This window comes from Streptomyces sp. NPDC001407 (assembly GCF_042895325.1).
Taxonomy (GTDB): domain Bacteria; phylum Actinomycetota; class Actinomycetes; order Streptomycetales; family Streptomycetaceae; genus Streptomyces.
On the sequence record NZ_JBIAWF010000008.1, the window covers coordinates 204577 to 261938 of the forward strand.

The 57362-nt window shown below is 73.1% G+C and carries 48 protein-coding genes and 1 tRNA gene (1 of these 49 running past the window's edge); 24 read left to right on the forward strand and 25 right to left on the reverse strand.

Annotated elements, in window-relative coordinates; translation table 11 throughout:
• Positions 1–412: 412 nt before the first annotated feature.
• The 9 genes from ACFY1P_RS14435 to ACFY1P_RS14475 all read left to right on the forward strand — a co-directional run bounded on the left by ACFY1P_RS14435 (position 413) and on the right by ACFY1P_RS14475 (position 12213).
• Entirely contained in the window at positions 413–775 is a 363-nt protein-coding gene (locus ACFY1P_RS14435) for a tyrosinase cofactor (protein ID WP_361527983.1), read from the forward strand.
• 48 nt (positions 776–823) lie between these two features.
• Positions 824–1648, forward strand: coding sequence for a tyrosinase family protein (locus ACFY1P_RS14440; RefSeq protein WP_361527985.1), 825 nt, complete (start codon positions 824–826; stop codon positions 1646–1648).
• 213 nt (positions 1649–1861) lie between these two features.
• Complete coding sequence (locus tag ACFY1P_RS14445) at positions 1862–3289, forward strand: hypothetical protein (RefSeq protein ID WP_390750766.1); 1428 nt, start codon at positions 1862–1864, stop codon at positions 3287–3289.
• Between the two features lie 17 nt (positions 3290–3306).
• The gene (locus ACFY1P_RS14450; RefSeq protein ID WP_390750767.1) at positions 3307–4305 is read left to right on the forward strand and encodes a glutamate ABC transporter substrate-binding protein; all 999 of its coding nucleotides are present in this window, start codon (positions 3307–3309) and stop codon (positions 4303–4305) included.
• Positions 4306–4386: 81 nt separating this feature from the next.
• The gene (locus tag ACFY1P_RS14455) at positions 4387–5703 is read left to right on the forward strand and encodes a hypothetical protein (protein WP_390750768.1); all 1317 of its coding nucleotides are present in this window, start codon (positions 4387–4389) and stop codon (positions 5701–5703) included.
• Positions 5700–8237, forward strand: coding sequence for a tetratricopeptide repeat protein (locus tag ACFY1P_RS14460; protein ID WP_361532954.1), 2538 nt, complete (start codon positions 5700–5702; stop codon positions 8235–8237). The genes ACFY1P_RS14455 and ACFY1P_RS14460 overlap by 4 nt, the downstream gene beginning before the upstream one ends.
• A gap of 3 nt (positions 8238–8240) precedes the next feature.
• Positions 8241–9521 (forward strand): PP2C family serine/threonine-protein phosphatase, encoded by a 1281-nt coding sequence (locus ACFY1P_RS14465; protein ID WP_361532953.1) that lies wholly within the window; start codon positions 8241–8243, stop codon positions 9519–9521.
• Between the two features lie 105 nt (positions 9522–9626).
• Positions 9627–10988, forward strand: coding sequence for a VWA domain-containing protein (locus tag ACFY1P_RS14470; RefSeq protein WP_361532950.1), 1362 nt, complete (start codon positions 9627–9629; stop codon positions 10986–10988).
• Between the two features lie 214 nt (positions 10989–11202).
• On the forward strand, positions 11203–12213 hold the full coding sequence (locus ACFY1P_RS14475; RefSeq protein ID WP_361532947.1) for an FHA domain-containing protein: 1011 nt from the start codon (positions 11203–11205) through the stop codon (positions 12211–12213).
• Here ACFY1P_RS14475 and ACFY1P_RS14480 read toward each other — a convergent pair.
• Entirely contained in the window at positions 12194–13174 is a 981-nt protein-coding gene (locus ACFY1P_RS14480; RefSeq protein ID WP_361532944.1) for a methyltransferase domain-containing protein, read from the reverse strand. The genes ACFY1P_RS14475 and ACFY1P_RS14480 overlap by 20 nt on opposite strands.
• Positions 13175–13315: 141 nt before the next feature.
• Here ACFY1P_RS14480 and ACFY1P_RS14485 point away from each other — a divergent pair, with 141 nt between their 5' ends.
• On the forward strand, positions 13316–13720 hold the full coding sequence (locus ACFY1P_RS14485) for a globin (RefSeq protein WP_361532941.1): 405 nt from the start codon (positions 13316–13318) through the stop codon (positions 13718–13720).
• 22 nt (positions 13721–13742) lie between these two features.
• Here ACFY1P_RS14485 and ACFY1P_RS14490 read toward each other — a convergent pair whose 3' ends face one another.
• The 7 genes from ACFY1P_RS14490 to ACFY1P_RS14520 all read right to left on the reverse strand — a co-directional run bounded on the left by ACFY1P_RS14490 (position 13743) and on the right by ACFY1P_RS14520 (position 23927).
• Positions 13743–14516, reverse strand: coding sequence for a hypothetical protein (locus tag ACFY1P_RS14490; protein WP_390750769.1), 774 nt, complete (start codon positions 14514–14516; stop codon positions 13743–13745).
• Positions 14513–14968, reverse strand: coding sequence for a thioesterase family protein (locus ACFY1P_RS14495; protein WP_361526972.1), 456 nt, complete (start codon positions 14966–14968; stop codon positions 14513–14515). Before ACFY1P_RS14495 ends, ACFY1P_RS14490 begins: the two co-directional genes overlap by 4 nt.
• Before the next feature lie 2 nt (positions 14969–14970).
• Positions 14971–16635, reverse strand: a complete 1665-nt coding sequence (ettA, locus tag ACFY1P_RS14500; RefSeq protein WP_361526974.1) for an energy-dependent translational throttle protein EttA — start codon at positions 16633–16635, stop codon at positions 14971–14973.
• Between the two features lie 519 nt (positions 16636–17154).
• Positions 17155–18600: a Cys-Gln thioester bond-forming surface protein gene (locus tag ACFY1P_RS14505; protein ID WP_361526976.1), complete on the reverse strand. Its 1446-nt coding sequence runs from the start codon at positions 18598–18600 to the stop codon at positions 17155–17157.
• Positions 18601–18821: 221 nt separating this feature from the next.
• On the reverse strand, positions 18822–19367 hold the full coding sequence (locus ACFY1P_RS14510; protein WP_390750770.1) for a single-stranded DNA-binding protein: 546 nt from the start codon (positions 19365–19367) through the stop codon (positions 18822–18824).
• Between the two features lie 373 nt (positions 19368–19740).
• On the reverse strand, positions 19741–22185 hold the full coding sequence (locus tag ACFY1P_RS14515; protein ID WP_390750771.1) for a GTPase: 2445 nt from the start codon (positions 22183–22185) through the stop codon (positions 19741–19743).
• A gap of 11 nt (positions 22186–22196) precedes the next feature.
• A complete protein-coding gene (locus ACFY1P_RS14520) occupies positions 22197–23927 on the reverse strand; it encodes a dynamin family protein (protein WP_390750794.1) in 1731 nt (576 codons plus the stop codon).
• A 303-nt stretch (positions 23928–24230) separates the two neighbouring features.
• Between ACFY1P_RS14520 and ACFY1P_RS14525 the strand changes: the two genes are divergently transcribed.
• The 4 genes from ACFY1P_RS14525 to dmpI all read left to right on the forward strand — a co-directional run bounded on the left by ACFY1P_RS14525 (position 24231) and on the right by dmpI (position 26522).
• Positions 24231–24303 (forward strand) — tRNA-Arg (locus tag ACFY1P_RS14525).
• A 208-nt stretch (positions 24304–24511) separates the two neighbouring features.
• Positions 24512–25066, forward strand: coding sequence for an RNA polymerase sigma factor (locus ACFY1P_RS14530; RefSeq protein WP_361526982.1), 555 nt, complete (start codon positions 24512–24514; stop codon positions 25064–25066).
• Positions 25063–26100, forward strand: a complete 1038-nt coding sequence (locus tag ACFY1P_RS14535; RefSeq protein ID WP_390750772.1) for a hypothetical protein — start codon at positions 25063–25065, stop codon at positions 26098–26100. Before ACFY1P_RS14530 ends, ACFY1P_RS14535 begins: the two co-directional genes overlap by 4 nt.
• Positions 26101–26339: 239 nt before the next feature.
• Entirely contained in the window at positions 26340–26522 is a 183-nt protein-coding gene (gene dmpI, locus ACFY1P_RS14540; protein WP_361526986.1) for a 4-oxalocrotonate tautomerase DmpI, read from the forward strand.
• A 19-nt stretch (positions 26523–26541) separates the two neighbouring features.
• On the opposite strand, the gene ACFY1P_RS14545 is transcribed toward dmpI, so the two are convergent.
• On the reverse strand, positions 26542–27741 hold the full coding sequence (locus tag ACFY1P_RS14545; RefSeq protein WP_390750773.1) for a cytochrome P450: 1200 nt from the start codon (positions 27739–27741) through the stop codon (positions 26542–26544).
• A gap of 251 nt (positions 27742–27992) precedes the next feature.
• Between ACFY1P_RS14545 and ACFY1P_RS14550 the strand changes: the two genes are divergently transcribed.
• Positions 27993–29021: a DUF1259 domain-containing protein gene (locus ACFY1P_RS14550; protein WP_390750774.1), complete on the forward strand. Its 1029-nt coding sequence runs from the start codon at positions 27993–27995 to the stop codon at positions 29019–29021.
• Between the two features lie 49 nt (positions 29022–29070).
• On the opposite strand, the gene ACFY1P_RS14555 is transcribed toward ACFY1P_RS14550, so the two are convergent.
• The 10 genes from ACFY1P_RS14555 to ACFY1P_RS14600 all read right to left on the reverse strand — a co-directional run bounded on the left by ACFY1P_RS14555 (position 29071) and on the right by ACFY1P_RS14600 (position 38872).
• Positions 29071–29325 (reverse strand): acyl carrier protein, encoded by a 255-nt coding sequence (locus tag ACFY1P_RS14555; RefSeq protein WP_361526992.1) that lies wholly within the window; start codon positions 29323–29325, stop codon positions 29071–29073.
• Positions 29313–30575: a ketosynthase chain-length factor gene (locus tag ACFY1P_RS14560; RefSeq protein WP_390750775.1), complete on the reverse strand. Its 1263-nt coding sequence runs from the start codon at positions 30573–30575 to the stop codon at positions 29313–29315. Before ACFY1P_RS14560 ends, ACFY1P_RS14555 begins: the two co-directional genes overlap by 13 nt.
• Positions 30572–31837 (reverse strand): beta-ketoacyl-[acyl-carrier-protein] synthase family protein, encoded by a 1266-nt coding sequence (locus tag ACFY1P_RS14565; protein WP_390750776.1) that lies wholly within the window; start codon positions 31835–31837, stop codon positions 30572–30574. Before ACFY1P_RS14565 ends, ACFY1P_RS14560 begins: the two co-directional genes overlap by 4 nt.
• 62 nt (positions 31838–31899) lie before the next feature.
• On the reverse strand, positions 31900–32313 hold the full coding sequence (locus tag ACFY1P_RS14570) for a nuclear transport factor 2 family protein (protein WP_361526998.1): 414 nt from the start codon (positions 32311–32313) through the stop codon (positions 31900–31902).
• A gap of 120 nt (positions 32314–32433) precedes the next feature.
• Positions 32434–32940: a hypothetical protein gene (locus tag ACFY1P_RS14575; RefSeq protein WP_361527000.1), complete on the reverse strand. Its 507-nt coding sequence runs from the start codon at positions 32938–32940 to the stop codon at positions 32434–32436.
• Positions 32941–33139: 199 nt separating this feature from the next.
• Positions 33140–34051 carry an NmrA family NAD(P)-binding protein gene (locus ACFY1P_RS14580; protein WP_390750777.1) on the reverse strand — a complete coding sequence of 304 codons (912 nt, stop codon included), beginning with the start codon at positions 34049–34051 and terminating at the stop codon, positions 33140–33142.
• 116 nt (positions 34052–34167) lie between these two features.
• Positions 34168–35154, reverse strand: coding sequence for a zinc-binding dehydrogenase (locus tag ACFY1P_RS14585; protein ID WP_390750778.1), 987 nt, complete (start codon positions 35152–35154; stop codon positions 34168–34170).
• A 56-nt stretch (positions 35155–35210) separates the two neighbouring features.
• Complete coding sequence (locus ACFY1P_RS14590; RefSeq protein ID WP_390750779.1) at positions 35211–36881, reverse strand: CocE/NonD family hydrolase; 1671 nt, start codon at positions 36879–36881, stop codon at positions 35211–35213.
• A gap of 21 nt (positions 36882–36902) precedes the next feature.
• A complete protein-coding gene (locus ACFY1P_RS14595) occupies positions 36903–38273 on the reverse strand; it encodes an MFS transporter (protein ID WP_390750780.1) in 1371 nt (456 codons plus the stop codon).
• Between the two features lie 101 nt (positions 38274–38374).
• Entirely contained in the window at positions 38375–38872 is a 498-nt protein-coding gene (locus tag ACFY1P_RS14600; RefSeq protein WP_390750781.1) for a MarR family winged helix-turn-helix transcriptional regulator, read from the reverse strand.
• A gap of 207 nt (positions 38873–39079) precedes the next feature.
• Here ACFY1P_RS14600 and ACFY1P_RS14605 point away from each other — a divergent pair, with 207 nt between their 5' ends.
• On the forward strand, positions 39080–40135 hold the full coding sequence (locus tag ACFY1P_RS14605) for an LLM class flavin-dependent oxidoreductase (protein WP_390750782.1): 1056 nt from the start codon (positions 39080–39082) through the stop codon (positions 40133–40135).
• Complete coding sequence (locus tag ACFY1P_RS14610) at positions 40132–41073, forward strand: 3-hydroxyacyl-CoA dehydrogenase NAD-binding domain-containing protein (RefSeq protein WP_390750783.1); 942 nt, start codon at positions 40132–40134, stop codon at positions 41071–41073. Before ACFY1P_RS14605 ends, ACFY1P_RS14610 begins: the two co-directional genes overlap by 4 nt.
• Before the next feature lie 866 nt (positions 41074–41939).
• On the opposite strand, the gene fabG is transcribed toward ACFY1P_RS14610, so the two are convergent.
• Positions 41940–42725, reverse strand: coding sequence for a 3-oxoacyl-ACP reductase FabG (fabG, locus tag ACFY1P_RS14615; RefSeq protein WP_361527002.1), 786 nt, complete (start codon positions 42723–42725; stop codon positions 41940–41942).
• Positions 42726–42885: 160 nt separating this feature from the next.
• Here fabG and ACFY1P_RS14620 point away from each other — a divergent pair, with 160 nt between their 5' ends.
• Positions 42886–43701 (forward strand): 4'-phosphopantetheinyl transferase superfamily protein, encoded by an 816-nt coding sequence (locus tag ACFY1P_RS14620; RefSeq protein ID WP_361527004.1) that lies wholly within the window; start codon positions 42886–42888, stop codon positions 43699–43701.
• On the opposite strand, the gene ACFY1P_RS14625 is transcribed toward ACFY1P_RS14620, so the two are convergent.
• On the reverse strand, positions 43623–44087 hold the full coding sequence (locus ACFY1P_RS14625) for an AfsR/SARP family transcriptional regulator (RefSeq protein ID WP_390750784.1): 465 nt from the start codon (positions 44085–44087) through the stop codon (positions 43623–43625). The genes ACFY1P_RS14620 and ACFY1P_RS14625 overlap by 79 nt on opposite strands.
• 269 nt (positions 44088–44356) lie before the next feature.
• Between ACFY1P_RS14625 and ACFY1P_RS14630 the strand changes: the two genes are divergently transcribed.
• On the forward strand, positions 44357–45277 hold the full coding sequence (locus tag ACFY1P_RS14630) for an MBL fold metallo-hydrolase (RefSeq protein WP_390750785.1): 921 nt from the start codon (positions 44357–44359) through the stop codon (positions 45275–45277).
• Positions 45278–45320: 43 nt separating this feature from the next.
• Here ACFY1P_RS14630 and ACFY1P_RS14635 read toward each other — a convergent pair whose 3' ends face one another.
• A complete protein-coding gene (locus tag ACFY1P_RS14635; protein WP_390750786.1) occupies positions 45321–46283 on the reverse strand; it encodes an ornithine cyclodeaminase family protein in 963 nt (320 codons plus the stop codon).
• 169 nt (positions 46284–46452) lie between these two features.
• Here ACFY1P_RS14635 and ACFY1P_RS14640 point away from each other — a divergent pair, with 169 nt between their 5' ends.
• From ACFY1P_RS14640 to ACFY1P_RS14655, 4 genes are read left to right on the forward strand one after another with little or no spacing between them, the layout of a single operon-like run.
• Entirely contained in the window at positions 46453–47160 is a 708-nt protein-coding gene (locus tag ACFY1P_RS14640) for a succinate dehydrogenase (protein ID WP_361527012.1), read from the forward strand.
• Between the two features lies 1 nt (position 47161).
• Positions 47162–49108 carry a fumarate reductase/succinate dehydrogenase flavoprotein subunit gene (locus ACFY1P_RS14645; RefSeq protein WP_390750787.1) on the forward strand — a complete coding sequence of 649 codons (1947 nt, stop codon included), beginning with the start codon at positions 47162–47164 and terminating at the stop codon, positions 49106–49108.
• On the forward strand, positions 49105–49854 hold the full coding sequence (locus ACFY1P_RS14650) for a succinate dehydrogenase/fumarate reductase iron-sulfur subunit (protein WP_361527016.1): 750 nt from the start codon (positions 49105–49107) through the stop codon (positions 49852–49854). The genes ACFY1P_RS14645 and ACFY1P_RS14650 overlap by 4 nt, the downstream gene beginning before the upstream one ends.
• A gap of 58 nt (positions 49855–49912) precedes the next feature.
• Complete coding sequence (locus ACFY1P_RS14655; RefSeq protein WP_390750788.1) at positions 49913–51736, forward strand: hypothetical protein; 1824 nt, start codon at positions 49913–49915, stop codon at positions 51734–51736.
• Positions 51737–51957: 221 nt separating this feature from the next.
• Here the strand turns inward: ACFY1P_RS14655 and ACFY1P_RS14660 are convergent, their stop codons facing one another.
• The 3 genes from ACFY1P_RS14660 to ACFY1P_RS14670 form a co-directional block, all read right to left on the reverse strand.
• The gene (locus ACFY1P_RS14660) at positions 51958–54258 is read right to left on the reverse strand and encodes an NB-ARC domain-containing protein (RefSeq protein ID WP_390750789.1); all 2301 of its coding nucleotides are present in this window, start codon (positions 54256–54258) and stop codon (positions 51958–51960) included.
• A 219-nt stretch (positions 54259–54477) separates the two neighbouring features.
• On the reverse strand, positions 54478–54720 hold the full coding sequence (locus ACFY1P_RS14665; protein WP_361533614.1) for a chaplin: 243 nt from the start codon (positions 54718–54720) through the stop codon (positions 54478–54480).
• Positions 54721–54940: 220 nt separating this feature from the next.
• Complete coding sequence (locus tag ACFY1P_RS14670) at positions 54941–55918, reverse strand: polyprenyl synthetase family protein (RefSeq protein WP_390750790.1); 978 nt, start codon at positions 55916–55918, stop codon at positions 54941–54943.
• Between the two features lie 224 nt (positions 55919–56142).
• Here ACFY1P_RS14670 and ACFY1P_RS14675 point away from each other — a divergent pair, with 224 nt between their 5' ends.
• Positions 56143–57362 carry the 5' portion of a styrene monooxygenase/indole monooxygenase family protein gene (locus ACFY1P_RS14675; protein WP_361533620.1) on the forward strand. The gene runs 157 nt beyond the window's last position, so only the first 1220 of its 1377 coding nucleotides appear in the window; its start codon is at positions 56143–56145; its stop codon lies off the right edge, out of view.

Below are 57362 nucleotides of genomic sequence, written 5' to 3' on the forward strand. Positions count from 1 at the left end.
ACCGGCCCGGCCTTTCGCATGGCCTGAGCACGCGACTGTTCGCGTCATCCTCGCGCCGTGAGAACCGTCACTATGGACGGCCGCATTCCGGAAAAACGGCGTTCAAGATCATCTACGGCCGGAGAATCTCCTGACACGGCGTCAATAGCGCTATACGCCAGAAACTTCTCCTCTGGCGATGGTTGACCTTTCATGCACCGAATGTCCGTAAAGCGGCCAACCATTACTCGCCCCCCGTGTGCCCGTGCAAGCATCCGCTCCGCACGGATTGATCACGAAATACAACAAGCAACCGCCATCAAAAGGGATTTGCGGCTGCATTCGTGACAACCCCGCACCTGATCACCTTTCGAGGGGGGTTCGACCCATGTCGTCCAACGTCACCCGACGTCTCGTACTCAGAGGAACCGCCGTGGCCGTGGCCGGAGCCGCGCTGGCCGCGCCGACCGCGATGGCCGCCACCCGTGGGGCCATGGCGGGCACCATGGATCACTCCGGCCACACCGGACACACCGGTCCCCAGCCGTTCGACGAGATCTACCAGGGCCGGCACATCGTCGGTAAGGCCGCCGAGCCCGGCAGCATGAGCGCCCACCACGGCGGCGACTTCTCGGTCTACATAGACGACCGCGAGCTGCACATCATGCGGCTCGGCGACGGGACCTGGATCAGCGTGGTGAACCACTATCTCCCGCTCGACGACCCGCGCGCGCTGGCCCGCGCCGCCGTCGAGAAGCTCCGGGGCGCCACGCTCGTCCCGATGATGGCCGGCTGACGCGTCACTGCCTTCCCCCGAACCCGACCCGAGAGGACACGACCCACCATGGCAGTGCGCAAGAACCAGGCCAACCTCACCGCCACCGAGAAGCGGAACTTCGTCAACGCCGTGCTGGAGCTCAAGCGCAAGGGCGGCTACGACGAGTTCGTGCGGACGCACGACCAGTTCATCATGAGCGACCGCGACGACAGCGACCGCGTCGGCCACCACGCGCCGTCCTTCCTGCCCTGGCACCGCCGCTTCCTGATCCAGTTCGAGCAGGAGCTCCAGAAGATAGACCCCTCGGTCTCGCTCCCCTACTGGGACTGGACCGCCGACCGCGGGGCCAACGCCTCCATCTGGGGCGCCGACTTCCTCGGCGGCAACGGCCGCAGCCGCGACGCCCAGGTGACCACCGGCCCGTTCGCGTACTCCACGGGCAAGTGGAACATCAACGTCAGCGTCGACAGCCGCCCTTACCTCCAGCGCGAGCTGGGCGCCGACGGCCAGCTGCCCACGCGGGCGCAGGTGGACGCCGTGCTCGCCATGCCCGTCTACGACGTGGCGCCCTGGAACGGCCAGTCGGAGGGCGGCTTCCGCAACTACCTGGAGGGCTGGCGCGGGCCGGGCCGGATCCACAACAGCGTGCACGTGTGGATCGGCGGCCACATGGCCACCGGCACCTCCCCCAACGACCCGGCCTTCTGGCTGCACCACTGCTTCATCGACAAGCTGTGGTCCGAGTGGCAGCGCATGCACCCCACTTCGGGCTATCTGCCCGCCGGCGGCACCCCGAACGTCGTGGATCTCAACGACACCATGCGCCCCTGGAACAACGTCACCCCGGCCGACATGCTCGACCACACGAAGTTCTACACCTACGACCGCTGACGGTCGTTCCGGCGGGGCCCGGGAACCGAACGGGCCCGCCGTACGTGGTGGGGTACAGAGGCCGACGCGGGCCCCGGTGAAGATCCCGATCCGAACAAGATCGGTCGGACACCGGTGTGTTTGTCAGTCCCTGCGGCCATACTGACTGGCCGGGCACCTGTCCTCCACCGCATCGGGTGACGGGCCGCCCTCAGCGACCGAGGGGGAGGTCTCGTGTCACATCCGCAGCCGGCCGGAGCCGTCGCGCCGACGGCGCCCGCGCCCCCGGCCGCGTCACCGCCGATGCCCGCGCCGCCCCCGCCCGAGCGGTCACCGGCCTGGCGCGAGGCCCTCGACCGGCTGCGTGCCGCGGCGACGACCGAGCCGGGGCGGCTGCGCATCATCGGCGCCGTCCTGGCCGTGCTGCTGGTCGCCTTCGGCACCGTCACCGCCTGGCAGGTGGCCTCCCGCGCCTCGGCGGCCGACGCCGTCGTGCACCGCAGCCAGCCGCTGAGCGCCGACGCCGCCGACATCTACCGCTCCCTCGCGGACGCCGACACCGCGGCCGCGAGCGGCTTCCTCGCGGGCGGGCAGGAACCGCGCGCGGTCCGCGAGCGGTACGAGAAGGACATCGCCCGCGCCTCCGAGCTGCTGGTCAAGGCCGCCACCGACAGCAGCGGCCCGGACGCCTCCCGCAGCCGGATAGCCGAGCTCAACGCCGAGCTCCCGCGCTACACCGGCCTGGTGGAGGCCGCCCGCGCCAACAACCGGCAGGGCCTCCCCCTCGGCGGCGCCTATCTGCGCTACGCGGGCGACCGGATGCGTGACGAACTGCTGCCCGCCGCCCGCGGGCTCTACGAATCGGAGACCGCCCGCCTCGGCTCCGACTACGGCGACGCCAAGTCCTGGCCCTGGGCCGCGCTCGGCACCGGCGTGCTGGCCCTCGCCGCGCTCGGCTGGGCCCAGCGGCGCTCCTTCCTGCGCACCAACCGCGTCTTCAACCACGGCCTGCTGGCCGCGACCGGCGCCGCCACGGTGGTGCTGCTCTGGCTGACCGTCGGGCACGCGGTGGCCCGCTCCGGCCTGGAGCGCTCCTCCTCCCACGGCGCCGAGTCCCTCCAGGTCCTCAACGAGGCCCGGATCGGCTCACTCCAGGCCCGCGGCGACGAGAACCTCACCCTGGTCGCACGCGGCGCCGTCCTCACGAAGAACGGCGACGACGCCTACGAGACGAGCTACCGCGAGGGCATGGGCAAGCTCATCGGCGGCGACCACGGCGAGCCTGCCTCCGGCTCGCTCCTGGACCGGGCCCGCGCCCTCGCCGACGACCGCGCCGGGCGCGACCCCGTGGCCGCGGCGATCAAGGACGTACGCGAGTGGCAGCACCGGCACGGCGGCGCCCGCGCGGCGGACGACGGCGGGTTCTACGACAAGGCCGTGGCCGAGGTCATCGGCGACAAGGGCAGCACCGGCGAGTCCTTCGACCGCGTCGACGACGAGCTGCGCCAGGCCCTGGACCACGAGCAGAACGAGTTCCGGCAGGCGGCCGACGACGGGCGCGGCGCGCTCTCGGGCCTGGCGGCGGGCGCCGCCGTGCTCGCCGTCCTGGGGGCGGCGGGCGCCGTCCTCGGCATCGGGCGCAGACTGTCGGAGTACCGGTGACGGGGGGAGGCGAGGGCGTGAACGCACCACTGCGGGCGCTCGGGACGCGAGTGCGCTCCAGGCCGCTGCTCACGGCCGCGACGGCGGCGGGCTGCGCGCTGGCGGCGACGGCCGCCGTGCTGCTGCCCGTCCAGGGCGGCGCCGCCGCCGAGCGCCCGGAGCGGCCCCCGGCCGCGGCCGCCGGGCCGGCGCGGGACGCGGCGGCGCCGAAGTGCACCGACCCGGAGGCGAGTCTGCGGCCGGCGGGCGACCTGGACGGCCCGGCAGTCCGGCGCATCAAGGCCCGCGGCAAGCTGATCGCGGGCGTCGACCAGAACAGCTACCGCTGGGGCTACCGCGACCCCGCCACCAATGAGCTGAGCGGCTTCGACATCGACCTGGTGCACGCCATCGCCAAGGACATCCTGGGCGACCCGGACAAGGTCGTCTTCCTCACCATCCCCACCAACCGCCGTATCCCCGCCGTGCAGTCGGGCAAAGTGGACATCGTCGCGCGCACCATGACCGTCAACTGCACCCGGATCGGGCAAGTCGCCTTCTCCACCGCCTACTTCGAGGCCGGGCAGCAGGTGCTGGTCCCCAAGGGGTCGCCGGTGAAGGCGTTCGACGACTCGCTGAAGGGGAAGAAGGTCTGTACGGCCGAGGGATCCACGGCGGAGGCCAAGGTGCGGGAAGAGCCGCACGGTTCGACCCTGGTGACCGTCCCCAACCACCTCGACTGCCTGGTGCGGCTCCAGCTGGGCCAGGTCGACGCGGTGGTCAACGACAACGCCCTGGCGGCCGGCCAGGCCGCCCAGGACCCCTCCGTGCAGCTGGTCGGAAAGCCGTTCACCACCGAACCGTACGGCGTGGCGATGAACCTCAAGGACGTGGACCTGGTACGCCGGGTCAACAAGGTGCTGGAGGACTACCGCAGCGGTGGCGCCAACAGCCCGTGGATGAAGGCGTACCAGCACTGGCTCGCCTCCGGCCTCGGCGAGGCCGACGCCCCGCCGGCGCCCAAGTACCGGGACTGACAGCGGGCGGGCGCGAGGAGCGACGAGCACCACCGTTGAAGGAGACGTCGGCGGCACGGCCGCGGACAGGAGAGGGGACCGATGGCGGTCGCGGGGCCCACCGGGCCGGCCTTGAGCCGCGAGGAGGTGGACCGTGCGCTGGCGAGGCTCGGCGCCGAGCACGAGGCCGTCGAGACCTCACTGCTCGCCCTCCAGGACCACGCCGGGCGCCGCCTCCTGGAAGGGGCGGAGCTCACCGGCGTCACCAAGAGCCGGTGGGCGGCCGCCGAGCTGCTCATCAGCCGGCTGTGGCTGTGCTTCGACGCCTATACCGACGCCCTGACGACCGCCCGCGAGCTGCGCGGACGGCGCCGCTGGCCCAGCCAGACCGAGCTGTCGGAGCTCACCGAGCTGCTGCGCGGCAGCGGCGTCACCCTGCCCGGCGACGCCACGCTCGCCCTCGCCACCGAGGGCACCGCCGCCCGCCTGAGCGAGCGGCTCAGCCTCCAGGAGCTCCTGGAGCGGATGAACGGGTGGTACGCCCAGGCGCTCGACGTGGTCGTCACCGCGGACGCGGTCTGGTCCGCGCTGCCCGCCCGGATCGACCTGCTGGCCGCGGAGTTGCAGCGCGTCCGCTCCCTCGCCCACTCGGTGGGCGTGCGGCCCGGCGAGCACCCCTCCGGTGACGACCTGGAGCAGATCGCCCTGGAGCTGACCGCGCTGCGGTCCGAGGTGGTGGCCGATCCGCTGGCCTTCTGGGCGGGCGCCTCCCCCAGCTCCGCACCGGGCGGCGGCCGGCCCGACACCGCGCGCTACGACCGCGCCGCCCGCGCCCTGGAGGACGTACGGCGCGAGGTCGAGGCCGTCCTGGACGTCCGGCAGGACGCCGAGCAGCGGCTGCTCCAGGTGCGGGACGTCCTCTCGCGGGCCGACCGCACGCTGACGGAGGCCCGCCAGGCGCGCGCCGAGGTCCTCTCCAAGATCGCCGCGTTCGAGGTGCCCGCGGTGTCGGGCCCGCCGACCGCGCTCTACGAACAGCTGGCGGCGGCGGCCGACCACCGCAGGCACGCCCGGTGGCACCGCCTGTCGCCGCTGCTGGAGGGCCTGGAGCAGCGGGCCGACGACGAGCTGCTGCGGGCCCGCGAGTCGCTGGCGGCGGTGACCGCCCCGCTGGCCGTCCGGGCCGAGCTGCGCGGGCGGCTCGACGCGTACCGCGCGAAGGCGGGCAGACACGGCCTGACGGAGGACTCCTTCCTCATCGAGCGGCACGACGCGGCGCGCCGCATGCTGTGGAGCGCGCCATGTGATCTGGTGGCCGCCGAAATGGCCGTTCTGCGTTATCAGCGAGCGCTCGCCGACGCGCTGGCGCCGCCACCGACCGGGGCCTCGGGGCCCGTGGACCGTAGGGGGGAATCTTGAGCAATGCCTGCCAGCGCCCGGGCTGCGCCGGGGCGTACGAGGACGTGGGCGGCGGTGAGCTGTACTGCGACACCTGCGGGCTGACCCCGGTGGTCTCGCCGCGCGGCATGCTGGCGTCCCCGGCCACCGGGATGACGGCCGGGGCGCGGGGCTCGGGCGGGAGCGCCCCTTCGGCGCGGTCCGCCTCCGGCTCGTCGTCGAGATCGTCGCGGCCCTCGTCGTCCCGGTCCTCGTCGTCCCGCAGGTCGGTGTCCGGCAGGCTGTCGCGTTCGCTGACCGGCGGCTCCCAGGGGTCCGGGGGCACGGCGGGCACCCGGTCGGTGTCGGTGCGCAGCTCGCACTCCTCGGCGGCGCCGGTCTCCGGGCGCGGCAAGCTGGGCGCAGGGCTGGTGAGCGTGCCGGAGGTGCCGCGCCCGGACCCGCGGACGGCGGTGCTGGAGAATCCGGAGGTGCCCGAGCGGAAGCGGTTCTGCAGCAAGGGCGACTGCGGTGCGCAGGTGGGGCGTGCGCGCGGGGACCGGCCGGGGCGCACAGAGGGCTTCTGCACCAAGTGCGGGCACCCGTACTCCTTCGTGCCGAAGCTGCGGGCGGGCGACGTGGTGCACGGGCAGTACGAGGTCGTGGGCTGTCTCGCGCACGGCGGGCTGGGCTGGATCTATCTCGCGGTGGACCGCGCCGTCTCCGACCGCTGGGTGGTCCTCAAGGGCCTGCTCGACACGGGTGACGAGGACGCGCTGGCGGTGGCGGTCTCCGAGCGGCGCTTCCTCGCGGAGATCGAGCACTCCAACATCGTCCGGATCTACAACTTCGTCGAGCACCTCGACCAGCGGACCGGCAGCCTCGACGGCTACATCGTCATGGAGTACGTGGGCGGCAAGTCGCTCAAGGAGATCGCCAACGGACGGCGGCGGCCGGACGGGCGGCGCGACCCGCTGCCGGTCGAGCAGGCGTGCGCGTACGGCATCGAGGCGCTGGACGCGCTGGGCCATCTGCACAGCCGCAACCTGCTGTACTGCGACTTCAAGGTCGACAACGCCATACAGCAGCAGGACCAGCTCAAGCTGATCGACATGGGCGCGGTCCGGCGGATGGACGACCACGACAGCGCGATCTACGGCACTGTGGGCTATCAGGCGCCGGAGGTCGCGGAGGTGGGGCCGTCGGTGGCCTCCGACCTCTACACGGTGGCGCGCACGCTGGCGGTGCTCACCTTCGACTTCCAGGGCTACACCAACGTCTTCGCCGACAGCCTGCCGGACCCCGACCACATCGAGGTCTTCACCCGCTACGAGTCCTTCTACCGGCTGCTCGTCCGGGCGACCGACCCCGATCCGGGGCGGCGGTTCGCGTCCGCGCAGGAGATGGCGGACCAGCTGACGGGCGTGCTGCGGGAGGTCGTCGCGCTCCAGACGGGGCGGCCGCGGCCCGCGCTGTCCACGCTCTTCGGGCCGGAGCTGCGGGTGGTGGACACCCGGCTGTTCGAGGAGGCGGTCTGTGAGACCTCGCTGCTGGGCGCCCGGGTGACGGGCCGTAAGGCGGTGGCCGCCGCGGTGCCCGCGCAGCGGCTGCCCGCGGGCACGGGCACCGGCCGGGCGGCGGCCGTCGCCCCGCTGGACACCCGGGCCGCGGCGCTGGCCCTGCCGGTGCCGCTGGTCGACCCGAACGACCCCAACGCGGGCTTCCTGGCGGGCCTGCTGGCCTCCCAGCCCGCCGAGCTGTACGCGGCGCTCCAGGCGGCCCCCTCGTCCTCGCCGGAGCTGCGGCTGCGGCGCGTGCGGGCCCAGCTGGAGCTCGGCGACGAGGGGCCCGCGGCGAAGGCGATCGAGGCGCTGGAGGCCGCGCACCCCGAGGACTGGCGGGTCGTCTGGTACCGCGGGCTGCACGCGCTGGCCACCGGTGACCGCGAGACGGCCGCGCTGTCCTTCGACGCCGTCTACGACGCGTTCCCGGGCGAGCCCGCGCCGAAGCTGGCGCTGGGGGTGTGCGCGGAGGTGCTGGGGCAGCTCGACAACGCCGCCGAGTACTACCGCCTGGTGTGGGAGACGGACCAGAGCTTCGTCGGCGCCGCGTTCGGGCTCGCCCGGGTGCGGCTGTCCGCCGGTGACCGCGCGGGCGCCGTGGCCGCGCTGGAGTCCATACCGGAGGCGTCCATCCACTACACGGCGGCACGGGTCGCGGCGGTACGGGCCCGGCTGCGCGGGCGCCTCCCCCAGGACGTGCTGCCGGCCGACCTGCTGGCCGCGGCCGCCCAGGTCGAGCGGCTCGCGGACTTCGGGCTGGACGCCGTGCGGCGGGAGCGGCTGTGCACGGAGGTGCTCGGCACCGCCCTGGACCGGGTGCTGTCGGACCCCCCGGGCGCGGCCGCGCAGCCGGGGAACACCACCACGCTGCTCGGCTGCGGCCTGGACGAGCGTGGCCTGCGGTTCGGGCTGGAGCGCTCGTACCGCGTGCTCGCGCGCCTCGCCCAGCGCGGTGAGGAACGGATCGAACTGGTGGAGCGGGCCAACCGTTTCCGCCCCAGGACATGGGTGTGATCGATGTCGCAACTGCCGCGCCCCCCACAGCTGACGGTATGTCCCTCCTGCCACGAGCCGCTGGAACCGGCCGACAATTTCTGCGGCGGCTGCGGTGCCGATCTCTCGGCGCCGCCGCTGCCGTCGGCCGGGCCGCCCGCGGCTCCGCGCCCGGTGCCGGAGGGGCGCGCGGCCACGCGGGCGGCCGGCCGGACCGCCCCGGGGCCGCCGCCCGGCGGTGATGCCTCCGCGGCGCCCGGCACCGGCCCCGACCCGCGCGAGGAGCGCGCGTTCGGGGGCGTGCCCGCGCAGGCGGCGCACGGTGCCTTCGGGGCGCCGCCGGAGCCGGGCCACGCGCACCCCGGTGCGAACGGCACCGGCAGGGTCTGCGGGTCCTGCCGATCCGGCATGATCGACAAGGACGGGTACTGCGAACACTGCGGTCATGCACAGCCGCGCGAACGGGATCACATGGAGCACCAGTTGCCAGGCGTCGCGGCGGTCAGCGACCGCGGCCTGCGCCACCACCGGAACGAGGACGCGTACGCCGTGTCCACCGTGGCACTCGCGGACGGCGGCCCCGCCACCGTCGCCGTCGTCAGTGACGGCGTGTCGTCCGCCACCCGGCCCGACGAGGCGTCGGCGGCCGCGTGCGCGGCGGCGCGCGAGCGGCTCGTCGCGGCCCTGCCCGCGGGCACGGACCCCCGGCAGGCCACCCACGAGGCAATCGTGGAGGCCGCCGAGGCGGTCACCGCGCTCGCCTCGGCACCGGCCCCGGACGAGGCGCGCCGGCACGAGGGCTACCGCCAGGAGAACGCCCCCGCCTGCACCATCGTCAGCGCGGTCATCACCGGCGACCTCCTGACGGTCGGCTGGATCGGCGACAGCCGCGCCTACTGGGTGCCGGAGGACCGCGCCACCCAGCCCGCCCGGCTCACCGAGGACGACTCGTGGGCCGCCCAGATGGTCGCGGCGGGCCTGCTGACGGAGACCGAGGCGTACGCGGACGAGCGCGCGCACGCGATCACCGGCTGGCTGGGCGCCGACGCGTACGAGATCGAGCCGCACACCGCGTCGTTCCACCCGGACCGGGAGGGCGTCGTCATCGTGTGCACCGACGGGCTGTGGAACTACGCCGAATCCGCCGAGCACATGGCCGCGATCACCCCGCCCGACGCCCGTCAGCGGCCGCTGGAGTGCGCGCGGCGGCTGCTGGCCCACGCGCTCGACGGAGGGGGCCACGACAACGTAACAGTGGCGGTCCTGCCGTTCCCGCTGCCGCTCGAAGGGGCAGGATCGGCCTGACGCGCGCGTCCACGGGGGGATGCACGCCACGGTGCCGGAGCCGGTGCCGGGCGCGCGGCCGCCCCCGCCCACTTGTTGCTTGCCGAGTACCGAGGAGCGGATCAGATGGCCAACTTCTCCAAGCCGGGTGTGCCCCGGTTCACGGCCGAGGTGTATCAGAACACCCATCTGCCCGAGGGCGGCCGCGATGTGGACGCGGTCGTCACGGTCACCTCGACCGGCGGCGGCACGACGGGGGAGACGCCCATCCCGGCCCAGCTCTCCCCGGCGGGGCACGCGCCCAGGGCGCAGGCCCCGGACGCGGCCGTCGTCATCATGGTCGACTGCTCGGGCTCGATGGACTATCCGCCCACCAAGATGCGCAACGCCCGGGATGCCACCGCGGCCGCCATCGACACCCTGCGCGACGGCGTGGCCTTCGCCGTGGTGGCGGGCACGCACCAGGCGAAGGAGGCGTACCCCGGTGACGGCAGGCTCGCGGTGGCCGGCCGCGTCACCCGGCAGCAGGCCAAGGACGCGCTGCGCAAGCTCACTCCGGGCGGCGGGACCGCGATCGGCACCTGGCTGCGCCTGGCCGACCAGCTGCTGGACTCCTCCGGTGCCGCGATACGCCACGGCATCCTGCTGACCGACGGCCGCAACGAGCACGAGGAGCCGGAGGCGCTGCGGGCCACGCTGGACGTGTGCGCCGGCCGGTTCACCTGTGACGCGCGGGGCGTGGGGACGGACTGGGAGGTCAAGGAGGTCACCGGCATCGCCTCGGCGCTGCTGGGCACGGCCGACATCGTCGCCGATCCGGCCGGGCTGGAGGCGGACTTCACGCACATGATGCGGGACACCATGGGCAAGGGGGTCGCGGACGTGGCGCTGCGGCTGTGGACCCCGCAGGGCGCCGAGGTGCGGTTCGTCAAGCAGGTCGCGCCGTCGGTGGAGGACCTGACCGGCAGGCGCACGGAGACGGGACCGCGCACGGGCGACTATCCGACGGGCTCGTGGGGCGACGAGTCGCGCGACTACCACGTGGGCGTACGGGTGCCGAGTGCCGCGGTGGGCGAGGAGATGCTGGCCGCGCGGGTCTCGCTGGTGCTGCCGTCGCCGGACGGCTCCTCCCCGGAGGTGCTCGCGCAGGGGCTGGTCCGGGCCGTCTGGACGGACGACGTGGCGGCGTCGACGGCGATCAATCCCCAGGTGGCCCACTACACCGGCCAGGCCGAGCTGGCCGAGGTCATCCAACAGGGCCTGGACCTGCGGAAGTCGGGCGATGTCGACGGGGCCACGGCCAAGCTCGGCCGCGCCGTGCAGCTGGCGAACCGGTCCGGCAACGACGACACCGCGAAACTCCTTGCGAAAGTGGTGGACGTCGTGGACGCCGCGACGGGTACTGTGCGACTGAAGGCCAAGGTCACGGCCGAGGCCCGGATGACGCTCGAAACGCGCTCGACCAAGACCGTACGAGTGAAGAAGTAGCGAGGAACGGCGCGGGGGCGCGCGGCGGCCGTCAGGGCCTCGGCGGAGCCTCCCGGCGGCAGACCGGCCGGGGTTCCGCACCGGTCCCGGGCGGGCTCGCCCCGGTCCGGTGACGGCCCGGCGGTCACCGGTGCGCGGCCCGGTGAGACGATCCGGTGCGAGCGACCGGTGCACAGACCGGCGACGAAACGGCACACAAGGGGGATCAACCGACATGCCGACCTGCCCGAACGGCCACCAGTCGGCGGCCGACGACTGGTGCGAGGTGTGCGGCCACCGGATGTCGGCGGCCGCCCCCGCGGGTGCCGTGCCCCCGCCGCCACCGCCCTCCACGCCGCCCCTGTCCGGCCCGGGCGGTGGCTATTACGGGGACACGACCGTCCAGGCGGAGCTGTGCCCGCGGTGCCGTACGCCGCGTGAGGCGCAGGCGCCGTTCTGCGAGGAGTGCCGGCACAACTTCCTGACGCACACGGGGGGTTCGTTCGGCCCGCCGCCGGTGCCGCAGGCGCAGGACCTCCAGTCGACGCCACCACCGGCCCCGCAGCACACGCAGCCGCCGCAGTCGTACGAGTACTACGGTTCGCGTCCGTCCCGGATCAACCGCCCGGCCGAGCCGCTCACTCCGGAGACCCACCCGGCGACGCCGTCGTACGGCGACGACGGCGACTGGATGCTCCCGCCGCCGAACTCCGCGCCGGCACCGTCGTATCCGTACGCGGAGCACGCGTCCCCCTATCAGGAGCACGGGGCGTATCAGGAGCACGCGGCCGAGGGGGTGCCGCAGGGCGTGCCGCCGCAGGCGGGGCCACCCACCGCGCCCGCGGGCTGGACCGCGGTGGTGGCACCCGACCGCGACTACTTCCTGGCGATGATGAACCGCAGCGGTCCGGAGGCGGCCGGGCTGAACCTGCCCGCCTACTCCCCCGAGCTCCAGCTCCCGCTGAGCGGCCCGCAGGTGACGATCGGCCGCCGCCGGCACAGCACCGGGGAGTCCCCGGACATCGACCTGTCCCGGCCGCCGGAGGACCCGGGCGTCTCGCACCAGCACGCCATGCTGGTGCAGCAGCCGGACGGCAGCTGGGCGGTCGTCGACCAGGACTCCACCAACGGCACCACGATCAACGGCTCGGAGGAGCCGATCCAGCCGTACGTGCCGGTGCCGCTCCAGGACGGCGACCGGGTGCACGTCGGCGCCTGGACCACGATCACGCTCCACCGGGGCTGATCTCCCGGTCCAGGGGCCAGCGCCAGGGGCCGTCGGGGGTGTCCAGCCAGGCCCACTGGCGGTCCCCGGCCACGGTCAGGCCGTAGCGTTCGCGCGGCGGGCGGCCTTCGTCGTGCCACAGGGCGAGGGCGTCCGCCGGTGCCATCCGGCTGAGCGCCAGCAGGAACTGGAACTGATCGTTCCGAAGCAGGCGCCAGGGGACGCCGCTCCGGTCGGGCGGCGGTGGCACGGCCGCGCCGCGCAGCGGCACGAAGTAGGCGGGGGTGTGCAGGAAACGTCCCTCCGCGTGCGTCGCGTCCGTGACCCGCAGGGCGATCAGCCCGGTGGCGAGCGGGGCGAGGATCAGCGCGCCCGGCCTGCTCTGCGCGATCCAGGCGGGCGGCACGGCAGGCAGGGCGCAGGTGGCCATGGTCCGGTCGAAGGGGGCGCGCGAGGGGCAGCCGAGCGCCCCGTCGCCGGTGACGACCGTCGGGTGGAAACCGGCCTCCGCGAGGTGCGCGCGGGCGGCGTCCGTGATCTCGGGGTCGAGATCGACGGTCGTGACGGCGTCGTCCCCGAGCCGGTGCGCGAGCAGGGCGGCGTTGTAGCCGGTGCCCGCGCCGATCTCCAGGACGGCGTGCCCCTCCCGCGGATCCAGGGCCGCGAGCATCTTGGCCATCAGCGACGGCTGGCTGCTGGAGGAGATCAGCTCGCCGTCCCGGACGTACGTGGCCAGCGGCTCGTCCGCGTAGACCCCGGTCAGCCAGGCCTCGCGCGCCCCGGGGGCGGGGTCGGCCCGGGAGAGCCGCCGGTATCCGCCGGGCGCGCCCACGTAGTAGGACGGCACGAACAGCTCGCGCGGGACCTGCTCGAAGGCTGCCCGCCACCGGGGGTCGGCCAGCTCGCCGCGGGCTATCAGCTCCCGTACGAGCCCGGCGCGGAGACCGGCCGCGAGCTCTCGGTCGTAGGCGTCATCGGCCATGTGTCCAGGGTGCGCCGCCGACGGGCGGGGTGCGAAGGCGGCGGCCGGGGCGCGAAGGCGGCCCGGCGCGCGGGCGGCCCCGGAAAGGGCAATGGTCCTACTTCTCCGGTCGTCGGCCGTGTGGTCTGAGACCATGGAGGGGTGATTGAGATTCCGCGCGGCACACTGCAGGAGCAGACGTTCTACGAGCAGGTGGGCGGCGAGGAGACCTTCCGGCGCCTGGTCCACCGCTTCTACCAGGGCGTCGCGGAGGACCCGCTGCTGCGGCCGATGTACCCGGAGGAGGACCTCGGCCCGGCCGAGGAGCGCCTGGTCCTCTTCCTGATCCAGTACTGGGGCGGCCCCCGTACGTACAGCGACAACCGCGGCCACCCGCGGCTGCGGATGCGGCACGCGCCCTTCGCGGTGGACCGCGCCGCGCACGACGCGTGGCTGCGGCACATGCGGGTCGCCGTCGACGAGCTGGAGCTCTCCCCGGCGCACACCGACCAGCTGTGGAAGTACCTGACCTACGCCGCCGCCTCGATGGTCAACACCGAGGGCTGAGCGGCGCCGTTCACGGCGCCGCTCAGGCAGGCGTGACCGTCAGGCCCTGCAGGCCGCCCGTGCGCACGGCGACCGAGCCGTACGGGGTGCGCAGGCGCAGCCAGCCGCCCGCGGCGAAGAGCGCCAGCGGCTCGGGGCCGAGGGCGAGCGCGGCACCGGCCCGGCCCGCGGCGGGCCCGGCGGCCGCCGCTGTCCGTACGGGCCGCAGGAAGCCCAGCGACTGGGCGGCGTGCACCGCGCGCAGCGGCAGCGCCGTGTCGCCCAGGGTGCGGGACCAGATCTCCCGGCCGATGCGGTCCCTCTCGACGCGAGTGCGCCGCTGCTCGGGCAGGGCCTCGTCCCGGGTGCGGAACTCCGTGACGGCGGCCGCCACGGCACCCCGCACGGCCTCCACGTCTGGCAGGCCCTCGACGCGCTGCCAGCCGCTGCGCGGGGGCAGCACCCCGGCCCACGGCGGGCCCGTGACGGCCTCGGGCACGACCACGACCGGCCCGGCGCCGGGAGCCGCCTCCGCCGCGTCCAGGGCGTCGGCGAGCTGACCTGCGGAGACGGTGGTGTCCAGCACGGTGCGCTCCGCGCCCGGCGCGGGCTCGGCGAGCCGCGCGGTGCGGATGGCGAGGACCTCGAAGGACGGCGGGCGGCCGAAGACGCCCAGCACCCCGCCGCTCGCCTGGATCCGGACCGCGGCGGCCCGGTCGTAGTGGATCAGCCGGGCCAGGAAGGCGGCCAGGTCGGCCGCCTCCCCGGCATCGGCGAAGCACAGCCGCTGCCCATACGGAACGGATCGCTCCGTCATGCGGCGACGGCCCCCTTCACGGCGGGACGGCCTTCCGGCTCCCCGGCGTCGTCCCGGTACTCCTCCAGGAAGGCCCGCTCCTCGGCGGTGATCCGCCGCGGGCGGCCCGCCTGGAAGTCGAACGGCACGACGACGGTGGTGGCCTTCACGTACACCCGGTCCTCGTCCTTGACCTCATAGGCGACGGTCAGGGACGCCGCGCCCAGCTTCGTCACCCATGTCTCGATGGTCACCGGAGCATGCCGGTGCACCAGGGGACGCAGGTAGTCGATCTCGTGCCGGGCCACGACGGAGCCGCCCGTGAAGGACGCGCTCCCCTCCCCCGGCGCCAGCCGGAACATGAAGTCGATCCGCGCCTCTTCGAGGTAGCGGATGAAGACCGCGTTGTTCACATGGCCGAACGCGTCCATGTCCGACCAGCGCAGGGGGCACGAGTACACGTGACGGGCCACGGTCAGCCCCGGGTGAGCTTCTTGTAGGTGGCGCGGTGCGGACGAGCCGCGTCCGGGCCGAGGCGCTCGATCTTGTTCTTCTCGTACGACTCGAAGTTGCCCTCGAACCAGAACCACTTGGAGTCGCCCTCGTACGCCAGGATGTGCGTGGCGACCCGGTCCAGGAACCAGCGGTCGTGGGAGACGACCACAGCGGCGCCCGGGAAGTCGAGCAGGGCGTTCTCCAGCGAGGAGAGGGTCTCGACGTCGAGGTCGTTCGTCGGCTCGTCGAGGAGCAGCAGGTTGCCGCCCTGCTTGAGGGTCAGCGCCAGGTTCAGGCGGTTGCGCTCACCACCGGAGAGCACACCGGCCGGCTTCTGCTGGTCCGGGCCCTTGAAGCCGAACGCCGAGACGTAGGCGCGGGACGGCATCTCGACCTGGCCGACGTTGATGTAGTCCAGCTCGTCGGAGACGACGGCCCACAGCGTCTTCTTGGGGTCGATGTTGGCGCGGCTCTGGTCGACGTAGGAGATCTTGACGGTGTCGCCGACCTTGATCGAACCGGAGTCCGGCGTCTCCAGGCCCTGGATCATCTTGAACAGCGTGGTCTTGCCCGCGCCGTTCGGGCCGATGACGCCCACGATGCCGTTGCGCGGCAGCGTGAAGGACAGGTCGTCGATGAGGACCTTCTCGCCGAACGCCTTGGAGAGGTTGTTGACCTCGACCACGACGGAGCCCAGGCGCGGGCCCGGCGGGATCTGGATCTCCTCGAAGTCCAGCTTCCGCATCTTGTCGGCCTCGGCGGCCATCTCCTCGTAGCGAGCGAGACGGGCCTTGGACTTGGCCTGACGGCCCTTGGCGTTGGAGCGGACCCACTCCAGCTCTTCCTTGAGGCGCTTGGCGCGCTTCGCGTCCTTCTGGCCCTCGACCTTCAGACGCGCGGCCTTGTTCTCCAGGTAGGTGGAGTAGTTGCCCTCGTAGGGGAGGGCGCGGCCGCGGTCGAGCTCCAGGATCCACTCGGCGACGTTGTCGAGGAAGTAGCGGTCGTGGGTGATCGCCACGACGGTGCCGGCGTACTTGGCGAGGTGCTGCTCCAGCCAGTTCACCGACTCGGCGTCGAGGTGGTTGGTGGGCTCGTCGAGGAGCAGCAGGTCGGGGGCCTCGAGCAGCAGCTTGCAGAGGGCGACGCGGCGCTTCTCACCACCGGAGAGGTTGACGACCGGCCAGTCGCCGGGCGGGCAGCCCAGCGCGTCCATGGCCTGCTCCAGCTGGGCGTCGAGGTCCCAGGCGTTGGCGTGGTCCAGGTCCTCCTGGAGCTTGCCCATCTCCTCGAGCAGCGCGTCGGAGTAGTCCGTCGCCATCAGCTCGGCGATCTCGTTGAAGCGGTTGAGCTTCCCCTTGATCTCCGCGACGCCGTCCTCGACGTTCTCCAGGACGGTCTTGGACTCGTCCAGCTTCGGCTCCTGCATGAGGATGCCGACGCTGTAGCCCGGCGCCAGGAAGGCGTCGCCGTTGGACGGCTGCTCCAGACCCGCCATGATCTTGAGCACGGTGGACTTACCGGCACCGTTGGGGCCGACCACACCGATCTTCGCACCGGGCAGGAAGCTCAGCGTCACGTCATCGAGGATGACCTTGTCGCCGTGCGCCTTGCGCGTCTTGCGCATGGTGTAGATGTACTCAGCCAAGAGAAACCGTCCGGCAATCGAGAAGGGCCAATGTGCGGCTCCGCCGCGTGAGGGCAGATACACCCCATCATGCCGGACTGGTAGCCCCGGGCGGAAACGGGTTGGTCACAGCCGTGCGCTCCGCCGACAGGCCGGCACGCCGTCCGCGGGCACGTCGTGGCTGGTCGCGCGGTGCCCCACCCCTCTTCAGGGCGCCACCGGGAGACCACCAGCGTCCGAGGTGACTCGGACGGCGCCCCGCCCCCCTTCAGGGCGCCACCGGACTTCACCGAGCCCGCTCGGCAGCGGCTGCCCCGTCCCGTGGTGCGCGGTCAGGCGGCAGCCGTGTCCGGTCCCGTGGTGCGCGGGCGGGAGCGACCCGCCCGCACACCGTGGCCCCGGGGGCCCGGGGGCCCGGGGGCCCGGGGGCCCGGAGGCCCGGAGGCCCGGAGGCCCGGAGGCCCGGAGGCCCGGAGGCCCGGAGGCCCGGAGGCCCGGAGGCCCGGGGGCCCGGAGGCCCGGGGGCCCGGGGGCCCGGAGTCACTCCCCGGAGGCCGCCTTCTGCCGGCGCAGGAGGTAGACCGCTCCGCTGCCGACGACGATCAGGGCGATCGCCACGCCCGCGAACGTGGGGTCGGTGCGGCTGCCGCCCGTCTCGGCGAGATCACCCTCGGCGCCGTTGACCACGCCCTTCCCGGTGCCGCCCACCGAGGCCGGACGCATCCGGGACGCGCGCTCCGCCTTGGTGCCGGTGCCCGCCGCCGTGCCGCCGTCGGTGGCGACGGCCGCGCCGCTCTCCGCGGTCATGCAGTCCAATATCCCGGAGAACGTCCTGGTGAAGCCGTTGGGGCCGTTGATCGTGAAGCGGTACGCCTGGTCCTCGGCCACCTTCACGAAGGTCGTCTCCGACCGGCCCGCGGGGACGGAGTGTCTGGTCCCGTCGAGATCGAAGGCGAACGGGGCGTCGCCCTTGTTGTCCGCGGTGATGTCCACGCCGCCCTTGGCGCAGTTCTTCTTGGCGGACAGGGCCGGTATGGCGCCCTTCTCCGCCCAGGTCGCGGTGGCCGTGGCGGAGACGGTGCTCTCGCTGGAGCCGGCCAGGATCTGGCTCTGCGTGGTGGTGTGGTCGCCGATGAAGACCCGGCCGACCGGGGCCTTGGTGACGGCGGCGGCCTTCAGGGACAGCGCGCCGTCGCGGGCTCCGTGCCGCACGTCGAAGTAGAGCTCGCCCCCGTCGCCGGTGGAGGTGACCGGCTTGCCCTCCTTGTCGACGATCTTCACGCCCTTAGCTGCGGCGTCTCCGGCCGGGGTGACGGTGACGCTGCTCGCGCTGGTGCGGACGGTGACCGGGCCGAGCCGCCCGCCGGACTTGCCGGAGACCGCCGACGGGGTCAGCGCCAGGGACGCGGGGGGCTCCTCGGCGTCCTGTGCGTTCTTGTAGAGGTAGTCGGCGAGCTTCTCGGCCGCGCCGTCCTTGGCGTCGACCTGGACGCCGTCCGAGTAGCGCCAGATCGCGACCTGGGTGCCCGCGGCGGCCGTGTTCGCGTCGAGCGGGCCCGAGTCGGCGTCCTTGGCGAGCGCGGCGAGGTCGTTCACCTGCGGATAGGAGTGCTGGAGGATCCAGCGGATCCTGCCCGCGTTCTTGTTGCCGTGCAGGGGCGACTCGCCCCAGCCGACCTCTTTGTACTTCGCGCCGTCCACGGTGCTGGTGAGTATGTCGACGCAGTACGTCTGGAGCGAGCCACCGCCCTCGACCTTCATCTCGAACAGGCCCGCCTGCATGTCGCCGGTCTTCCGCCGGTCGTGGACCACGGCTCCCGATCCGGCCGTGATCCTGCCGAGGGTGGCGCTGACGCCGCCCGAATTGCGCGGCGCGTCCTCCGCGGCGGCGGGGCCCGCCACGACTATCGTGCCTACCGCAGCCAGACCCGACACCAAGGCCGCTGCGGCAAGGCGGGCAGCTCCCCGCCTCTTGACAGAAGTCATCGATTTCCTTCCGGGCGCGCGCAGAACCAGTCGATACGCCTCGCCAGCGAACTCAAAACTCAGAAGCCCCCGTTGCCACGTGCTGCGAACGTGATCTTAAGGAGCGGGCGCGACGGCTTCCCCGCCGAGGGCTCCGCCCAACCGATCCGAATCGGAATCGTTATCGGAGAAGGCCGCCTGACCTGGCATTATCGATAAATCGGCGGGATAAACCGCCCATTTCACAGGGGTGTTGCCCCGGCCGCGAGCTCGGCGGCTCCGACGGCTCCCACACCCATTGCCCCTGCTCCCACGGCTTCCGCCCCCGTCGGCGGACCGTTCGGAGCGGCCCCTCGCGTCCCCGGCGGAGCCATCGCCTCCGCTCTCGCTCCCGCCATCCGCACCGGTTCGACCGGCAGCGGTCTGGCCGGCGAGACCCTGCGGAAGGCCGAGGTGCCGCGGGTGAGGTCGTGGCCGATCGACATCGCGTCAATCTCCGCCGAGAGCCATCGCTTTCCGTCCCGCTCCTGATCCTGGATCCGCAACTTGCCCTGCACGATGAGTGGTTCGCCGACCGTGACCGAGGCCACCACATTCGCGGCCAGCGTGCGCCAGGCGCGCACGGTGTAGAAGCTCGTGTACGCGTCGACCCACTCGTCCCGGCCCCGGTCCCAGCGGCGCACCGTCGCCGCGAGCCGGAACCGCGAGACCGCCGCGCCGTTCGCCACCTCCCTGTAGTCCGGCTGCGTCGCGACATTCCCCACGACCGTCACCAATGTCTCGTTCATCCGAGCCGCCTCCCCCGCCGCGTTGGACCTGCAACGAGACCCATGCTGCCCTTGCTCGCGCGATCCCGCTGAGGGCTGTGGACAGCGAGCGTTTTGTGGATAAGTCCGTCACTCGTGGGGGGGGGAGAGAGACAGCGGAGCCGAGGCGTCAACGGAGCCGGCCAGCCGACGCGGTGGGCTCGTCGACCGGGCCCGACCCGGCCCCGCCGAGCCCGGCCCAGCCCAGCCCGAACCCCCGGCCAGCACCACGCCACCGCACCTGACGACCCAACAGCTGGCGGGCCCACAGGTATCGGCCCGCCCAGCCGCCCAAGACAGAAGCGAAAGCCAAGGCAAAGCGCGTGCGCCCAAGGAAAAAGCGGACGCGGGCGCCTTACGACCCGCCCGCCGCGATCACGAACTGGGCCCGTACCTCCCGGTATCGCAGCAGTTCCGCCGCCACCGGCTCCAGCACGCGCTCCCGGCCGCACCCCGCCGCCGCGCTCCGCAGGCGCCGCTCCGTCTCCAGCCCGTACCGCCGCGCCGGGCCCCGCGCCAGCATCCGGCAGCACCAGGTGAGGACCGGGCCACCCACGCCACCGCCCGTCAGCAGCAGCCCGGGAGCCCACCACTCGCCCCCGACCACCTCCGCCGCCAGTCCCATCAGCCATACGGCCCCGGCCAGTTGCAGCCCGAGGAGCGCGCCCTGCATCACCCCGGCCACCGCCCACCAGCCGGGGCGCGCCGGGCGTGCACCCCCGCGCGTGCGCCAGGTGCTCACGCGCCCGGAGCGCGTACGTGAACTGCCCGGTTCCCCGGAGCGCTTGCTCCCGGAACGCTTGGCGGGTCTGGCGGGCTTGGCGGGCCTTGCGGCAGCGGCCGCGAAACGTGGCAGAGGGAAGCGGGCGCGCTTACCGGCCGCGGTCCCGGACGTGGCCCGTCGACCGGCGCCGCCGGTCACGCCGACCGTCCCGCTCCGGTCGCCGGCGCCACCGCCGGCATCCGCCCTGCCCGTTCCCGCGAGTCCGGCGGACACCAGCTCGGTGGCCGTCAGTTCCTGGACCGGGAGCACGGGGGCCTGGACAAGCGCGCCGGCCTCCTCCGCGCCTCGCCGTCGGCCGCTCCCGTTCACCGGCGCGCTCGCCGTCGCCGCGCTCCGGGTCTCCGTGCAGGGCCCGCCGCCCTTGGCGTGGCGGCCGCCCACTCCCGTACGCGGCCCGCGTGTGCGCAGGCCCACCCCGGTCCGCCCGGTCCAGCGGTTCGCCATGGCCGCCGCCTCCGAGGCCGCCGCGTCGAGGGCGTCCGCCAGCCCCTCCGCGCCACGGCCCGCCGCCTCCCGTACCGCCTGGGCCCAGGGGTCGGGCAGCCCGGCGGACGCCTCGTACGCCAGGGCCCGTACCGCCTGTTCCACCAGGGGCCGGGAGACCGTGCGGCACGGCGAGGCCGCGAGCTGGGCGAGTGCGCCGAGGGCGTCGCCGGCCTTGGGGGGCGCGAGCGTGTCGAACACACTCCCGCTCACGCGCTCGCCCGCACGCCCGAGCGCGGTCCGCTGTGCGCTCCCCTTCATGCGCGCCACCTTCCGCGCCCCCCGCTTCCGCCCGAACCAGTGGTGGGCCAGCGTCCATGACGTGCCGCAGGCGCGATCCGCGTCGCGCAGCCACGCGCGCTCCGCCGCGAGGCCGGCGGCCTGGGCGCCCACCGCCTCCGCCAGCCGGTCCTCGAACTCCTGCCGGGCCGCCTCCGTCAGCCCTGGCCGCCCCTTGGCCACATAGGCGGGCCGCAGCCGCGCGGAGACGCCGTCCACGTCGGCGACCAGCCGCCGCTCGGCTACGTTCCGCCCGGCCGTGAACTGGGTGAGGGTCTCGCGCAGTTCGCCCACCCCCGCTCCCGTGAGCGCCGACAGGGCCAGCACGACGGCGCCCGGCTCGCCGTGTTCGCCCAGGGCCAGCCCGTCCTCGTCCAGCAGCCGCCGCAGGTCGTCCAGCACCTGGTCGGCGGCGTCCTCCGAGAGCCGGTCCACCTGGTTGAGCACCACGAAGGTGACCTCGGCGTAGCCCGCCAGCGGCCGCAGATAGCGCTCGTGCAGCACCGCGTCCGCGTACTTCTCCGGGTCCACCACCCAGATCACCGCGTCGACCAGCCGCAGCAGCCGGTCCACTTGCTCGCGGTGGCCGGTCGTCGCGGAGTCGTGGTCGGGCAGGTCCAGCAGGACGAGCCCGTGCATGCCCGGGTCGTACGGGCGGACCGGCTGCCGGCGGGCCCGCGCCGGGATGCCGAGCCGGTCCAGCAGTCCCTCCGCGCCGTCCGCCCGGTCCGTCCAGGCGCACGCGATCGGCACGGCCGTCGTCGGCCGGCGCACCCCGGCCTCCGAAAGCTGCGTCCGGGCGAGGGCGTTGAAGAGTGTCGACTTGCCGCTGCCCGTCGCCCCGGCGATCGCCACGACCGTCAGGTCCAGCGAGTGCCGCTGCCGGGCCGCCGCCTCCTCCAGCACCCGCCCCGCCTCCGCGAGCGTCCGCCGGTCCAGCCGCGCCCGCGACAGCCCCACGAGCTCGCGCAGCGCGTCCAGCCGGGGCCTCAGGACGGCGCCGATCGGGGGCGTGGGAGTGGGGTCGGGCGCGTACATGGGGCGCTCGGGAATGCGCGCACGCTCCGGCAGGGCGCCGTCCTTGAGGTCCACCGCGCGCTCGGCGCTCGGGCTCTCCGGGGCGGCGTACGGACGGGGTGCGCGCCCTGGGCGCGCGCGGCGCGCGATCAGGCCGTCGTCCCATGTGCCGCGCGCGGCCTCCGGGGCAGGCTTCTCGTGGCGTTCCTCACGACTGTCGGAACGACTGTCGGACATGGACACGGCGGTCACCTCTCCCTCTGGAGTACGGACAGCGCGGCGATGAGTTCGACCTGGTGGTCGGGGGTGATCTCGAGCGCTTCGAGCGGCGCGGTCCGGCGGTCGCGCTCTCCTTCGAGCACCCGCTCCAGGCAGTCGGCCAGCAGTTGCGCGCCTCGGTCGCGCAGCCGCAGCACGCCCTGTGGACCGAGTGTTCCGGCGAGGATCTCCCCCGCCGTGCGGGCCCGGCGGCCGCCCAGCAGCGATACGGCGAGCAGGGCGCCGGCCCGGTCCGGGTCGAGGCCCGTGCCGCGTTCGGCCGCGCGCACCGTCTCCTCCGCGACCTCCTCCAGGCAGCGGCGCCAGCGGCGTACGGCCACGCCGATCCGGCCGATCGCCCCGTCCGGGTCGCGCGGCGCGAGCACCGTGCCGGCCGCGGGGTCGCCCGCGCACGCCGCGGCGATCTCCTCGTCGGCGGCCGCGACGGCGCAGCTCAGCACCGCCGCCAGGGAGCTGGTGAGCGCGGTGAGCAGCTCGTCGGCGGTGCTGTCCTGCGGGTGCCCGCGCCAGTGGGTGAGCGCGTCACCGGCGAGCACCTCGCCCGCGGCGACCTCCTGCCGCACCCGTTCACCCGCCCGCCCGTACGCGTCCTCCACCCGCTGGAGCAGCCGTACGGCCGCGGCGTGCTGCATCGCCGCGGCCCCGGCGAGGCCGGGCAGCCGGGACCCGAGCGAGGCCAGCAGGCCCGCGACCGTGCGGGCGGACGCGACGGTGTGCGCCGCCGGGTCCTGCGCCCGCTGATCGAGCCAGGCGCGCAGCCCCGCGACGGCCGAGGCGGGCAGCAGCCCGTTCCCGCCGCCCGCGGACTCCGGGAGCTCGGGGATCGTGAACCGCGGCACGTCGCCGAGGCCGGCTGCCGCCAGCAGCGCGCCGTAGTGCCGGGACACCTCGGCGGCCACCTGGTGCGGCACCCGGTCCAGCACGGTGACGAGGGTGACGTCGTACTCCTTCGCCGTGCGCAGCAGGTGCCACGGCACCGCATCGGCGTACCTGGTCGCGGTGGTGACGAGTACCCAGATGTCGGCGGCGCAGATCAGCTCGGCGGCGAGGTCGCGGTTGCGGGCGACGAGCGAGTCGATGTCGGGGGCGTCCAGCAGGGCGAGGCCGAGCGGAAGGCTCCGGTCAGTCTCGATGCGGAGCGCGGGGAGCTCTTCGGGGTCGTCGCCCCGGCCGTCCTCCTCCCGGTCGGCCGGATCGCGCCCCTCCTGGGCGCGGGGCTTGCGCCCGGCGTGCGGCTCCAGCAGCTCGCGCGGGTCGAGGAGTTCGTGGGCGCCCATCAGCTCCCGCATCTGGCGCAGGTCGCAGGGGTCGTACGCGGTGATCTCCTGGGCCGGGACCCACATCCTGCGCAGCTCCGGCAGCACCCGCCGGCCCGCGAACCAGTGGTGGTCGTCCGGGTGGCAGACCAGCACTGGCGTGCGGGTCGTCGGCCGTAGGACCCCCGCCGCAGTGACCCGGCGGCCCACCAGGGAGTTGACGAGGGTGGACTTCCCCGCCCCGGTGGAACCCCCGACGACCGCCAGCAGCGGCGCTTCGGGGGCGCACAGGCGGGGCACCAGATAGTCATCGAGTTGCGCCAGGAGTTCGGCACGGTTTCGACGGGCGCGGGCGGCGCCGGGAAGGGGGAGCGGGAAGCGTGCGGCGTCGACACGGTCACGCAGTGCGGAGAGCGCGTCGAGCATCCGGGGCCGTACGTCCAAGGTCGCCACACGTGCAGAATGCCCAATTCTGGTGTGATTTTGAAGCGTATAGCCCACGGCGCGCGAGGCGTGGCGAATGGGACTCAGGCATAACGAGTACACAACACCCGCCGCCTGGGGCGTGAAAAACGGTGCAAGATTCGTACCTGCCTGCGATTATCAGGACCGCTTCACCAAACCTGCACATCGTGGCACGGAGGTGAAGCAACCGGGACGGGGCGAGCGGAGCCCTATCCTTGTCCCCGGCAAGGTCACGGCACCACCGAGCCTGGGGCTTCACCCGTCCGCGACCGCCGTACACCGGCCCCCGTAGCTCAGTGGATAGAGCAGGCGCCTTCTAAGCGCTTGGCCGCAGGTTCGAGTCCTGCCGGGGGCGCTCCGTTTGTGCCGCACGCCCCTCCCCCGCGGGAGGGGCGTTTTTGCTGGTCAGGGGGAGGCTAGCCCGGGGGCGGTAGCGCGGGCGTAAGCGCCGGGCCGCACTCGTTCGGTCATTCGCGCCCAGACCCGGGGCGCGAACGCTTTCGTGGGGTGGAGGCAAGAAGGGAGGGGGCTGCGGGAGGCGTGGCCCGTGGAAGGGGAGGTCCGTGGCAACGGACGAGGAACTGCTGGCGCGCTCGGGAACCGACGCGTCGGCCTTCGAACCGCTCGTGGAGCGCCATTCCAGGGCGCTGCACGGCTACTTCGCGCGCCGCGCGCCCGGTGCGGCGGACGATCTGCTGGCCGAGGCGTGGCTGCGGGCCTACGCCGGCCGCGGCACCTACGACGCCGCCCGCGGGCCGGTCCGGGCGTGGCTCTTCGGCGTGGCCCGCAATGTGCTGGCCGCGCACTGGCGCGGGCAGGACCGGCCCGCCGCCACGCTCGCCGACGAGACGAGCAGCGACCCGTGGCACGCCGTCGACCGGAGGCTGGACGCGGCGGCGGTCGCGCCGCTGATGCGCCGGACCCTGGCCGAGCTGCCGGCCGTGGAGCGGGAACTGCTGCTCCTGATCGCGTGGGAGCAGCTCAGCCCGACCGAGGCCGCGGCCGTCGTCGGCGTGCCTGCGGGTACCGCCAGGTCCCGGCTGCACCGGGCGCGCACGCGGCTGCGTGCGGCGCTCGGCCCCTCCGCCCCGCTTCCCCTGACAGGAGACCTCGCATGACCGGGCAGCAGGACATGAACGACAGGGACCTCCTCGACTTCCCCGGTGCCCGGCGGCTGAAGGCCGCGGGCAAGGTCGCGCCGCCCTCGGCGGACGCCGTCGCCGCGGCGCTGGCCGCGGTGCGGTCGGCGGCCGGGCAGGCGGAAGCGGAAGGGGACCGGCCGGCCGTCGAGCTCGCGTGGGAGCCGGTGGCCGCGGTCGTCCCGGTGCGGACGTGGCGGCGTCGCCTGCCCGTGCTCGCCTCGGCGGCGGCGGTCGTGGCGGTCGTGCTGGGTGTCGCGCTCCACCCGTGGTCGGACTCCGGGGACGAGCGCGGCAGCTCCCCGGCGGCGCAGCGGACGGCGGTGCAGGAGCGGACGGGGACGGCGCCGTACTGGAAAGTGCGCACCTTCCAGTGGAACCGGACGAGCGACAAGCAGCCGGACGGGTCGTACCAGACCGTCTGGCGGAGCCGGAGCGACACCCGCGGGCAGTCCGGTGACGGTCCGGTCCAGTTCTACTCCGTGGACATCGCGGGGACGGCCTACGAGATCTGCGGCAAGGCGGTCCGGTGGGACGAGCTCAAGACACTGCCGACCGGCCCGGAGGAGCTGCGGGCCCGGCTCGTCGGGCAGGCCACCGGTGAGGAGACCGAGGAGGGGCTCTTCAACGGCATCGAAGAACTGCTCGCCCAGTCACCCGCCGAAGCCCCGCTGCGGGCCGCGCTGTTCAAGGTCCTCACCGGCATCCCCGGGGCGCGGGTGACGGAGCGGGTCAAGGACAGCACCGGGCGCACCGGCACGGCCGTCGACATCGACGCCGGCACCTGGCACCGGCGGCTGATCGTCGACCCCGGGGCGTTCCACGTGCTGGAGGCCGTGAACACCGCGCGGGACGACGGCCTGAAGTGGGGGACGCAGAAGCTCCGGGCCGGGGATCTGCTCATGCGGACCACCTACCTCTCCGTCGGACCCGCCTGGGAGGCGCCGAAGCCGGATCCGCGGACCCTGGAACACCCCGCTCCGTCGGGGCCGTCCGCCCCGGAGAAGCCCTGAGCCGCCTCGGAGCAACCCTGAGCGCCGCCCCGGTGCCGCCTCTGTCGTGGCCGCCCCTGTCGTGTCGGTCGGAGGCGGCCCGAGCCCGGTGATCTCGCCGAGCCCGGTGATCTCGATTCGTGATCACTGCGAGCGGCAAGTGCCTCTTGGACGGGCGGGCGGCGGGCGGTGGACTGGGGTCATGCCGGTGAGCGGCCCGGACAGGCCGGGAAGCCGCCGGGGAGACGGGAGTTCAAGCCATGCCCATCGTCACCGTTCACCAGGGTCCGCGCAGCGTCGAGCTCAAGCGCGAGCTGGTCAAGCAGATCACCGACTCCTTCGTGGACACGTACGGGATCCCGGCCGAGACCGTGCAGGTCTGGATCCACGACGTGCCCACCGACAGCTGGGGTACGGCCGGGAAGCTCACCGCCGACCGGTGAGCGCCCGTCAGGGTCCGCCTCACCACCTCACCGGCAGTGACGTCGGATAGCGCCAGATCGAGGTCGTGTTCCATGGCACCTCTTCCTGGGGGACCGCGAGGGTCAGGGACGGGAAGCGGTGGAGGAGGGTGCCCAGGGCCACCTGGAGCTCCATGGCCGCCAGGGGGGCGCCGAGGCAGTGGTGGGAGCCCCAGCCGAAGGTCATGTGGGGCGGGGACTTGCGGTCCAGGTCCAGCTCGCCGGAGCGCTCGAACTTGCGCTCGTCGCGGTTGGCCGTCAGATACGAGACGTGCACCATGTCGCCGGCCTTGATCGTGACGCCGCTCAGCGTCACGTCCTCCATGGCGACGCGCGGGATGCCGACGCCCTTGCGGAAGGGGATGAACCGCAGCAGCTCCTCCATCACCTGCGGCAGCCGCTCGGGCTTGTCGCGCAGCACGGCCGCCACCTCGGGCCGGGTGAGCAGGGTGTAGGAGATATTGCCGATCTCGTACGACGTGGTGTCCTGGCCGGTGATGAGCAGGACCATGGCCATGACGGAGAGTTCCTCGTCGTTCAGGATCTCGTCGCCGTCGCGGGCGAGGGCCAGCGTGCTGATCAGGTCGTCACCGGGGTTCGCGCGCCGCTGGGCGGTCCAGGTGTCGAAATAGGCGCGGAGCTCGGCCTTGGCCTTGACGGCCGCTTCCCGGCCGCCCGCGCCGACGCCCATCATCGTCCAGGCGTTGCGCCGGAGTTGGGTGCGGTCGGCCTCGGGGATGTCGAGGACCTCGCAGATCGTGGTCATCGGCAGGGGGGAGGCCACGTGCTCGACGAGGTCGGCGGGCGGGCCGTGCCGCTCCATCCGGTCCAGCAGGTCGTCCACGACGTGCTGGGTGCGGACCCGCATGCGGTCCACATGGCGGGGCGCGAAGCCCTTGGCGATCAGGCTGCGCAGTCTGCTGCTGGCCGGCGGGTCCATCACATTGATCGCCTCGGCCTGGATGATCGGCTCGGGCGTCATCCGGGGATAGTCGCGGCCGACGACGGCGCTGCGGCTGAAGCGGCGGTCGGTGGTGACGGTGCGCACGTCCTCATAGCGGGTGACGAGCCACGCCTCGCCCTCCCCATAGGGCATGCGGATGCGGGCGACGGGCTCCTCCGTCAGCAGTTGCTCGAGCACGGGGTCGAATTCGAGGGCCTGGGCGAAGTCGAAAGGGCATGTGCGAACGTCGGGTTCCATCGCAGGTACTCCAGACGGGTGCTTGCGCCAGGTGCCCGGCCGTGAAGCGGACGGGCCGGTGAGGGCGTTCATGCCCATGGTCCCCCAGACGCATGTACCGAAGTACCCCAATTAGCCCGAACAGGTGATGGAGGTGCGGAACGCGCTGTCGGTCCGCGAGTGACCCCGTCGGCGGCCCCGTCACCCGTCCGCACCGGCGGTCACGACGGCTCCGCGCACTCGTGGTTCGATCTGATCACGGAGGTGCTCATATGGTCAGTGGAGACCCACAACTGGTCAGTGCGGACGCGCAGTCGCGTGTCCAGGCCCGGCGGACCGTGTCCAGGCGGTCGCTGCTGGCCGCGGGCGCGCTCGCGTCCGTACCGGCTCTGGCGGGCACGGCGTCCGCGGTCGCCGCCGGACCCGCGGACGGGGCGCGGGCCGGTCTCGTCACGCCCGTGCGGCCCATGCCCACGACCGCGGCGGACTGGCAGGACATCGCGGACGTACTGGGCCGTACCGGCAACATGGCGCGCGGCACGGTCTATCACACCGACTACCCGCGCCACGATCTGCACGTGGTCTCCCGGGGCGTCACCATCTCCTCGGGCCTCGCACTCGGCTCGCACGTGGCCTTCGTCAGATACGCCGACGGCAGCACGATGGTGATGGGCGACTTCGCCGTGGCCGAGGCGGAGCTCCAGCACGTGACCCGGGCCCTGCAACGCCACGGCCTGGAGCAGACCGCGATCCACAAGCACCTGCTCGCGCAGAGCCCCGACATGTGGTGGACCCATGTGCACGGCCACGGGGACGACCCCGTGGAGCTGGCCCGTGGCATCCGCGCGGCGATGGACCGCACCGGGACCCCGCCGCCCCGGCAGCACAAGCCGCCGAAGGCGACCGGACTGGACACCGAGGGCATCGACGCCGCGATGCGCGCCAAGGGGTCCCACTACGACGGGGTCTACAAGTGCGTCTTCGCCCGGCGCGAGACGATCACCGATGGCGGGCGCGTGCTGCCGCCGGGGCTCGGCGCGATCTCCGCCTTCAACTTCCAGTCCCTGGGCGGCGGCCGGGCCGCCGTCAACGGTGACTTCGTGATGGTGGCCGAAGAGGTCCAGAAGGTGCTGCGGACCCTGAGCCGCGGCGGGATCGAGATCGTCGAGCTGCACAACCACGGCCTGCGGGACGAACCCCGGCTGTTCTTCGCCCACGTGTGGGGCGTGGACGACGCCGTCCGCCTCGCGAAGTCCCTGCGGACGGCGGTGGACCACACCAACGTCACGACGTTCACCTGAAGCCCTGCCGCTCCGGGCGCCGGACAGCCGTCCGGCGCCCGGGCGCGTCTCAGGCCGTCCGCACCGCACCGTTGATCAGGTCGAGCAGGGCGCGCGGCGTCCCGGCGTCGGAGACGGCGTCGTCGGAGACGGAGATGCCCGCCTCGCGCTCGATGGCGGCGGCGCTCTCCATCAGGGCGAGCGAGTCGTAGCCGAGCTCCTCGAAGGGCACGTCGAGGATGTCGCCGCTCAGGTCGACGTCGTCGTTCTCGCCCGCGCAGGCGATGAGGACGCGCCGGAGATCGTCAAGGGTCAGCTGTGCCATGGGAGTTCCCCCTGGTTGTGATTGTCTGCCGCGGTCACCACGACAGCCGAGTTGAATCCGTGCCGGCCGCGCGCGAGGACGAGCGCGGACCGCAGTTCCGCCTCCCGAGGGCGGCCGACGACGAGGTCGAGGCCGTACTCCTCGGGTACGGAGCCGGTGTGCGCGGTGTGCGGGACGACCTGGTCGCGCAGGGCGAGCAGGGCGGTGGCCACGTCGGCGGCACCGCCGCCCGCGGCGAGCCGGCCCGTGAGGGACTTGGGCGCGGTGACGGGGACGCCGCGCGGGCCGAAGACCGCGCGGAGCGCCTCCGCCTCCACCCGGTCGGCGTCCGGCCGTCCGGCGCCGTCGGCGAGGACGACGTCGATGTCGGCGGCTTCCAGGCCCGCGTCGGACAGGGCGAGTTCGGCGGCGCGGCGCAGGCCGGAGGGGCGGTCGCTGCCGGGAGCCGGGTCGAAGGTGGCCGCGTAGCCGGCGATCTCGCCGTAGACGCGCGCGGCGCCGCGCTCCCGGGCGGAGGCGGCGTCCTCGGTGACGAGGATCGCGCCGCCCTCGCCGGGCACATGGCCGCCCGCCCGGGCGTCGAAGGGGAGATAGGCCCGCTCCGGGTCGGCCGAGGTGCTGACCAGGCCGCCCGCGAGCTGGGAGGCGAAGCCCCAGGGGTCGAGCGCGGAGTCGACGCCTCCGGTGAGCACGGCCCGGGTGCCGGCCCGTACGGTCCGCCGGGCGTGGCCGATCGCGTCGAGGCCGCCCGCCTGCTCGGTGACGAGGGCGGCGCTGGGGCCGCGCAGGCCGTTGCGGATGGAGATCTGGCCGGTGTTCACGGCGTAGAACCACGCGAACGACTCGTAGACGCTGACGAATTCCGGGCCCTTGCTCCAGAGCTTGTGGAACTCGCGGTGGGTGAAGTCGAAGCCGCCCTGCGCGGTGGAGGTCACGACGCCCACGTCGTAGTCGGCGAGCGGCGAGCCGGGGCCGAGGCCCGCGTCGGCGAGGGCCCAGTCGGCTGCGGCCAGGGCGTAGCGGGTGGAGACGTCGGTCTGCGGCAGCAGCCGGGACGGCAGGTGTTCCTTGGGCTCGAAGTCCCGGATCTGCCCGGCGAGGCGGGAGGGGTAGCGGGCGGCGTCGAAGCGGGTGATCGCGCCGATGCCGTTCTCGCCCGCGAGCAGGGCCTTCCAGAACTCCTCGCGGCCCAGGCCGTTGGGAGCGGCGACACCGATGCCGGTGACGACGGTACGGACGCGGGCACTCATGCCGCTACCTCCGGGCGGTGCAGGACCATCGCGCTCTGGAATCCGCCGAAGCCGCTGCCCACCGTCAGCACGGTGTCCACGCGCTGCTCGCGCGCGGTCAACGGCACGTAGTCCAGGTCGCATTCGGGGTCGGGAGTGTGCAGGTTCGCGGTGGGCGGGATCACGCCGTGCTCGATGGCCAGCAGCGACGCCGCGATCTCGACGGAGCCGATGGCACCGAGCGAGTGGCCCACCATGGACTTGATGGAGCTGACCGGCACGTCGTAGGCGTGCTGCCCGAGGCTGCGCTTGAAGGCGGCCGTCTCGTGCCGGTCGTTCTGCTTGGTGCCGGAACCGTGCGCGTTGACGTAGTCGACGGCGCTGCCGTCCAGGCGGGCCTCGCCGAGGGCGGCGCGGATGGCCTCGGCCATCTCGCGGCCGTCCTTCTTCAGGCCGGTCATGTGGTACGCGTTGCAGCGCGTCGCGTAGCCGCCCACCTCGGCGTAGATGTGGGCGCCCCGGGCCTTGGCGGCTTCGTACTCCTCCAGGACGAACATGGCGGAGCCCTCGGCGAGCACGAAGCCGTTGCGGCTGCCGTCGAAGGGGCGGGAAGCGTGCGCGGGGTCGTCGTTGCGCGAGGTCGTCGCCTTGATCGCGTCGAAGCAGGCCACGACGATCGGCGAGATCGGGGTGTCGGTGGCGCCGGCGAGGACCACGTCGGCGGAGCCCTCGCGGATCAGCGCGACGGCGTGGCCGACCGCGTCGAGGCCGGAGGTGCAGCCGTCGGAGACCATCGCGACCGGGCCCTCGGCGCCGGCCTCCCAGGCCACCTCGGCGGGCATGACGCCGGGCGAGAGGTAGTCGAACATGTACGGCGAGAGGTGAGCGGGGTCGACGAGCCAGTCCCGGCCGGAGTCGGACATCACCAGATACTCGTTCTCGAGGCTGGTGGCGGAGGCGACGGCGCTGCCCAGGGTGACGCCGATCCGGTGCGGGTCGAGGGCACCTGTCTCCAGGCCGCTGTCGGCCAGCGCCTCCCGGGTGCAGGCCACGGCGAACTGCGTGGCCCGGTCCATGCGGCGGATCTGCCGCGGGGTGAGGCCCTCGGCGCGCGGGTCGAAGTCGACCTCGCCCGCGACGCGGGAGCGGAACGGCGAGGCGTCGAAGAAGCTGATCTCCCGGGTGGCCGTACGGCCCTCGCTGAGGAGGCTCCAGAACTCCTTCGTCCCGGACCCGCCCGGTGCGCGGACCCCGATGCCGGTGATCACCACGCGCCGGGTCACGGGGTGGTTCCTGCGGTGCTGTGCATGGTGGAGAACTCCTAGGTGTGGGCCATCAGTGGCCATCAGTCGTAGGACACGTGGCGGGACTTGAGGAGGACGGTCTCGTCGTCGGCCGTGATCACGTCGTGGACGACGCAGCTGGGCCAGACCTCCGGCCGCTCGCCGGACCGCGTCCGGACGATCAGGGCGTAGACGGTGGAGCGGAGCGTGCCGTCGTCCTGCGGCTCCAGCAGCAGCTGGCCGAAGTAGTGGCGGCGCTGCACCGGGTCGGCCACGTACTTCTTGTTGAACTCGCGCAGCTCGGCGAGGATGCCCTCGCGGGTGCGCGCGGGCTCGGTGCCCGGCGTGTGCTGGAAGACGCCGTCCTCGGTGAACGTCCCGGCGTACTCCTCGAAGCGTCCGGCGTCCAGTGCCTGCATCTGGCGCGCGTAGAACTGTGTGACGCGGGAGTGCAGCCTCTCGTCGACCGCTTGCACGTCCTGTGCCTCCTCGGTGTGGTGCGGATGGGGCGGGTGGTCTCGAAGCCGTGCGGTACGGGAGCGGCGCCCGCCGGCTCGGGGTGACCCGGTCGCCGGCGGGGGCGGCTGCCCTCGGCGTCACTTGGTGACGCGCGTGCCCGAGATGGTCACCGAGAAGGTCTCCAGGAGGTTGCCGGAGAGGTCGTAGCGGCCGGAGACGCCGGACGAGGTGAAGGTGTCGCCGGTGACCTTGCCCGCCTGCTCGGCTTTGATCTGGGAGACCGGCTTGCCGTCGACGTAGATGTAGTGCTCCAGGTGGAAGGTGAAGGAGCCGTCGCGCTGCTGCTTCCAGGTGCCGCTGCCGACATAGGCGTTGTCCTCCGGGATCATCACGAAGGTGCCGTCGGCCTTGAAGGTGTAGGTCGGCTCGACGGGGTTGCCGTTGGCGATGCCCTTCACCTTCCACACGCCCAGCAGGGAGTTGTGGCTCGCGGTGTCGGGGGCCGCCAGGTGCCGGGCGGCCGCGGTGGTGCCGGTGTCGGCGGCGACCGCGGCGGTGGCGCCGAGGCCGGCGACAGCGGTGACGGCGGAGGCGGCGAGGAGGCCGGTGCGGACGGCGAGACGCCGGGTGCGGGAGGTTCTCATGAGTAACTGCCTTTCGGGGAGAAATACTTGGCGGGAACCGCTGCTGGTTCCCGGCGAGATGGAGTCTCCACACATCCCCTGGAGGCTGATTCAAGTCGCGGTGGAGCAGGCCGCGTTGCGTGCGCGCGGGCATGGGAACGGCGGGCCCGGCGCACTGCCGGACCCGCCGCGACATCACTCACTCAAGGAACACCCGCGGTCAGGCGCCCGGCGCGTTCCGCCGGACGAACTCCTCGACCGAGGTGGGGATGATCTCGGGGTAGCGGTCGTTGTCCAGGGCGTCGAACTTGGCCTTGCCGGTCACCATGCCCCACTGGTACTGCAGCGCGACGTAGTCGAAGGGGTTCTGCGTCTCCTTCGCCTGGCGCTCGATCTCGGCCCGCAGCTCGGCGCCCGTGCCGAGCGTGACGAACTCCAGCGTCCGGCCCGTGGCGCGCTCGACGGCGGCGTGGAACTGGCGCATCGAGACGACCTCACCGGCGAACCGTACGGCCCCGCCGGCCAGGGCCGGGTCGAGCACGGCGGCGGCGGTGAAGGCGGCCGTGTCCTTGACGGAGGTCAGGTCCATCGGCTGGTCGGGGTCGCCCCAGTGGGAGAACGTGTTCTTCTCGAAGTCCACGATCTGCATGAAGGTGATCATGACCTCCATGAAGGCGCCGTTGAGCACGGAGAGCACGGAGACCGGGGAGCCCGCGAGGCGCTCGGCGGCCTTCTTGCGCATGTCGATCATGAAGTTGTCGGTGTAGTCGAGCTTGAAGATGTCGATGGCGAAGTCCGAGGGCACGATGCGGGAGACCCCGGCCTTCTCGGCGGCGCGCAGGAGGTTCTCCTGGCCGTCGACGATCACCTCGGGGCCGCCCTGGACGGCGGAGACCACGGTCTCCACGCCCGCCAGCGCGCCGGCCAGCTTGTCCACGCCGTCGGTGATGTCACCCTCGACGAGAGTGAGGCCACGGGCCTCCAGCGCGCTCAGGGCGGCCTTCTTCTCGGCGCTGATGCCGGGGCGCACCAGGGCCTTCACGCCCGCGCTGCGGTCCAGCAGGCTCGCGGCGATCTGGCCGCCGAGCAGTCCGGTCGCGCCGGCCACCAGGATCTTCGCGTCTGTTGCCATGTCCGGTTCTCTCCTAGTCGATTGGATATACGAAGGTCGTCGTGACAAAAGGGAGGCGTCGCTCCCGTCCCCTGAGCTCCGGGGGTGAGCTCAGGGGACGAAATCAGGGGCTGAGCTCAGGGGATGAGCAACGTCTTCCCGACGGTGGTCCGCGCCTCGACGGCGGCGTGTGCGGCCGCCGCCTCCGCCAGCGGGAAGCGCTGGCCGATGACGGCCTTGACGCGTCCGGCGACCGCCAGGCCGAGCACCTCGGTGACCAGCTCGCGGGCGTGGTCGGGGCGGCTCCAGACCTGCCCAGCGGTGAAGCCGGTGAGGGTCAGGCCGCGGCCGAGGAGGTCCATCGGGCCGATCTCCACGGGCGAGCCGCTGGAGAAGCCGAAGGTGACGAAGCGGCCCGAGCCGCCCGTGAGCAGCCCGAAGGCCGCCTTCGAGACAGGACCGCCGATGTGGTCGAAGACCACGTCCACGGTGCCGCCGCCGAGTCCGGCGCGGACCTGGTCCTCCCAGCCCGCCGCGGAGTAGTCGACGGCGAGGTCGGCGCCCAGCTCCCGGGCCAGGGCCAGCTTGCGCTCGCCGCGCGCCGTGCCGATCACGGTCCCGACGCCCGCGGCCTTGAGCAGCTGGACCAGCAGCGTGCCGACCGCGCCGGCGGCCGCCTGGACGAGGACGCGGTCGCCCTCTCCGAGGCGGGCCGCGCGGATCAGCGCGGCGGCCGTGCAGCCGTAGCGGTAGAGGGCGAGGGCCTCCTCGGTGTCCAGCCCGGCGGGGATCTCGATGACGGAGTCCGCGGGGACGACGGCCTGCTCGGCGTAGCCGCCGGTGCTGACCGTGCTCGCGAGGACGCGCTTGCCGATCAGGTGGGCGTGCTCGGCGGAGCCCACCGCACCGACGGTGCCCGCGAGTTCCTTGCCGAGGACGACGGGGAAGGGCGCGCCGCCGAGGACGCCGCCCATCTTCCCCGAGCGGACCTGTGTCTCCAGGAACTGGACCCCGATGGCCTCGGCGTCCACGGTGACCTCTCCCGGCCGGGGGGCCACCGGGTCCACGTCACCGATCTGGAGGTTCTCCGGGGGGCCGAACTGGTGCAGAAGTACCGCGCGCATGAGTGTGCAACTCCTGTTGGGTGCTGGGCTTGTCGGGGGATGGCCGTACGGGTGGGTCAGGCGGCCGGGATCACCGGGATCAGCAGGTGCGAGTCGAAGTCGCCGCCGCTGTGGACGATGTGGTCGCCCTTGTTCCGCGTGGTGCGGTGGCCGGGCAGGACGCCGGTCATGTAGTCGCTGCCCTGGACGATCAGTTCGAGCTGCTCGCCGGCCTCGAAGAGGGTGGAGGACGGCCAGATCTCGATCTCCACGGGCACGGGCACGCCGGGCTCCAGCGGCTCCTCGCGGTCGTGGGGGTGCCAGGGCTGCCAGGGGGTCGACCGCTCCTCGTCGAGGGCGCGGTGGCTGGCCCGCTGCCAGCCGAGGGCGGCCGGCCCGTCGTCGTAGAGCGCGAAGAAGGGGAACGGCACGGGCTCGCCCGAGCGGTCGAGCTTGCGCAGGACGACGAAGAGGTCGGCGTCGTCGGAGCCGTCCGCCTCGATCCACAGCCGCAGCTTGGCGTGGCCGGTCAGCCGGGTCCGCTCGGTGAACTCGTGGCGGAAGCGGACGCCGTTGCCCTCGCCCGTCGCGGGGTAGCGCAGGGCTCTCGGGGTCTCCGAGGGCTTCTCGGTGAGGGCGGCCGCCGCGGTGTCGAGGTAGAGGGGGGTGTGGACGGTACGGGCGATGGGCCACTCCGTCTCGGCTGCGAACTCGCCCACGGAGTGGCGCTCGCGGACCTCGGTGAGGACCTTGGGGCGGTCCGTCCAGCCGTTGTCGACGCCCTTGAGCGCCCACTCGAAGAACAGCCGCTGGTTCTCCAGGCTCTCCGGCTCGTAGTAGTACTGCCAGGTCTTGCGGCCGTGCGCCTCCAGCCACTTCCGCGGCGAGGAGATCGCCTTGAAGCCCTCCAGCGTGCCGCGCCCGTGCAGGCCCTGGTTGGACCAGCTGGCCACCACGTACGCCGGGACCTCGACCGCCGCCAGGTCGGCGACCTTGGCCTGCCAGTAGGCGTCGAAGAAGGGGTGCTCCTTGTGCAGGGTCTCCAGGTCCTCCACGCGCGTCGAGGAGTAGCCGAGGCTGCGCCGGGCGAAGGTCTCCATGAAGCCGGTCTCCGGGATGCCGCCGTGATAGGCGACGTCGCGGTAGAAGTCGGTCAGCCCTTCCCAGGGGTTGATCGCGGCGAGGTGCGGGGGCCGGGTGGCCGCGACCCGCCACTGGGCGATGCTGAGGTAGGAGACGCCGGACAGGCCCACCTTGCCGTTGGACCAGTCGCGGGTGCCCGCCCACTCGATCGCGTCGTGGAAGTCCCGGGCCTCCTGGTCGGAGGCGAGGGTGTAGTCGCCCTTGGTCCCCCAGGTGCCGCGCGGGTCGACGTACATGACGGCGAAGCCGTTCGGGCACCAGAACTGCGGGTCCGGCGCCTCGATCGCGGTGTACTGCGACAGCTGCTCGTGCCGCACCCCGCTGGCGGCGCTGCGGCTCGGCGCGGTGCTGCGCCCGCCGTGCTTGCCGTACGGGCCCCACGCGATGATCACGGGGAGGTCGCCGGTGGCGTTCTCGGGGCGGTAGACGTTCGCGTAGAGCTCTGCGCCGTCGCGCACGGGGACCGCGACGTCGTAGTCGATGCGCAGGCCGTTCTCGGTGACCGAACGGGGGGCGAAGCCGGGGTAGTTGCCCTCGGCGAGGGGGTTCGGCTCGCGGAACTTCAGCGGTGCCGGGGCGGTGGGTCGCTCACTTCCGTTGACCATGTGACGCTCCTTGGGATTCGTTCAATTCCGGTGCCGTGGCAGCACCAGCGCGGATATCGCGCCGATCGCGACGAAGGCCGCCGCCACCACGAAGGCCAGGCTGTAGCCGGAGACCAGGGCGTCGGCCGTGGGGCCCGCTCCTGTGGTCTCCGTGTGGATGCGCGCGGTGGAGAGGGTGGTCAGCACGGCGAGGCCGAGCGCGCCGCCCATCTGCCGCGAGGTGTTGAGCAGCCCGGAGACCACTCCGGCGTCGGCCGGGGCGATGCCCGAGGTGGCCGCGGCGGCGACGGGGGTGAAGACCAGCCCGACGCCCAGGGACATCAGGACGCCCGGCAGGACCACCATCAGCCAGAAGTCGCTGTGCGGTGTCATCTGCGCCTGCCACAGGAAGCCGGCGAAGGCGCTGAGCGCTCCGGCGAGGATCAGCGGTCGGTGGCCGAGCCGGTGCACCAGGCGGGAACTCAGCCGGGCGCCGGCCACGACCATGAGCGTGTGCGGGACGAAGGCGAGCCCGGCCCGCACGGGGCTGAAGTGGAGCACGTCCTGGAGATAGAGCGAGACGAAGAACCACATCGAGAGGAAGGCGGCGTTCATCAGCAGGCCGACGAGGTTGCCGCCGGTCACCGACCGGGAGCGCAGCACGCCCAGCCGGATCAGCGGCACCGCGGCGAAGCGCGTCTCGATGGCCACGAACAGCCCGAGCAGGGCGATGCCCGCGATCAGCGGTACGAGGACGCGCGCGTCCCCCCAGCCGTAGTTCGCCGTGCTCACGATGCCGTAGACCAGGGCCATCAGGGACAGCGTCACGGTGAACGCGCCCGCCAGGTCCAGGCGGCGCGGCCCGTCGCCGCGGCGCTCCTGGAGCGCGCGGGCGGAGGCGATGATCAGGCCGGCGCCGACGGGGATGTTGACCAGCAGCACCCAGCGCCAGGACAGATAGCCGGTGAGGAGGCCGCCGCTGATCGAGCCGACGGCCCCAGCGCCGCCCGCGACCGCGCTCCACAGGCCGAGCGCGGCGGTGCGGCGCGGCCCTTCGGGGAAGGTCGTGGTGAGCAGGGCCAGCGTGGCCGGTGACAGCGCGGCCGCACCGACGCCCTGCACCGCCCGCGCCGCGACCAGCATGCCCGGGCCGGTGGCGAGTCCGCCTGCCAGGCTGGCGAGGGTGAAGAGGGCGATGCCCGCGATGTAGACGCGCTTGCGGCCGAAGAGATCACCGGCGCGCCCGCCGAGCAGCAGGAAGCCGGCGAAGGTGAGGGTGTAGGCGTTGACGACCCATTGCAGGTCGGCGGGGGTGAAGCCGAGGCCCTCCTGGATGGCGGGGAGGGCGACGTTCACGATCGAGACGTCCAGCAGGACCATGAACTGGCCCAGGCACGCCAGGGTGACGATCACCCAGGGTGCGGCCGGCCGCCGTCCGGCGGCCGTGGGAGGGGCGGGGGATAATCCGTCCCGCGCGCCCTCTCCCGTTTCGCTTAACGGGCTTTTCACCGGGCTCAGTACCCCCGTTTCTTGATCTCGTCGGCGAGCGCTTCGAGGCTGTCCGCCAGATACGCGACGTCGGGCGCGTCCCAGTCGGTCATCAGCTCGGCGACCGCTCGGGCGCGGGCCTTCCAGAGCTTGGTGATGGCCAGCCGCCCGGCCCGGGTGACCTTCACCAACTGGGCGCGGCCGTCCGTGGGATCGGGCGACCGCTCGATCAGGCCCTGCTCCTCCAGCCGCTTGGCGGGCGGCGTGAGGGTGGACTTGTCGACCTCCATGGCCTCGGCCAGCACCGAGAGCCGCACGGGCCCCCCGTGGGAGATCTGGGCGAGCAGGGTGTAGTCCCCGAGCGGGAGTCCGAGGCCGGAGTCGGCCATGATGCGGCGCCGGATCGCGGTGGAGAACATCCAGTTCCCCACGACCGCGAGGGCGCCCGCCACCCGTCCCGTCTCCTGCTCGGTGCTCGCCGCGGGGGCGTCGTCCGACGCCCGCGCACGGTGTTCTTCCCGCACTGCCTCCCCCTCACAAGTTGGTTGGCTCCCACCAACTATCCATCATGTCTCCGCTGTTCCGCAACAGCATTCGCAGCAAGTGACCTTGGGGGCAAGGGAGATCCACTGGGACTCGATCTTGGGTTGAGCGGCCCGCGAGCCGACTTTGTGACTGTCGCTGTGCTCAGGTGAAACCGGCATGCAGCGAGGTGCGAAGTGGAATTCGGTGTGACGTTCTTCCCCACCGTGGGACCCGAGGACAAGGACGCCCAGACCTACTACGACGAGGCGCTCGGCCTGATCGAGCGCGCCGACGAGCTGGGCTACCGGCACGTGAAGACGGTGGAGCACTACTTCTTCAGCTACGGCGGCTACAGCCCCGACCCCGTGACCTTCCTGGCCGCGGCCGCCGCCCGGACCCGTAACGTCCGCATCATCACCGGCGCCGTCATCCCGGCCTTCACCCACCCGGTCAAGCTCGCGGGCAAGCTGGCCATGCTGGACAACCTCTCGCACGGCAGGCTCGACGTGGGCTTCGGCCGGGCCTTCCTGCCCGACGAGTTCGCCGCCTTCGGCGTCTCCATCGACGACAGCCGGGCGATCTTCGCCGAGGGCGTCGAGGCGTGCCGCAGGCTGTGGTCCGAGGAGGACGTCGTCTGGGAGGGCCGCTTCCACACGTTCGGCCCCGTGACGCTCCAGCCGCGTACGGTGCAGAAGCCGCACCCGCCCGTCTACATCGCCACCGCGATGAGCCAGGACTCCTGCGAGGAGGCCGGGCGCAACGGCTACCACCTGCTGCTGGTGCCCGCGACCTCCAACCGGGAGCGCACCCAGGAGCTCATCGCCGCCTACCGCGCGGCACGCGCCGGGGTCGGCCACGAGGGCGAGGGCCACGTCCAGTTGAGCTACCCCTGCTACCTCGCCGAGGACGGCGACGAGGCGCGCCGCATCGCCCGCTTCGACGAGGAGCGCTACAACGAGCGCCTCGGCGAGGCCGTCCAGGCGTGGGGCCAGGTGTCCAGCAGCGCGTACCCCGGCTACGAGAAGATCCTCGACGCCACGCGGAACTACGACTTCGAGGCGAAGCTCGCCGACAACAAGCTGCTGGCCGGCTCCCCCGACGAGGTGCTGACGCAGCTCAAGGAGATCGAGTCCTGGTACGGCGCGGACATCACCGTGAGCCTCACCATCCACTCCGGCCTGCTGCCGGTGGAGCAGTCGAGGCGCTCGCTGGAACTCTTCGCCGAGCACGTGGCACCGCACTTCGCCGCGTCCACCCGATGAGCGGGACGGCCGCCGGGCCCGTACGCACCGCCGCGGTCGTCGGCGCCGGGACGATCGGCCTCGCCTGGACGACACTGTTCCTCGCGCACGGTCTCGACGTACGCGTCAACTCCCACCGCCCGGACTCGGAAGCGGCCGTACGCGCGGGGGTCGGGCTCTTCGCCCCCACCCTGCCCGGCGGGCCCGCCGACCCCGCGGAGCTGCTGGCACGCGTCACCGTCGAGCCCGACGTGGCGAAGGCGGTGGCCGGGGCGGACGTGGTGCAGGAGAACCTGCGCGAGGACCTGGAGACGAAGCAGCGGTTCTTCGCCGACGTCGAGCACACCGCGCCCGGCCACGCGCTGCTGCTGTCCTCGACGTCGTCGCTGCGCACCGACGACATCGGCGCGTTGATGGCCGACCCGGGGCGGCTGATGATCGGGCACCCCTTCAACCCCGCGCACCTGATCCCGCTCGTGGAGATCATCCCCGGCACCCGGACCGACCCCGACGCGGTCACCCGCGCCGCCGGCTTCTACAGCTCCCTGGGCAAGACACCCGTCGCCGTACGCGGCCCGGTGACCGGGACGGTCGCCAACCGCCTCCAGTCGGCGCTGTTCCGGGAGGCCGTGCACCTCGTGCTCGAAGGCGTCCTCACGGTCGACGAGGTGGACGCGGTGGTCACCGCGTCCCTCGGCCCGCGCTGGGCCGCCGTCGGCCCCTTCCGCGCCTTCCACCTCGGCGGCGGGCGGGGCGGGCTGCGGCGGATGCTGTCGACTGCCGGGCCGCGGATGGCGGCGGAGTGGCGGCACCACCTGGGGTCGCCTGAACTGGACGCTTCCGCTGTCGAGTTGCTGGTTTCGCAGGCGGAGTCGGCGTTCGGGGGCGGGTCTTATGAGCGGCTGGTGACGGAGCGGGATGCGCGGCAGGTGGCTGTGCTCCGGGCTCTGGGCGGTTGATTTTTCCCCTACCCCGCCCCTTCCCGAAACCGGGGAGCCCCCCCCCGGGCCCCAGCGCCCTTCGGGCGTGGCCTCAAACGCCGGCCGGGCTGGGTTGTGGTGGGTGCGCTTTCCGCTGGGTGCGGGGGCGGTTCTGGGTGCGGGTCCGTTGCGCCTGCGGCGAGCGGCCTCAAACGCCGGCCGGGCTTGGGTGGTGGTGGGTGCGCTTTCCGCTGGGTGCGGGGGCGGTTCTGGGTGCGGGTGCGTTGCGCCTGCGGCGAGCGGCCTCAATCGCCGGCCGGGCTTGGGTGGTGGTGGGTGCCGGGGGGTGGGGCCTCCGGGCTGGGAACCTGGAACGCGGTGCGGGCACCCTTACGCAAATTGCGTACCGTGACGACGCACCGCGTTCCAGAACCCCACCCTCCGACCCCACCCCCTCCCCCCGGAGGGCAACATCGGGTCGTGGGGTGCGCCATTTCTTTCAGCCCGTCCGGGGCGCTCAGTCAGCCCGGGCGCGCCAGTCTTTTCTTTTCGCCGGGCGCGCCATGCTTTTGTCTTTCAGCCCGCTGGGGGCACCTCTGGGGGCACCCCCGGACGGAGTCTGGGGGAGGTAGCTGGGGGAGGCAACGGGCGTGCAGCTCGGGGTCTGGGGCAGCGCCCCCCACGCGGCGGAGCCGCAAATTACATGCAGCCGGGAAGGGGCGGGGTAGGGGAACAAGCCCGCCGCAGGCGCCCACCCGCCCGCAGTCAAGGGGCCAGGGCGGAGCCCCCACGCGGAGCCGCACATCCAGACGCAGCCGGGAAGGCGCGGAGCCGGGGAACAAGCGCCGCCCGCAGGGCAAAGGGTGCTCGGATTGGCCCGGGCACCCTTCCCTCGTAGCCGCAGGTCAGTAATTGCCCAACCCGCCACAGACATTGAGCGCCTGAGCCGTCACAGCGGCAGCGTCATCGCTCACGAGGTATTCCACCATCGCCGCCACCTCCCGCGTCTCCACGTAGCGGCCCATCGGGACGCGGTTCGTGATGCGGTCGAAGGTCTCCTCCTCGCTCACGCCCCAGATGCCCGCGTAGTGCTCGCGGACCTTCTCCGCCATGGGGGTCTCGACGAAGCCGGGGCAGACGGCGTTGACCGTGATGCCCGTGCGGGCGAGTTCCAGGCCGAGGGCCTTGGTCAGGCCGACGACGCCGTGCTTGGAGGCGGAGTAGGGGACGGCGTGCACCACGCCCTGCTTGCCGCCGGTGGAGGCGATGTTGATGATCCGGCCGCGGCCCTGCTCCTGCATCCGGCCGGCGGTCAGCACCTCCTTGGTCATCAGGAAGACGCTGGTGAGGTTGGTGTTGATGACGTCGAGCCACAGCTCGTCGGGGATCTCGGCGGTGGCACCGCCGCCGCTGCGGCCGGCGTTGTTGACCAGGATGCCGATGGGGCCGTAGCGCTCGACGGCGGAGCGTACGCAGGAGCGGATCTGCTCGGCGTCGGCCACGTCGCAGACGGTGCCGTCGACGTCCAGGCCCTCCGCCCGGAGCTCCTTGAGCACGGCCTCCAGCCGGGCCTCGTCGCGGGCGCAGATGAAGGTGCGGGCGCCGAGCCCGGCCAGCCGCCTGGTGATCTCCAGGCCGATGCCGCTGGTCGCTCCTGTGACCAGGGCGACGGGGGCGGGAGTGGTGGACATGTGACCTCCGTGTCGAGAGTGCTCCGAGAGTGCGGCCGATCTGCCGCGAGCCTCGCGAAGGTGCCTTGAGCTGCACTGGAGGGGGCGTGGACCGGACGCGGCTCGACCGGCGTTCGAGCCCGGTGCGGCACAGTGGCGGCTCCTGACCGAGGGGGTTGTCGTGTCCGTTCCTTCGCCGGCCGTACTGCTGCCCGTGCGGCACCTCACCCCGTCCGGGCCCTGGGACGAGGTGAGGGACGACTGGGCGCGCGAGGGCACGGTGCTCGCGTACGGCGTGGTCCCCGACTGGGCGCCGCCGTCCGGTGCCGACGCCGAGCGGCTGGCGGCGGACGAGCCCTGCCGCTGGGCGGGGCTGCGCGGCGAGGGGGTGCGGGCCCGGTTCCTCGCCTCGCGGTTCCTGCTGCGCAGCCTGGTGGGCGCGGTGACGGGCACGGGCTGGCGCGGGGTGCGCCCGGCGCGTACGACGCTCGGCCGCCCGTACGTCCGCGGGCTGCCGGGGCTGCGGGTCAGCCTCAGCCACAGCGGGCCGGTGCTGGCCGCGGCCGTGAGCGGGCACGGGCCGGTCGGGGTGGACACCGAGCGGGCCGGCCGGGGCACGTCGCTGTCCCCCGCGCACGTCTGCACCGCCGCGGAGGCGGGGCGGCTGGCGGGGCTCAGGGACGACGAGCGAGGGGCGGAGCTGCTGCGGCTGTGGACACTGAAGGAGGCGTACACCAAGGCCCTGGGGGTGGGGCTGCGGCGCGCCCCCAGCAGCTTCGGTTTCGCGCCGGGGGCGCGCGGGCCCGTGCTCCTGCACGACGGCGAGGGAGAGCCGGACCCGTACCGGCGGTGGTCGTTCGCCACCCGCCTGGTGCGGTCCGCCCTCCCGGAGCCGTATCTGCTGAGTGTGGCGGTGGCTCAGCCCGCGGACAGCGGGCGGGCCACGGCGCCCTCCGGCCGCTCCGCGAGCGCCATGTCGCCGCTGAGTACCGCCTGATGCAGCCGCTGGAGCCGGGGCGTCGGTTCGACGCCCAGCTCGCGGGCGAGGGTGTCGCGGAGCCTGCGGAACTCCTCCAGGGCGCGCCAGGGGCTGCCCGAGTGGTAGAGCGCGGTCATCAGGTGGGCGCTGAGGTTCTCGTTGAGGGCGTGGCGGGCGGTGAGGACGCGCAGTTCGGCGATGAGACCGGAGTAGCGGCCGAGGGCCAGGTCGGCCCTGATGCGCTGCTCCAGGACCTGCATGCGGTCCTCCTCCATGCCGATGGCCTCCAGCTGGAGGGTCGGGCCGTGCGGGGTGTCGGCGAGGGCGGGGCCGCGCCAGAGTTCGAGCGCCTCCCGCAGCAGCCGGGCGGCCGCGCGGGGGTCGCCCGCCTCCAAAATGTGCACGATCGCGACTCCGGTCCGGAGCGGTGGGGTTGTGCTGGAGCATCGCACCGGCCGCGACCGGGCGGCCAGTGGGACCGGCACCGGTCCGGGCGTGAATTCCCATAGACCATGCGCGTTACCCTCAACGCCCATGGCAGGCAAGCTTTTTACAAGTTTCCTGCGGATACCCGGCACCACCCGCCGCGGCCCTGCGGAAGGCGGGCTCCAGCACGGCTCCATCCGCCCGTCCGACGATGGGCCGGATCGACGACGTGCTGGAGGAGGCCCGTATGAGTGGTGTCGGACAGGGGACGGAAGGGCGGCTGGAGGAGGTCGCCGACGGGGTGTTCGGCTACGTCCAGCCCGACGGCGGCTGGTGCCTGAACAACGCCGGGCTGATCGTCGCGGGCGACGGGCAGTCCGCGCTCGTGGACACCGCCGCGACGGAGGCCCGCGCCCGCGCGCTGCGGGCCGCCGTCCTGACGGTCGCCCCGGCCGCCCCGCGGACGCTGGTGAACACCCACTTCCACGGGGACCACGCCTTCGGCAACTTCGTCTTCCCCGAGGCCCTCGTCATCGGCCACGAGCGGGCCCGTACGGAGATGCTCTCCGCCGGGCTGCACCTCACCGGGCTCTGGCCCGACGTCTGCTGGGGCGACATCGAACTCGTCCCGCCCGCCCTCACCTTCACCGACCGGCTGACGCTGCACGTCGGGGACGTCCGCGCCGAACTCCTGCACCTGGGCCCCGCCCACACCAGCAACGACACCGTCGTCTGGCTGCCGGAACAGCGAGTGCTCTTCGCGGGCGACCTCGTGATGAACGGCGCCACGCCCTTCGTCCCCATGGGCTCGGTCAGCGGCTCCCTCGCCGCACTCGCCTCCCTGCGCGACCTCGCCCCCCGCGTCATCGTGCCGGGCCACGGGCCGGTGTCGGGTCCTGGTCTCCTGGACGACGCCGAGCACTACCTCCTGTACGTCCGTGAGCTCGCCCGCGAGGGGATGGCGGCGGGGCTCTCCCCTGTCGACATCGCTCGGAAGGCGGATCTGGGGCGGTTCGGTGCGTGGCTGGATTCCGAGCGGCTCGTGCCTAATTTGCATCGGGCGATCGCGGAGGAGCGGGGGGCTGTGCCGGGGAGTTCTGTCGATATGACGGCGCTGTTCGGGGAGATGATCGAGTTCCATGGGGGGATCCCGGATTGCCGGGCGTAGTTCGGGGCGGGGGTTGGGTGCGGGTCGCCGGCGCCGGCGACCCTCACCCGAACCCCACATCCGCCCCCGCCCCCCGGGCCACCGCACACTGATAAAGCAAGTCACAAGCCACCGCATCCTCCACCGGCACCCCCACCGACTCGAACACCGTCACCTCCGCCTCGGACGTACGCCCCGGATGCCGGCCGGACAGGAGGTCGGCCAGCTCCGTCATCGCCGGCCTGGCCGGAAGCGCGCCCTCGACCACGGGGATCAGGATGTCGCCCGCCTCCCGCAGCACCGCCTCTGTGGATTCCACGAAGAGGCCGGCCCGGGTGACGAGTTCGGTGGGCAGTTCGCGGCGCTGTGCGCCGTACGCGCCGACGGCGTTGACGTGCAGGCCCTCGCGCCGGAGTGCGGAGTCCTCGAAGAGGGGGCGGGGCGCGGAGGTGACGGTGCAGATCACGTCCGCGTCGCGGACGGCGGTGGTGACGTCCTCGTGGACCTCGGCGTCGATGCCTTCCCCGCGTGCCCACTCGGCGAGGCGGCGGGCCTTGCGCGGGTCGCGGCTGTGCAGCCGGACGGAGGTCCAGGGCCGTAGCCCGGCGAGTCCTTCGAGGTGGCCTCTGCCCTGCACCCCGGCGCCGATGACGGTCAGCACCCGCGCGTCCCGCGGCGCGAGCAGGTCGGTGGCGAGGGCGCTGACCGCGGCCGTGCGCAGGCGGGTCACCGCGGTGGCGTCCAGGACGGCGAGCGGGCGGCCGGTGACGGCGTCGAAGAGGGTCACCAGCCCCTGGACCGCGGGCAGTTCCGGCGCAGCGTCGTAGAGGGTGAGCAGCTTGACCGAGAGCGTCGACGCGTGGGCCGCGGGCATGAGGAGGAGCTCACCGTCCCCGACGGGCACGGACGTCCGCGCGAATCCGGGGGCCGCGCCGGCGCCCGAGGTGAAGGCCGCGCCGATGCCCGCCGCCAGCTCGGGTACGGACAGCAGGCCGTCGATGGTCTTCGCGTCGAGGAATTTCAGCACGTTTCACGCCCAGGGTCCGGATACGGATACGGATACGGAGGAGGTCAGCGGAGTGTTTCGTACCCCGCCTGGCCCGCGTCATCCTTGGGGCTTCGATAGCTGATGCCTATCGAGATGAGTCGGACTATGTCTTGGCTCTCTCAGGTGGGGGCGACCTAGGGTCGTGTTCATGGCATTGGCAACGCGGACGGACCGACGGCCGTCCATCACGCGCACCTTCTGGGGATCGACCGTCGGCAAGAAGACCGTGATGGCCGCGACCGGATTGATCATGATCGCGTACCTGGCCGTCCACGCGTTGGGCAACGCCAAGATCTTCTTCGGGGCCGGCGACTTCAACGACTACGGCCACTGGCTGCGCGTGATGGGCGCCCCGATCCTGCACCGCGAGTGGGGGCTGTGGATCGCCCGCGTGGTGCTGTCGGCGTCCGTGATCCTGCACGGGGTCTCCGCGTACCAGCTGAGCCGCCGCGACATCAAGGCGCGCACCACGGCCTATGTGCACAAGCGCCCCCGCGCGAGCTATGCCACGCGGACCATGCGGTGGGGCGGGATCATCCTCGCCCTGTTCATCGTCTGGCACATCCTCGACCTGACGACGGGCACCGTGCACCCCGGCGGCTTCCAGGAGGGGCACCCGTACCAGAACGTGGTGGACACCTTCTCCACCTGGTACGGCAACGTCATCTACATCGTCGCGATGCTCGCCCTGGGCCTGCACGTCCGGCACGGCTTCTGGAGTGCCGCCCAGACGCTGGGCGTGGGCAACGCGACGCGCGACCGGATCCTCAAGGCCGTGGCCAATGTGCTGGCGCTGCTGCTGACCGCGGCCTTCATCTCCGTCCCCGTGGGCGTCATGACCGGAGTGGTGAGCTGACATGACCTACACCGACTACACGACCGGCGAGCCGCTCGTCGACGCCAAGGCGCCGGAGGGCCCCATAGCCGAGCGCTGGGACCGCCGCCGCTTCGAGGCGAAGCTGGTCAACCCCGCCAACCGCCGCAAGCAGACCGTGATCGTCGTGGGCACCGGGCTCGCGGGCGGCGCGGCCGGTGCGACGCTGGCCGAACAGGGCTATCACGTCGTGCAGTTCTGCTACCAGGACTCGCCGCGCCGCGCCCACTCGATCGCCGCGCAGGGCGGCATCAACGCCGCCAAGAACTACCGCAACGACGGCGACTCCATCCACCGTCTCTTCTACGACACGGTCAAGGGCGGCGACTTCCGGGCCCGCGAGTCCAACGTCCACCGCCTCGCCCAGGTCTCGGTCGAGATCATCGACCAGTGCGTGGCGCAGGGCGTGCCCTTCGCCCGGGAGTACGGCGGGCTCCTCGACACCCGCTCCTTCGGTGGCGTGCAGGTCTCCCGCACCTTCTACGCCCGCGGGCAGACGGGCCAGCAGCTGCTGCTCGGCGCCTACCAGGCGCTCAGCCGCCAGGTCGCCGCGGGCAACATCGAGCTCCACCCGCGCACCGAGATGCTCGACCTGATCGTCGTCGACGGCCGGGCCCGCGGCATCGTCGCCCGCGACCTGATCAGCGGCCGCATCGACACCTACTTCGCCGACGCGGTGGTGCTGGCCACCGGCGGCTACGGCAACGTCTTCCACCTCTCCACCAACGCGAAGAACTCCAACGCCACCGCCGCCTGGCGGGCCCACCGGCGCGGCGCGTACTTCGCCAACCCCTGCTTCACCCAGATCCACCCCACCTGCATCCCGCGCTCCGGCGACCACCAGTCGAAGCTGACGCTGATGAGCGAGTCGCTGCGCAACGACGGCCGCATCTGGGTGCCCAAGGCGAAGGGCGACGACCGGCCGCCGGGGCAGATCCCCGAGGACGAGCGCGACTACTACCTGGAGCGGATCTACCCCTCCTTCGGCAACCTCGTGCCGCGTGACATCGCCTCCCGCGCCGCGAAGAACGTCTGCGACGAGGGCCGCGGCGTCGGCCCCGGCGGCCAGGGCGTCTACCTCGACTTCGCCGACGCCATCCAGCGGATGGGCCGCGAGGCGGTGGAGGCGAAGTACGGCAACCTCTTCGACATGTACGAGCGCATCACCGCGGAGAACCCGTACGAGGTGCCGATGCGCATCTACCCCGCGATCCACTACACGATGGGCGGGCTGTGGGTCGACTACGACCTCCAGACCACGGTCCCGGGCCTGTTCGCGATCGGCGAGGCCAACTTCTCCGACCACGGTGCCAACCGGCTCGGCGCCTCCGCGCTGATGCAGGGCCTGGCCGACGGCTACTTCGTCCTGCCGTCGACCATCAACGACTACCTCGCCCGCCACCCGCACCACGACGAGGTCGACGCCGCCCACCCGGCGGCCGTCGCCGCGGTCACCGAGACGAAGGAGCGCCTGGAGCGGCTGCTGGCCGTCGACGGCGACCGCACGCCCGACTCCTTCCACAAGGAGATCGGCGAGGTGATGTGGGAATACTGCGGGATGGCCCGCACGGAGGAGGGCCTGCGCAAGGCCCTTGACCGAATCCCGCAGATCCGCGAGGAGTTCTGGCGCCGGATCAAGGTCCCGGGCACCGGCGAGGAGTTCAACCAGTCGCTGGAGAAGGCCAACCGCGTCGTCGACTATCTGGAGCTCGCCGAGCTGATGTGCCTCGACGCGCTGCACCGGTCCGAGTCCTGCGGCGGCCACTTCCGCGAGGAGTCCCAGACCGAGGGCGGTGAGGCGGCCCGCAAGGACGAGGAGTTCTCGTACGCCGCCGCCTGGGAATTCAGGGGCACCGGCGACGCCCCCGTCCTGCACAAGGAAGACCTCGTCTTCGAGTACGTCCACCCCACTCAGCGGAGCTACGCATGAGGCTCACCCTGCGCGTCTGGCGCCAGAAGAACGCCGACGCCCCCGGCGCCATGGCCACCTACGAGGTCGACGGCATCTCGAAGGACATGTCCTTCCTGGAGATGCTCGACACCCTCAACGAGAAGCTCATCCTCCAGGGCGAGGATCCCGTCGCCTTCGACCACGACTGCCGCGAGGGCATCTGCGGCGCGTGCAGCCTGGTCATCAACGGCGACGCGCACGGCCCCGAGCGCACCACCACCTGCCAGCTGCACATGCGGTCCTTCTCCGACGGGGACACCATCGACATCGAGCCGTGGCGCGCCACGGCCTTCCCGGTGGTCAGGGACCTGGTCGTGGACCGGTCGGCGTTCGACCGCATCATCGGGGCGGGCGGCTACATCAGCGCCCCCACCGGCTCCGCGCCCGAGGCGCACGCGACGCCCGTGCCCAAGCCGGACGCCGATTTCGCCTTCGAGCACGCTGAGTGCATCGGCTGCGGCGCGTGCGTGGCGGCCTGCCCCAACGGCTCCGCGATGCTCTTCACCTCCGCGAAGATCAATCACCTCAACGTGCTGCCGCAGGGCGCGCCGGAGCGGGAGTCCCGCGTGCTCGACATGGTCGCCACCATGGACGCCGAGGGCTTCGGCGGCTGCACCCTCACCGGCGAGTGCGCCACCGCCTGCCCCAAGGGCATCCCGCTACCGTCCATCGCCGCGATGAACAAGGAGTGGCTGCGCGCCACCCGCAAGGCCGGCAAGCGCTGACCCATCGCCCGCCCCGCACTGTTATGTTCGCTTCTTTGGGGGTGCGCGTGTGGTGCGGGTGACGGGTGAGACTTGGCTGAGGGTGCCGGTCGGCGAGGACGCGGAGCGGTGGAAGACGCGCGGGCGGACCCGGACGGTGCTCTTCGTGGTGCACAACGTCACCTCGGCGACCCGCCTGCTCGACGTGCTGCCGCTCTTCGCCGGCGACACGCGCCTGCAACTGCTGGCGACCTGCACGGGCTCGTCACCGTTCCTCGCCGGCGTGCCGGAACTGCTGGCGTCGGCGGGCCTGCCCGTACTGCCGTGGGAGCAGGCGAAGGCGACGCCGGTGGATCTGGCGATCTCGGCCAGCTACGGTGGCGAACTCCCGCTTCTTCAGGGGAAGTTGGCGGTACTTTCGCACGGCGTTGGCTACAATAAGAGATTGGCGACACCGGACACCGGACACCGGACACCGGACACCGGACACGGATCGCGGGGCGCGTCCGCCGCTGCCGTCATACCCACCGTCTCCCGGGGCTCCGCCCCGGACCCCGGTGCACCCGTCTTCGGGATGGATCCCGACTGGCTGCTCCATGACGGCCGGCCCATAGCCGACGCCACCGTTCTCTCCCATCCCGAGCAGCTCGACCGGCTCGGTGCCGCCTGTCCGGAGGCCGTGCCCACCGCCGTGCTCGGCGGAGATCCCTGCTACGACCGCATCCTCGACGCCCTCCCCCACCGGGACCGGTTCCGCCGCGCCCTCGGGGTGGCGGCCGGGCAGCGGCTGATCGTGGTCAACTCCACCTGGTCGCCCGGGTCGCTCTTCGGGGACGGCGACGAGGACCTGCTGCCCTCCCTGCTCCCCCGCCTGACGGCCGAACTGCCCGCCGACGAATACCGCGTGGCCGCCGTCCTCCACCCCAACATCTGGCACGGGCACGGCCCCGGCCAGGTCCGCGCCTGGCTGGACCGGGCACGGGCTGCGGGACTGGTGCTCGTACCGCCGCTGGAGGGCTGGCGACAGGCGCTGATCGCCGCCGACTGCGTGCTGGGCGACCACGGGTCCGTCACCTACTACGCCGCCGCGATCGGCACGCCCGTGCTGCTGGGCGCCTTCCCGGACGCGGCCCTGGACCCGGACTCGCCCGTCGCCGCCCTGGGTCGGACCGCGCCCAGGCTGCGCCCGCACGAGGGACTGCGCGCCCAGCTCGACCACGTCGTCGACCACCACGAGCCCGGCCGCTACCGCGCGTTCGCCGACCAGGTCAGCTCGGATCCGGGCGCGTCGGCACGGCTGCTGCGCCGCGTCTTCCACGACCTCATCGGCATCCCCGAGCCGGCCGGCCGGCCCGCCCTCCTCGACCGGCTCCCGCTGCCCGCCTTCGAACCGGCCGAACGCACCTCCCCCGTAAGGGTCCTCACCCGCCTCCTCGGCGCCGCCCCGCCGGAGATCGCCGTCACCCGCCACCCGGAGGGCACGTACGAACCGGAGGGCGACGAGGACTTCGGCTGGGACGCCCACACCGTCGTCCACGAGGACACCCGGGACACGTCCCGGCTGCGCCTCGCCGACATCATCGTCCGCTACGGCTCCGCCGACGACCCCCGGGTCGGCCCGCCCTCCGCCTGGACGGCGGAGATCCTCTCCCGGCACCCGGGGTGCGCGCTCGCGGTGTACGTGACGGGGGTGGACCGGTGCACGGTGCGGCTGCGTGACGGTGGGGTGGTGCGGCTGTCCGCGACCGCTTGCCCCGACGGCCGGGCCGATCTGTGTGATCCGGTGGTGTACGCGTCGGCGTTGCACGCGTGGGTGGTGGCGGGGAAGTCGCTTTCGGAGGCGGTGGCTTCGGGGGTGGGGGTGGTGACGGGGGCGGTACGGCGCGTGGTGACGGTGCGGTGATTTTCCCCAGCCCCGCCCCTTCCCGAGACCTGGGCTGCGTGCCCCGGACCCCCGACTGCGGGCCGGTTGGCGCCTGCGGCGGGCTTTGTTCCCCTACCCCGCCCCTTCCCGAAACCGGGGCTGCGCCCCAGACCCCGCAACACGGCTTCGCCGCGTTGTCCTCAAACGCCGGACGGGCTGATTTGAACAAAGCGCCGCAGGCACCGGCGGGGGAACAAGAACTACCCCGCACCCCGAAGCCGCACCTCCACCCGCGTCACCCCCGCCGCATCGCCCAGCGCCTCGTACAACTCCCGCGCCCGCCCCAGAAAAGCGGCCGCATCACCACAACCCGCCCGCAACTCCAGCGCATCCGCGAGCTGAAGCGTCGCCCCCTCCCCCTCCATCACCGCGATGGAATCGTCCAAGAACTCCCGCGCCCCCGCCACATCGCCCCCGGCGAGAAGCGACTCGCCCAGACTCATCCGCACGCGCCCCTCGTTGTAGGAGTCACGCGGCTCCAGGGCGTGGAAGCGGGTGAGCGCGTGGCGGAGTTGGCCGATGGCTTCGGGGAAGCGGGACTGGCCGGTGAGGGCGCGGCCTAGGTGGTGTTCGAGGAGGGCAAGGGCGCGCGGGGCGTCCTCCGCGCCGTCGTCGTCCGGGCCGACCTCGTCCCAGATGGTGCGCGCCTGGCGAAAGCGCTGCTCGGCGTCCTCGTACCGCCACTGCCGCAGGCAGAGCAGGCCCAGGGACTCCACGGCGCTGGCGTGGCCCCGGTGGTGCCCGGCGGCGCGGTCGGCGGCCGCGGCTGCCGTCAGTTCGCGTTCGGCGTCGGCGAGGCGGTCGAGGCCCATGTAGGCGAAGGCGAGCTGGGAGCGCATCCGCCCCTCGGCCCGGGGTTCGTCCGTGGCGCGACGCCGGGCGGCGGCCACGCCCCTCACATGGGTGGCCACCCACTGCTCGTGGAAGCCGAGGCGCAGGTGCAGTGCCCACATCGCCTCGCACAACTGCCAGGTGAGCGCGTCGAATCCGTACTCCTCCGCGGCCCGTACGGCCTCGGCGAGGTTCTCGCGCTCGCGGGTGAGCTCCGCCAGGGCGGCGCGGGCGGCGGCGGATGACGCGGCGGGCCGCGGCAGCCTGTCGTAAGCGGGCCCGAGGTGCCAACGGCCGGGTATGACGCGGTAGTCGGCGGCCACCGCCATGTCCAGGTACCAGGTGATCACGCGCTCGACGGCGTCCCCGGCCGCCGCGCGGCCGTCCTCCTCGTGGGCCCGCAGCTCGGCGTGGCGGCGTACGACGTCGTGGAAGCGGTAGCGCTCGTCGCCGGCCGGCTCCAGGAGGCGGGCGCCGGCGAGTTCCGCGAGCAGGGCGCGGGCCTCGGCGGGTGTGATGTCCGCGGCCGCGGCCGCCGCGCCGACGGGGATCGTGGGCCAGGGGCACAGCCCGAGGAGCCGGTAGAGGCGGGCGGCCGCCGGGGCGAGGGCGCGGTAGGCGACGTCGGTGGCGAGGCGGGTGGGGTCGGCGGGGGCCGGGGCGGCCGGTCCGGGGCCGAGGGAGGCGAACTCGCGTTCCAGGCGCTCCCAGTCGACCTCCTCCCTCCCGGCCGCGAGCGCGCCCGTCTCGCACAGCGCCAGCGGCATGCCCCCGCAGCGCGCCGCCACCGCCTCGGCGTGCGCGCGCTGCGCGCCGGCCGGCTCCAAGCCGGCGATCCGGGTGAGCAGCAGCACCGCGTCGTCCCCCGCCAGCGGGCCGAGGCGCAGGACGCGCGCGCCGTGGTCGCGTACGAGCTCGGGCAGCCCGTGCCGGCTGGTGACGAGGGTCAGCGAGCCGGGCGCGGCGGTGAGCAGCGGGGCGACCTGGGCGGCCGAGTGGGCGTTGTCGAGGAGGACGACGAGCCTGCGGTCCGCGGTGCGGTCGCGGTAGAGGTCGGTCTGTTCCTGCTCGGTGGCGGGCACCCGGTCGGCGGGCACGCCGAGGCGGTGCAGGAAGCGTACGAGGGTCGCCGAGGGGGTGACGGCGGTGGCCGGGGAGGCGCCGCGGAGGTCGGCGTGGAGCTGGCCGTCGGGGAAGCGGTCCGCGAAGGCGCGGGCGAAGTGCACGGCGGTGGCGGTCTTCCCGACGCCGCCGGGGCCGGTGAGCACGACGATGCGCGGGGCACCCGCGGCGTCGGCGCCGGGGTCGTCGAGGAGGGCGGCGATGGCCTGCCGTACGGGCTCGCGGTCGGTGAAGGCGGCGGTGCCGGGCGGGAGCATCCGGGGGCGGGCCGCGGCGGGGCAGGCGGGCCCGGTGGTGTCGCGGAGCAGGTCGGTCTCGCGGAGCCAGGCGAGGAGGTCGCGGGCGAAGGCCGGTTCGCGACGGGCCTGTTCGAAGAGCCGTTCGGCGAGGTCGCGGCGGGCGGCCGCGTCGGTGGGGACGGTCGGCGGCCGGGCGTCGTCGGTGCCCCGGCCGCGGACGCGGCGGGCGAGTGCGGCGAGGCGTTCCGTGGTGCGCCGCCCCACTTCCGACGCGGCGCCCGACAGCGCGCCCGACGTCGCCGTGTTCACGGCTGAAAGCACTGCCGCCGTCGTGAACGGATCCACGTCTGCCCTCCCCGGAGTCGCGATCCGCCCACGCTATCGGGAAGATCGCTCCGATGGACGGCTTCCGGCCGGGGGCGGCTTCGCCGGCCGCGGAGGGCCGCGGCCGGCGTGGCGCCCGGGACGGGCCAGGGGCGCCACGCACGGTCCGGGACGGGTGCCCCGGTCAGGCCGCGTGGGTCGGGGTCACGACTTGTTGATGCAGGTGTTGCCGGACGCCGCGTTCAGCAGGCCGATGATGTCGATGCTGTTGCCGCACAGGTTGATCGGGACGTGCAGCGGCACCTGGATGACGTTGCCCGACACGATGCCCGGCGAGCCGGCGGCGACACCGCGGGCCCCGGAGTCGGCGACGGCCCCTCCGGTGAAGCCCGCGAGCGCGGCGCCGACGGTGGCGGTCAGTACGACGGTTTTGGCGATTCGAGACATGCGGAGACACCTTTGCTCAGTCGTTCTGGGAGGCACCCGACCGGTGACAGCCGGGGTGTGGCTCAACGCCTGATAGTCACAAAGGTTTCGTACATGGAGCGGACGGGTGACTCGGTACTTCACCTGCCACAACCGCCCATTTACGGCATTGGACCGGACGGCCGATCCGGTGTCCCCCACAGGGCCGGTGGCGCCCGATGCCCGCCACCGGCCCCCGGCCTCAGCCCTGCTCCGCGGCCATCCGCACGGCGAAGGCCGTGAGCTCCTCGGACCAGCCCGTCGCCAGCCGCGAGGAGGTGGCGATGCGGGTGGCCCGTTCGACCAGTTCGCGGATGTGGCGCTCGGCGATGCCGCGCTCCTCGCGCTCCAGGAGGATCTCCCGCAGCAGCTCGGCGTCCCAGTCGTACTCCGGGCCGCCGTCGAGGAAGCCGCGCAGCCGCCACGCGGCGTGCAGGGCCCGGGCGTAGGCGTCGAAGGTGATGTCGAGGTCGGGGCGGCCGGCGAGGGCGCAGCCCAGGCGCAGCGGGTGCCGTACGGCGTACCAGCCGGCCGTGCAGCCCCGGTCGCATCCCGATATGCACCGCCCCGGCCACGGGTCGTCGAGATACTCGGCGGCCATCGCCTCGTGGGCATAGGTGCCGACCACCCGCTCCAGGCGCAGTTCGTCCCAGAGCCGCCAGGCGGCGACGGGCAGCCGGGCCGCGAGCCGGTCGGCGAGGGTGAGGGAGAGATCGCCCGCGAGGTTCGCGGTGGACTCGCCGAAGCGCCCGGCGTCGCCCGCCCAGCCGTTGCGCTCGTGCTCGGCGGCGCGGCTGACATGGAGGGTGGGGATGCCACGGCGCAGAGCGGCGTTGTCGCGGACGTCGCTGCGGATGAGGGTGCAGGTGTCGAGGAGTTCGAGGGCGGCCGCGGCGTCGACCGCCTCCGCGGACTCGGGCCCCTCGGGGTCGCCGCCCGCCGCGAGGTAGCCGGTGAGCAGGATGACCGGGCGGACCCGGTCGATGCCCACCGCGACGAGCTCGGCGAGGGACTCGATCAGCCCGGCGCCCCGGGTGTCGGCGGTGCGCCAGCGCCGGTGTTCGTCGTTGAGGAGGCCGCGCAGGCGCTCCTCCACGCGGTCCAGCATGCCCGCACGCTGGAGTTGGGGGGCCACCTCCTGGGGCGCCGGCGAGCGCGGCAACCTTGGTTGCGCTGTCATCGTGTGCCTCCCTGGATCGGCTCCGGCCTGCGACCGGCCGGGCCGGCGGGTGCTCCGCCGCGCCGGCGGAGCCTGACCGGCCAGAAGGCTTCCCAGCCCAGCGCGCCGGAAGCGGTGGTTTCCTGCCATACCGGATCGAGCCACGCGCTCGGCGCCCGCCGCGGAATTCGGGGCTCCGGAGGCGGGGAGCGCGTGGCCTGGCGGCCGAATGAGGGTCTGCGCGCATGGCTCATATTGGGCTGTTGCGCGACGGTGCCCGGACCGGCAGGGGTCACCGGGCGGGCGTCGGTTTCCGGCAGGCCGTCTGTACAGCGCGCCCCGGCCGCCGCTACAAACGGGAGCCCGGGACGGGCGAGCGGGAGGCGACGATGCGCAGGATCGCGATTGTCGGCGCGGGCCAGGGAGGACTGCACCTGGCCCTCGGACTGGTTCCCGACCGGGGCTACGAGGTGACCGTCTACGCGGCCCGGACCGCCGACGGGGTCCGCTCCGGCCCGGTCATGTCCACGCAGCTGATGTACGGTCCCGCCCTCGCCCTGGAGCGCGCCGCGGGCCTGCACCTGTGGGAGGCACAGACCCCGCGGCTGGGCTCGCTGCGCATCACCACCGCGGACAGCGACCTCACCGCGCCGTTCGACGAGCCCGCGCAGTGCGTCGACCAGCGCGTGAAGACGGCGCGCTGGCTGGAGCTGTTCGAGGAGCGGGGCGGCCGGGTCGAGTACGGCACGGTGGAGCCGGAGCAGTTGGAGCGGATCGCCGGGGCGCACGACCTGACGGTCGTCGCGAGCGGCCGCGGACCGCTGTCGGAGCTCTTCGGCCGGGACGAGCGGCACAGCCCGTACGACCGCCCCCAGCGGATGCTGGCCGCCGTCTACGTGCACGGCATGCGGACCGGTCCTGACGCCGCCTGGCCGCAGCTGCGGTGCAGTCCGGTGGAGGGCGTCGGGGAGTTCTTCGCCATGGAGGGCACGGCGGCGGGCGGGCCGTGCGGGATGCTGCTGTGGGAGGCCGTGCCCGGCGGGCCCTTCGACCGCTGGCAGGACCGGCCAGGCCCGGACGCCGTGGTCGAGCGGACGCTCGGGCTGCTGCGGGACCACATTCCCTGGGAGTACGAGCTGTGCGCGGCCGCCGAGCCGACGGACGCGGGCGCCGCCCTCGTCGGTGCCGTCACCCCGGTGGTCCGGCACCCGGTGGCGCGGATCGCCGACGGCCGTCACGTCCTCGGCATGGCCGACGCGGTCGTCGTCAACGATCCGCTGACCGGCCAGGGCGCCAACTCCGCGGCCCGCTGCGCCGACAGCTACCTCCGGGCGGTCCTCGACCACGGCGACAAGCCCTTCGACCGGACGTGGATGCTGCGGACGTTCGCCGCCTTCTGGGAGCACGCCCGGCACGCGGTGACGCTCACCAATCTGCTGCTGACGCCTCCGCCCCCGCACGTGCG

Excerpts from the sequence above, each read along its gene's own strand:
- ACFY1P_RS14440 (WP_361527985.1), top strand. The coding sequence starts at position 824 with ATGGCAGTGCGCAAGAACCAGGCCAACCTCACCGCCACCGAGAAGCGG.
- ACFY1P_RS14455 (WP_390750768.1), top strand. The coding sequence starts at position 4,387 with ATGGCGGTCGCGGGGCCCACCGGGCCGGCCTTGAGCCGCGAGGAGGTG.
- ACFY1P_RS14465 (WP_361532953.1), top strand. The coding sequence starts at position 8,241 with ATGTCGCAACTGCCGCGCCCCCCACAGCTGACGGTATGTCCCTCCTGC.
- ACFY1P_RS14470 (WP_361532950.1), top strand. The coding sequence starts at position 9,627 with ATGGCCAACTTCTCCAAGCCGGGTGTGCCCCGGTTCACGGCCGAGGTG.
- ACFY1P_RS14475 (WP_361532947.1), top strand. The coding sequence starts at position 11,203 with ATGCCGACCTGCCCGAACGGCCACCAGTCGGCGGCCGACGACTGGTGC.
- ACFY1P_RS14480 (WP_361532944.1), bottom strand. The coding sequence starts at position 13,174 with ATGGCCGATGACGCCTACGACCGAGAGCTCGCGGCCGGTCTCCGCGCC.
- ACFY1P_RS14490 (WP_390750769.1), bottom strand. The coding sequence starts at position 14,516 with ATGACGGAGCGATCCGTTCCGTATGGGCAGCGGCTGTGCTTCGCCGAT.
- ACFY1P_RS14505 (WP_361526976.1), bottom strand. The coding sequence starts at position 18,600 with ATGACTTCTGTCAAGAGGCGGGGAGCTGCCCGCCTTGCCGCAGCGGCC.
- ACFY1P_RS14510 (WP_390750770.1), bottom strand. The coding sequence starts at position 19,367 with ATGAACGAGACATTGGTGACGGTCGTGGGGAATGTCGCGACGCAGCCG.
- ACFY1P_RS14515 (WP_390750771.1), bottom strand. The coding sequence starts at position 22,185 with ATGTCCGACAGTCGTTCCGACAGTCGTGAGGAACGCCACGAGAAGCCT.
- ACFY1P_RS14535 (WP_390750772.1), top strand. The coding sequence starts at position 25,063 with ATGACCGGGCAGCAGGACATGAACGACAGGGACCTCCTCGACTTCCCC.
- dmpI (WP_361526986.1), top strand. The coding sequence starts at position 26,340 with ATGCCCATCGTCACCGTTCACCAGGGTCCGCGCAGCGTCGAGCTCAAG.
- ACFY1P_RS14545 (WP_390750773.1), bottom strand. The coding sequence starts at position 27,741 with ATGGAACCCGACGTTCGCACATGCCCTTTCGACTTCGCCCAGGCCCTC.
- ACFY1P_RS14550 (WP_390750774.1), top strand. The coding sequence starts at position 27,993 with ATGGTCAGTGGAGACCCACAACTGGTCAGTGCGGACGCGCAGTCGCGT.
- ACFY1P_RS14555 (WP_361526992.1), bottom strand. The coding sequence starts at position 29,325 with ATGGCACAGCTGACCCTTGACGATCTCCGGCGCGTCCTCATCGCCTGC.
- ACFY1P_RS14560 (WP_390750775.1), bottom strand. The coding sequence starts at position 30,575 with ATGAGTGCCCGCGTCCGTACCGTCGTCACCGGCATCGGTGTCGCCGCT.
- ACFY1P_RS14575 (WP_361527000.1), bottom strand. The coding sequence starts at position 32,940 with ATGAGAACCTCCCGCACCCGGCGTCTCGCCGTCCGCACCGGCCTCCTC.
- ACFY1P_RS14580 (WP_390750777.1), bottom strand. The coding sequence starts at position 34,051 with ATGGCAACAGACGCGAAGATCCTGGTGGCCGGCGCGACCGGACTGCTC.
- ACFY1P_RS14585 (WP_390750778.1), bottom strand. The coding sequence starts at position 35,154 with ATGCGCGCGGTACTTCTGCACCAGTTCGGCCCCCCGGAGAACCTCCAG.
- ACFY1P_RS14590 (WP_390750779.1), bottom strand. The coding sequence starts at position 36,881 with ATGGTCAACGGAAGTGAGCGACCCACCGCCCCGGCACCGCTGAAGTTC.
- ACFY1P_RS14610 (WP_390750783.1), top strand. The coding sequence starts at position 40,132 with ATGAGCGGGACGGCCGCCGGGCCCGTACGCACCGCCGCGGTCGTCGGC.
- fabG (WP_361527002.1), bottom strand. The coding sequence starts at position 42,725 with ATGTCCACCACTCCCGCCCCCGTCGCCCTGGTCACAGGAGCGACCAGC.
- ACFY1P_RS14630 (WP_390750785.1), top strand. The coding sequence starts at position 44,357 with ATGAGTGGTGTCGGACAGGGGACGGAAGGGCGGCTGGAGGAGGTCGCC.
- ACFY1P_RS14640 (WP_361527012.1), top strand. The coding sequence starts at position 46,453 with ATGGCATTGGCAACGCGGACGGACCGACGGCCGTCCATCACGCGCACC.
- ACFY1P_RS14645 (WP_390750787.1), top strand. The coding sequence starts at position 47,162 with ATGACCTACACCGACTACACGACCGGCGAGCCGCTCGTCGACGCCAAG.
- ACFY1P_RS14650 (WP_361527016.1), top strand. The coding sequence starts at position 49,105 with ATGAGGCTCACCCTGCGCGTCTGGCGCCAGAAGAACGCCGACGCCCCC.
- ACFY1P_RS14665 (WP_361533614.1), bottom strand. The coding sequence starts at position 54,720 with ATGTCTCGAATCGCCAAAACCGTCGTACTGACCGCCACCGTCGGCGCC.
- ACFY1P_RS14670 (WP_390750790.1), bottom strand. The coding sequence starts at position 55,918 with ATGACAGCGCAACCAAGGTTGCCGCGCTCGCCGGCGCCCCAGGAGGTG.